Genomic DNA, 57,671 nt, shown 5'->3' with positions numbered 1-57,671 from the left:
ATGGTCGGCAGCAAACTCGGATTTGCCATTGCCGATGTCAACGACAGCAAATACCGTGATGTCGCTGCAGTTGTCGGCACCTCGGCCTTAGATACGGTCGACAATCTCGGCACTGTGCTGGTACCATCACCGGAAATTGAAAGTATTATCAAAGGCATGAGCCACTATAGCTCACGTATTTGGGTAGTCGATAAACACGGTCGCGTACTGGCAAAATCCGGTGACATTCGCGCTAATGACAGTGTATGGACCCGCACCTTAGAAGATGAAAAGAGCACCGCGCTGTGGGATACCTTCAAGCGTGATTATCTGCATCCGCTGTACTATAAAATTCTCACAAAACCGCCCAAAGACTTTATTGATTCCTTACAAGATTCCACCGAGCTTGACGGCAGTCATATCCAAAAAGCCCTCGCGGGTCAGCAAAGTTCGACTTGGCGGTTAACCCCAGACAACAAAGCTGTGGTACTCGCCGCCGCGAGCCCCATTTGGATTGATAACAATGTGATGGGTGCCGTCGTCGCCGAAGAAACCACCCACGGAATTCGAACCCTACGCAACCGAGCGCTGGAAAAACTCTTTAACGTGATTTTGACCATAATGAGTATGGGCACCTTGGCGCTGTTCTTCTTCGCCTCGAGTATTTCTAACCGCATCCGTAAATTGCGCGATGAAGCCGAAAACGCCATCGATAGCCAAGGCCGTGTGCGTAATCACCTCAAACCGTCGAAGGCTCGGGATGAAATTGGCGATCTGTCCCGTAGCTTCTCTAGCATTGTGGGGCGACTGGGTCAGTACACTCACTATCTAGAAAACATGTCGTCGCGCCTGTCCCATGAGTTACGTACGCCCGTGGCTGTGGTGCGTTCATCCCTTGAGCATTTAAACCTGCAGACCTTAGATAAAGACACGCAAAAATATGTCGACCGCGCCCAAGAAGGTGTCAGCCGCTTAAGTATGATTTTAAACAACATGAGCGAGGCAACACGCCTAGAGCAGAGTTTAACGCAGGCCGATATCACTAAGTTCCCACTCTCCCAAGTGGTCAGCGGTTGTATGCAAGGTTATCAAATGACCTATCCAGAACAAGGCTTTAGTGTGAAAGTGCCCGATCAACCACTGATGATGCAAGGTGTACCAGAATATATCGCCCAGTTAATGGACAAACTTATCGCTAACGCCATTGAGTTTTGCCATAAAGACAGTGCTATCGAAGTCACGCTCACCCAAGTGGGTAAGCAAGCGACTCTGCTTATCAGCAACTTAGGACCTGAACTGCCCATTGATATGTCGGAGCAGATTTTCGATTCCATGGTGTCGGTGCGGATTAATCAAGCCCAAGATAAACCCCACCTAGGCTTAGGTCTGTATATCGCGCGATTGGTCGCCGAGTTCCACCAAGGACAAATCCTTGCCCGTAATCGCAGCGAACATAATGGTGTGGATATCCTTGTCACCTTACCTTTAAATTAAGAACATACGGCCTTTAAGTTAAGCGTGTTACAGCTTTTAAGCCCTGCGTCATAATCTCAACAGCTAAAATACAGGAGGCCAATAACATGAGCCAAACTCATCACGCGCCTCCTGTCATTTATGCGGGCAGATGCTAAGATGACCGCCATAACAATCGATAAGAAACGCCAATTATTCTCCCAAATTGTTCAACCTATTCGTTCAACCTAAATGCCAAGGTAATGATCCAATGACAGATAAACATCATCAAGCCACCCAAATCGTCAGCTTAGGTCGAGACAAAAAATGGACCAAAGGCGTGATCAATCCGCCCATTTTTCGTGCTTCGACTATCGTCTTCGAAACCATGGATGAAATGCGCCACTCCGCGAAAAATAAAACCAATGGCGAGATGTTTTATGGCCGCCGTGGCACTCCAACCCATTTTGCCTTTCAGGCCGCGATTGCCGAACTAGAAGGTGGCGTCGGTACGGCGCTGTATCCTTCTGGCGCTGCGGCGATCAGTGCGGCGTTATTGTCATTTTTAAAAACGGGCGATCACCTGTTAATGGTTGATAGCGTGTATGAGCCAACGCGGGATCTGTGTACTCATATTCTCGGCAGTTTTGGTATCGAAACCACTTACTACGATCCGCTGATTGGCGCAGGCATTCGCGACCTCATTCGCCCCAATACTAGGGTTCTGTTTTTAGAGTCTCCGGGCTCCATCACCATGGAAGTGCAAGATGTACCGACCTTGTGCCGCATCGCCCACGAACATGGGTTGATCACTATGCTGGACAACACTTGGGCCTCGCCCATCAATAGCAAACCCTTTGAAATGGGTGTAGATATCTCAATTCAAGCGGCGACCAAATATATCGTCGGTCACTCGGATGTGATGATAGGCACGGCCACGGCCAACGAAAAATACTGGCCACAATTACGTGAACACAGCTATTTGATGGGACAAACCACATCGCCAGACGATGTGTACCTTGCTGCCCGCGGCCTACGTACCTTAGGCGTGCGTATGGCGCAACATGAAAAAAATGCCCTGCAAGTGGCCAACTGGTTGAAAACCCGGCCAGAAGTCGATCATCTACGTCATCCAGCGTTTGATACATGCCCTGGGCACGAATTCTTTAAACGCGACTTTAGTGCCTCCAACGGCTTGTTCTCCTTTATCTTAAAACAGGGCGATGCCGATGCCGTCACCGCACTGGTTGAAAATATGAGTCACTTTAAGATGGGCTTTTCTTGGGGCGGCTACGAGAGTTTAATCCTCGGCATTTTCGGTATTGAAAAAATCCGCTCTGCAACTCAATGGGATGCGAGCAAACCTTTGATCCGTTTACATATTGGTTTAGAAGATCCCGCTGATTTAATCGCCGATCTCAGTGCTGGGTTTGAACGCTTTAACGCAGTATTGGCGGCCAAAGCTAAGTAACGATATTTAATGTGCTAAGTGCTAGCAGAATATAAAAAAGGGGCGGAATAAATATTCCGCCCCTTCTCTTATCGGTACTGATACAAATACGAATTTTTATTGCAATATCATTATGCTTATAGCAAATAAACCGCTAAATCATAAACTCTACGGTGATTAATTCGCTTTCGTTCCAATACTTAATGCAGGATCGACCCAAGCCGCAGAGCCATAAAGCGGCACTGTTGAGAGCGCATGTTTATGGCTGCCATTGGTCTCTTTCGTCGAATAGGACAAATACAACAGAGTCTGATTTTGCGCATCGTAAATTCTACGCACTTTTAATGACTTAAATAAAATACTCAGGGATTCAGTGAAAATCACTTCGCCGTGTTTCCCCATATCTATCTTCGCCAGATCGGCCGCAGTAATTGGCCCAGTTTGACGGCAACTGATCCCCATATCGGACGGATCAGCAAAATCTAAATTGGCTTCGATACGACTGATATGGCAAGTCACCCCAGGTATTTTAGGATCGTTTTTAGCATCAATAATCACATCTTTAGTGGTAAAAAGCCCTAAGCTCACCTTACCCACATCGTCACCACAACCCGCAAGCAATAGACCTACAGAGGCCGCAAACGCACACTTCAACAGAGTTTTCATTCATACATCCTTTTACATTAGTGCTGATATGCTAGCGCTTATATATTAATGCGTAGCGAATAGCTTTTGTGCCCAGCGGGTTAATCCTGCTGTCACAGAGCCAAAGTGATCGCCGACCACGACCGGAATATCGGGATAAATACCAGCGATTTTCGCATAAATTGCTGGGCTTCGTGCCGTCCCCCCCGTCACGTAAATCACATCGGGTTTGCACTCTGCTTCAGCGGATAAATCCTCTGTTGCTGAGCGGTTTACCGCGACATTTGTTGCAGCCAAAGTTTTTGCAGCTTGCGTGAGCGCTTGGTGCATCAGGGCTTCCACTTTCGTCAGCGACGGCTCAATGGCATTTTCAAACAAGTCACGACTCACACCCGCGTGCAGCGCAGCTTCGATAAAATCCAGATTAACATCTGTATTATCGGTATCTGACAGCGCAATTTTCGCACGCTCGGCTTGGCGAACCAGTTGATAGCTTAACTGCTGCTGTTGCACCTTTAACAATCGCTTCAGTAACTGTGGCTGCTCGGCTTCTTTAACCAATTCATCAATCAATTTACGGCTACTTAAGGTACTGAATTCTCGCTGGGCGCTAATATCATTCACTGCGACCGCATTCCAAAATGTTTTACTGGGCATAGGTTTGCCATTAATCATCAAGGAACCTAAACCAAAGTGCGGCATAAAGGCATTCATTGCAAGGGCGATATCGAGATCGTTACCGCCGATCCGCTGGCCGCTGTGACCGAGGAAATCTTCACTGCGATCCGCTTTTTGTTTATGGGCGGGTCCCATTTTTACCACAGAGCAGTCCGTTGTACCGCCGCCTACGTCAACGACCAATACCGTTTTGTTGTCGGTCAAGGTCGCTTCATAATCCATCCCCGCCGCTAACGGCTCGAACAGAAAATCAACGTCGATGAAACCCGCGCGTTTTGCCGCTAAGGTCAAAATGGCTTCAGCCTGGCGGTTACTCTCTTCTCCGCCTATGCCTTGAAAATTCACCGGACGACCAATAATCGCATGGGTGATCATCGCAGTGCTACCCTGTTTAACAAGGTCTTTTTCAACTAACACAGATTCGGCGCGCACTTTAATATGCTGCATCATCAAGGTAACAATATCTTCAAACAGGGCCACTTGTTCGGGTCTAAGCCCTGTCGCGCCTAAAAAAGATTTTGGCGAACGGACATAGAATCCCTCCTCCGGCATCTCTAAATACGCGCTCACCGCCTGCTCGCCAACAAATACAGCCTGAACATCGGCATCGAGATCTAACTCATGGCGCACCATACGGGCACGACTCAATTGCGCGGCGCGCTTTTTGGCGTAATCGGCTTTTAATTCAGTGGGAAGGCCACGATAAACCGCCTCGGCGATCAGTTCCCTGTCCATCGCGTATAAGGTCGAAGGCAAATAAGCTGATTGCTCTGATAACGCCAATAACTGCACACCATCACCCAGCATGATCCCTACGGCGCAGTTAGCACTACCATAATCAAATCCAACAAACATACCTTTTACTCCCGCGATAAAAAAGCCGAGCAAGATAACATAGTTTGCGATAATGCCCAAGGAGTTAACACTGACGGATTTATCCTCCAGTAAGCCGCGCTTGCACAGTTTCTCAAGACTTAAATCGCAATGACGCGAACTGAGTTTAAGCTCAATCCAAGATGATCATCATAAGGTCATATTTCTGTCACACTCGTCATCAAGTTGACATATTTCCCTCGTATCTTTATCCCAGATAAATCCCAGACTGATTTTGGCGTGTACGCAATATTTATCATTGAAATTCCTTCACTTGTCGGCAGTAAATCTGATTGCACAACGGCGGATGAATGCTATTGTATATTGCGCCATGACGCTTGCTTAAAGGAGCTGTGCAGTGTCCCCGAATACCGATAAACTTTCGATTGATAAAGAACTCTCTTGGTTGTCTTTTAATGAGCGGGTATTGCAAGAAGCCTGCGATCACAATGTTCCCTTAGTGGAGCGAGTCCGCTTTTTAGGGATATTTTCCAATAACATGGATGAGTTTTTTAGGGTGCGTGTGGCTGCGGTCAGACGCTCCATTTTGCTGTCATCCCTGCAGGAAGGTCGCAGTAATAGCCGCCATTTAATGGCCAAGATCCAATCGAAAGTGATGGCATTGCAAGAAAGGTTCGATGGCATATACACGGATTTAATGCGCGAACTTGTACGTCGTAATATTTTGTTAATCAATGAGAAACAATTAAGCGAGTTCCACAGCGACTGGCTGAAAAAGCATTTTAGAGACCATTTCAAACGCCATATCGCGCCACTTATGGTCAATAATAATCGCGATCTGATCAAGCAAATCAACGACGACGCCACCTATTTGTGTGTGTGTTTGTTCACTAAAGCTCGCCGCCAATACGCCTTAGTCGAAGTACCGACTAAAAATGTGCCGCGGTTTATCGAACTCCCAGCCGAAAAGAGTAAAGCGAAAAAATATCTGATTTTATTAGATAATATTATTCGCCACTGCGTCGATGAACTCTTTGGCCCCTTCTTCGAGTACGATGCTATCGAAGTGTATTCGATGAAGTTAACCCGCGATGCTGATTTTGATATCACTGACGAGCTTGAACAAACCCAGCTTGAGAAAATGACCAAGGGATTGAAAAAACGTCTTACCGCCGAGCCTGTGCGCTTAGTGTATGACAAAGAAATGCCTGAACACATGTTGGTGATGCTCAAAGAAAACCTGAACATCAGCTCGACCGAATGTTTGATCCCAGGCGGGCGTTACCACAGCTTTAAAGACTTTATCGCCTTCCCCAACCCGAGCCGCGACTACCTCGAAAACGAAAAACTACCGGCGCTCAATAGTGCAGGTTTTGGCCGCAGTGCCAACAGTTTCGATGCGATTCGGATGGGCGATATCATGCTCAATTATCCGTACCATAAGTTTTCCCACTTTACCGAAATGGTGCGCCAAGCGGCCTACGATCCGGCGGTGCGCTTTATTCGAATTAATTTATATCGAGTGGCGAAAAAATCCCATGTGATGCAATCGCTTATCGATGCAGTGAAAAATGGCAAACAAGTCACCGCCGTCATTGAACTCAGGGCCAGATTCGATGAGCAATCCAACATCGAATGGACCCGCATCTTGGCCGAAGCGGGCGTCAAAGTTCACCACGGTATCACCAGCTTAAAAGTGCATTCCAAGTTGTGTTTGATTGGCCGTGAGGAACAAGGGGAAATCAAACTCTATTGTCACGTCGGCTCAGGCAACTTTAACGAAGGCACGGCGCGGGTCTACACTGACTTGTCGCTGTTCACCGCCAATCAAGAAATTGCCCGTGAAGTGGAGCAAGTGTTTGACTTAATTGAGCATCCGTATCGCCGCGATAACTTCCAGCATTTAATCGTGTCGCCCTACGATGCCAGACAAAAACTGAGTCACTTGATTGATAATGAAATCGTCAATGCCCAAAGCCATATGAAGGCGGCGATTACCTTAAAACTAAATAACTTACTCGATGAATCCTTAGTACAAAAGCTCTATGAAGCCTCGGCGGCTGGGGTCAAAATCAAGTTACTTATTCGCGGCATGTGCTCGCTTATCCCGCAAATTCCGGGGATCAGCGACAACATCGAAGTCTATAGTATCGTCGACCGATTCCTCGAACACTCACGGGTGATGCTGTTCCACGCGGGTGGAGAGAACAAACTCTTTATCTGCTCCGCCGACTGGATGAGCCGCAACATAGATAATCGCGTTGAAGTGAGTGTGCCGATTTATGATCTGCGCCTAAAACAGATGATAATGGATATTTTATCCTTACAGTTCAATGACAACACTAAAGCACGTGTCATTAACAAGGAACAAAGTAATCCTTATCGGAATCGCGGTAACAAACGAAAAGTGCGTTCTCAAATTGCCATTTATCAATATCTGATTAATTATGAGAAGCGCCAACTGCAAGAATTTAATGCCTTACGTATGTCCACCCATGAGGGTGACGCTGAGCGAGAAGTGAAAACTCAGCCTGACATAACACCTGAGTTACGGGCCAAAGCCAGCTAATCGCTGGCTTTATATCGCTTTGATTGCCTAAGGATAATCCGATTGGTAACCACATATTCGCACACACAGTCATACGCTACGCCCAGCAATGTACTCGCAAACTCTAAATCGCGCCACTTTGTCGCCATCGATATGGGGTCGAACAGTTTTCATCTGGTCATCGCACGCGAGCAAGATGGTAGTTTGCAGATTTTACATAAAGAAAAACAACAGGTTCAGCTCGCCACTGGGCTCAATGCGCAAAATATTCTCGACAATGACGCCATAGAACGTGGGCTCAATTGCCTACGGGATTTTAACCAACGATTTTCCAATCTCGACCAAGCGCAAGTGCGATTAGTCGCCACCCACACTCTGAGAATCGCCAAAAACCGCGATCAGTTTATCGAGGCGGCGCTCGCCATCATGCCCTATCCGGTGGAGGTCATTTCGGGCCATGAAGAAGCGCGTTTGATTTATAACGGTATTGCCCAAAGCCAAGTGCTAGGAAAAAGTAATTTAGTCATCGATATCGGTGGCGGTTCTACCGAAGTGGTGATCGGCCAGAAAAATACCCCAACTCAGTTATCTAGCCTGCGCTGCGGTTGTGTGAGTTTTAATGAGCGTTTCTTTATTGATGGGCTCATCACCCCTGCCTCATTTCGCGATGCCCAAAGTGCGGCCGATAAGCAGTTCGCGTCGCTCTCAAAGGAATATTTCGCGGGTGGCTGGGAACTCACCTTGGGTAGTTCAGGTACAGTGAAAGCCATCTGCGAAGCAATTCAAGAAGAGCACGGCGATGAAACCATCACGCTGCCACGACTCAAACAGCTCAAAATCAAGTTGATCAAATGTGGCCATATTAGCCAAATCCAATTTGCCAACGTCGATGATAAACGCATTCCCTTAGTGCCCGCCGGACTTGCCATTTTAATCAGCTTTTTTAGGCGCTTACCGATACAAAAGCTCGAGTTTAGCCCAGGCGCACTGCGTGAAGGCGTACTCTATGAACTGGCAAAGATTGGCCAGTATCAGGATATTCGCCACCGCACCGTCGACAGTATTGCCCAGCTTTATCATATCGATATGGCCCACGCCGCTAAGGTACGCGACACTGCTATGGCCTTGTTTGAACAGGTCGCCGACGAATGGCAATTAAGGCCCCATGCACGCTTGCTTGCCTACAGTGCGACCTTACATGAAATCGGATTACACATTAATTCAAAATCCCTGCACAAACACGGCGGTTACATTATCAGTAACAGTGACTTACCTGGGTTTAGCGAAGCATTACAGCTGGATTTAGCGCGGCTTATCACCAATCACAGAAAGAAGCCTAACGAATTAATGCTCGCTGAACTCGATCCCAACCATAAGCTCACGCTCAATCGCCTACTCTGCCTGCTTAGGCTCGCTGTCTTGCTCAATCTTGGCCGTATCGCTAAGACGCTGACCTTAGATCATATTAAAGTGATCCCCGATGGACTCATGCTAGTACTACCAAGCCATAAGCGGAAAATCAGCTTGTTTATGAAAGATTTACAGCGAGAACAAAAACAAATGCTCACCCTTGGAATGAATCTGCGTTTAGTGTCTAGTCTGACTTAGCGGTTACGGCGTTAGCTCAGCCTAACGTGGCCGGCGAGTGTGGGTTAGCTCTGTATGAATACGTTTAGCGAAAGATTCGGCACTAAAATATTGCCCTTAATCAAGGGCCATTATCTCGCCTAAAAACAAGGTTAAGTTAGCAGTGAATCTGGCTTGGTAACCGGATTTCAACAGCATAGCGGTAGACTTAATCCATGCGCCACAACAGATTAATGTTTAAAGGATTTTTAACCCTTCACTAAAGCACAAATTCCTGCTCGCGCGTTTGCCGCTGAGTGGGGATTTCTGCTATCATCCACGGCTGACTAATCATAATTCCACGAATTTAAAGATAATCAGAGTCAAACCCTTTTTATCTCGCGATATCAGCCCCATCGCCTGCAGGTACAAGTATGATTAACCACTTTAGTGTGCTTGGTATAAAACCCAGTGCCAAAGAAGACGACATTAAAAAAGCCTATCGACGGCTGTCAAACAAATATCATCCCGACAAGTTGTTAGGCGCCTCGGAAGAGGAAAAGCAGCAAGCCGCCGTACAACTTGAACGCGTTAAAAATGCTTATGATGTGTTGTCAGATCCTAAGCGACGAAATGCGTTTATCAAAGATTTCAATAACGTCATAGTGACCGATCCCGCTAGCGCCATGCGCGAGCTGTGGGATCAATTTTATCCTTGAGCGTTTTCTAGAGTAGTGTCAAATGGTCAAAAAACTGAATATCTCACGCATTAATGAGCTAAAAAATAATGCCTACGACAATATCGAGTCCTACGACGATCCCGATACACCTAAAGCGCTAGAACAATTTACTAGCCAAATCAAAAAGGTGTTAGAAGCCGATCCTAAGATGCTCGATACTGTGCCTGAGTACCTGCCTGTCGCGCTTTACGGTCGAATTAAGTTTCCCGCCGAAGCCAAACTCAAGTGGGCACATTGGATAAACACGGCAACTCAACCCGAGTGGGATGAGTTTAAAGTCACGATTGGCTTTAACAATGCTGATTTACCTTTAGTGTTAGCCGTGCGTGGTTACTCGGAAACCTTACTGATTGAAAGCTGCGCCGTGCTGTATTTACTTGAAACTCAAGGTAAAGCAACGCCAGCAGCAAAACATCACGACGATGAAGATGATGACAACGATTATGTTGGCACCTCAGATAACGACGATGATGATGAAGGCGAAGAGGAAGATGGCTACTACGATCACTACGATGATGAGGACCGCTAATGAACACTAGTCTCATTGAGATTACCGTCGCCGAAATTAAAGAGTTGGCGGACGTAGAGCCAAAGCAAGCGAGCAAACGCTTTGAAATCATTGCAAATACCATGAGCGACGAGCAATTAGTCGAAGTTATCGAACACATGGATATCGTCACGCTGACGCAAATCAACAGTCACCATGATATCTCTTGTCCTTCGATCATGTCTGAACTCATGACCCCGGAACAAATTCGCGACATCGTCTGTCAGCAACCTTTGTACTGGGAAGAAAAAATCAAAAACAATGCCGAAGAACTTATTCAGCATACCTTTGATTTTTTGACCTATTTAATTCGCATCCAAGATAGCGAAGAAAAGCAAACTGCGATTTTAGAATGTATCGCCGAAGATCCTGCGGGCCTCTTCTACCTGTCGATCCCATTCATCGAAATGATGTTAGGTGAAAAACATGAAGATGAAGACGGCTACACAGATCTCTACGATGACGAAGAAGACACTGAAACCATCGGCTACGACAGCCGCGTCGCCAGTGAAGATGCACACAGCCTCAGCATAGACGACCCACGCAGCCTAATGGCCTTGATCCACGAGCTCGCGCCCGATGTTGAAAAAGCCATTAAGAGTCTGCTGCGAAACGAAAGCTCAGGTTGGGAAATGATCATCAGCAAGTTTGTCAACGAGCTGGTTATTCAAGCCAAAGAGAAAAACCAAGTGACGGATGAATACGCTGAAGTCGATGATATGTTTAGCTTTTTGGATTAAGGAATTATTTGATGCAACTGGTACTGCGTGATGTAGATCAAGGACCCTACCTAAGCAAGGTATTGATCCAAGGCCAAGCAGACGAAACGCTGAGCGGTGAACAGCTGTCACAAATCAAATCCAAAGCCATTTTGATGAGCCTCAAACTGGCCGATAAGTTTTACAACAAGTACAAAATGCACCTGCTTGAACAAGCGGCACACGATGTCATTGGTGTGGTCAGCCTTGGTTTGATGGAGTTATCAAACCAGAATCCGCAGCAGGCAATACGCCTGTTGATCACCGCCGATGGCGTAGTCAAATGCTTTCAAAAAGGCTGGAGCATGCTCAGCATTGTCAGCAAGCACAAACTCGTCAACGGCAAGTCACTGTACGGCGATGTCGACAAGTTCTTGCTTGAACAAGTGTCTAGCCCGCCAGATGCGGAAGAATGGTTAGGCTATGAAGCCTATCAAGATGCCCTGCTTGAACACCAACGCCAACAGTCGATTGCGGCCCTATTGGCACAGTTTTACGCGCAATCGAGCTATGATCCGCTAGATTTTCTCAATCTAGAGAGTGTATTAGCCGAAGCGGTACTGTATCGATTGTTGTTTGATGGCGCCAAAGTCAGACAGGATTTGAAAAAGCGTATCGGCAAAATCACCTTAAAAGAGGAATGGTTTACCCGTGAGCATATCGAATTGGAAACTCAGAAAGCGTTAGCAGAATTACCCGCAGAACTCGCTGAAACCATCAGTAAAGATCTCGGCAAAAACTTTGCCCCCGCCCTACTGCGTACTCTGCACTTTGCGAAAAGCTACCGCGAACTCTTACTCAGCGACGCTTCACCCGAGCGATTAGAAAGATTCGAACATAAAGAAGGTCTCGTCGGCCTCCTCGGCTGGCCACTCTACATAGTACTTTGATCGGTACTTTAATCAGTAGTGTGTTCAGTAGGTTAACGAGTGCTTGAGTCGCTTTAAAATGAGTGCTTTATTGAAAAATAAAGCACTTTTTTACTGTCTTGTTTCTCTATGTTCAATCCCAATAATCAGTATTTATGTCTCAGTTTTTGAGTGGTTTTAGCTTGAAAATAAGTAACTTACAGAGATAAAACTCTTCAGTTAGATAAATTCTGGAGATTCATTCCTCCTCAGATAACCCCAAATCCGAAACATACCATTTTCTATCGAATAAGGAATTGAATATTGGGCTAATTGTGCGCTTACAACATCAGAAAAGTCCGTCACTCGATCCGCCACTAATCTGCCTAGCCATTCTCTTTTGAATGGATCAACTTCTAACCACTCAATGGTTTCTGCTATTTCAAGTAACTCGTGCCACCACACGGCAGTAAAACCTGCATTAGGGTTTTCATCATAAATCAATTTGTATCGCACATAGGGAATAAAGTCTTCAGATCCATTTAATGCCTTTTCAAGCTCGCACCACTTTGTTTTATTCATTACAGACAAAAGCTGATGCTCGTTTACATACTTCAAAACTTCAGAATTCATTTTTTAGTGTCTCAAGCGACTAAGTGAAAAACTAAATGATATCGCTTTAATAGATATATATTGCCAATAAAAACTAATTAAAATGACAGATAAAATGATGGGCAATAAATTAGGCCAGCCATTTTTAACCGTGGAGCGCTTATTGGTTTGACCTACTCATATAAGCTTGCCATCGTATTTGCTCGTCGACAGGGTGAATAGAAACCTAGGGATTCTAAGTTTATGAATAAGATCCATGGAGGGTGAACTGGCAGTTAAGCATGGATATTGTTCCAGTCCATCCTAGAATGCCCGACCGCCCCGTCCGTAGGGCGGATGGTCGTCACGCGAGTCACCATGGCACGCCTTTTTGCGCACTAGCATAACTTGTATATTTAAAGCGATACGCCGCACGCTTTTGGACAGAAATGTGTTGGAAAGTAGTGTTTGGGGAGCAGTAATTTCAGTTGTTAGAAGTTTAGCGTTTACGGGTATCCACTAGCACAGGCTTGCCATGGCATTCGCGTAATCTGAAGATTTAAAAGCGTTACGCAGTACGCTTTGGGACAAAAGCGTGTTAGATTCCTAACTCTAATTCGTGAATTTCGGATTAAAATTTCTATGGGTAACGCCGCATTCAGCGGCTTGTCCGCTGCAATGTTTTGTTAGCCATTTTTAACTACTTTAGCGATTTTTTCCTCGGGTATATCGCTTATGGCATTGTATAAGGTTTTTATCTTCTTTAGCCCAGCATCCAACACCTGATCGTGCTCTTCCGGATTATGATGCTGGCGGTGAACAGATATATTCCTTAGCTGACGTATCGAGTCAAAAAACTCTCTAGGCCGCTTATTTTCCATGACAGAGGGATCGATAAGCTTAAGAAGTGAATAAAATCGTTTGTCATGCCAAATCATCACCGGCCTTGATAATTCATCATGCCCTAACAATTCATGAGATTTTGCCTCAAGCAATGAGTATGCTGTGGAAATTGCAGAAAGCATGTCATATTTAGCAATGGCATCAACTTTTGAGAATACATCTTCATCACCTAATCCAATTAGCTGCATTCCATTGTCTGAAAAATATTCTTCGGCGATCTCATCAAACTCAATTGAGTAATGATCGTGCATACACGCACGAAATAAATCAATTACAAATTCGATGTAGTACAGAACTGACTCACGACTCGGGTAGCCAAATTTATGCTGAATTACATTTCTATCATCTATCAGCATTTCAATATTTGGCCTGTGCTTGATCTTTATGCCATGGGACTCAAGGATAGAAAAGGCCTTCCAGACAACTATCGTATTCTTGTTGTTGCTTTCATATATAGATTGGCCTATGTCAATGACCATATCTTTCAGTAATAGCTCCACAGCATTACTTATATGCAGAACAATAAATTTATTCTTCTTTTCATCGTCGAGTTCCAGAAGTTCGACTGCATGCCCCAGCAGTTCCATGGAACTTATAAATAATGGTGATTTTTCAGACATGCTTGATTCTCATTAAGATGGCTAACGCCGCGCTAAGCGGACAAAAATTGTTGAGGCATGAAACATAACAAACTGTTTTTTGTTACGTTTAATCGCCTTATTATAAAGCTTTATTAATTTTATCTATGATTTTAGTTGGGTACTCTACTGAGGCGAAATCAAAATTATAGAAAACTAAGGTATCTTTAATAGACAGCGCAACTAGATTAATAGCTTGATCAAAATATTGTAAAGATTTCTCATCATTGAATGCAGATCCAAGTAAAACTTGCTCTCCGACAGAATTTTCAACCAAAGCACCGACGTTTCCATGAGAGTACATAGAAAGAACTGAATAATACCCATTGTATAACTCAACCAATTTCGATTTATTAAAGCGTTCCCAAACAGATAGTTTTTTCCCACGTTTTTTGTGCTCTTCCGCAGTATCACTCTTTACATGTTTATGGAGTTCGTAAAGTCGCCAGTATTGTGCCTTAGTCATAGCGTCTGGGTGATTAGTATCTTTTATACAACATTGAAGGTCTGCATACGACTCTAAAGCTGAACGAAGGACAATAGGAACCGATGTCATTCTATGATTGTTTAAAAGTATTACTGCATCTAAGCATAATTCAGTAACTCTTATGCTCAAAGCGAGAATGTATTTCTCTTGCAAGTTACTATGACTTAGAGATTTGAATTTTTCATCTCGAAACTTTAGTAAGCCGATCCAATCATCTACCGTACCAGAACTCATAGCTACCTTGCTTTATAACGTCTTAGTATTTATACACTGCGCTGTTTGCAGGGCATAAATCGCTTGTTGGACTTGGCCGATGCCACATCCGTGTCAATTGGTATAAATGATGCTATAGGAATTTGCTTTTTTGCGGTAGCGGTTTTTTATACAGTTTGATGGGTAATCACTTGATATCGTTTTAGCTTTCTCATTTTTCGCGCTTATTTTTTGCTGATGAATCGCTATCTAACGACTCGAAACTCCAAGGAATATACCTCCCCTCGGAGTTGTCGCAGGGCGAATAGACAAATTGCGTGAGTTCGGTCATGGATGACCGACTAGCTTTCGCAGGTGCAGGGACGCATCCTTCGGAAGCGATAGCAAATTTGTCAATGAGCACAAGGGGCTTTCAACTCCGTTGGGGGCGTCTTGGAGCATCCAAGGAGGATAGGACGAGCAGTCCTCCTTGGTCGGGTGTGGGGTGAAGCCCCACGACTTTGATTTTGATTAAAGCATTCAAACTACGAAACACACTTTGGGGCATTAGCTTTTCAGCTAATCGAACAACGATAGGGTTAATGAGGATTGTCATTGTTGCACCTGTAACCTTCTAAAACAGGGATATTTTATTAGAGCCCTCAGGGAGGCTTCTTGTTAAATAAAGAGGTAATGAGTCACTGGGGAAACAATGAAAATTGATGCGTCACAACTGACAACAACTTTATTTTGCTTTTGGGCAAAAAAAAAAGCCCGCGGCTGCGGGCTTGGCGTCACTTTAAATATCAGCGGAATACAAAGACTGACTTAACGATACGTCAGCGTCGTGGTATCCGTTAACTTGTCGTTATCTTTAACGGTCAGTTCAACAGTGTGTTGTCCACGGCGGGCAAGGCGCAATACCACTTGACCGTTAGCGCGAGTGCCATTGTCGAACGTCCATTTATGTTGCTTGATCACGCCATCGGTATCATAGCTAGTCGAGATAAACATATCGACTAGCCATAAATTAATACGCTGAATTTGCGCAACGGGTGGTTGTTTAACATTGCCAGCATCCACTGTCACCATTTGCGACGTGCTATGGGTTAGGCCGTCATTATCAGTCACAGTTAGCGTGACCAAATACTCGCCGCTTTGGCTGTAACTGTGGGTCACAACCTCACCCACTGCCACAGTGTTATCACCAAAGCTCCACTCAGCTGACACGATTTGTCCGTCGATGTCGGTTGAAGTGGATGTCAGTTGCACCGCTGCGCCATTCACCACTTGAGTGAAACTGGCCACTGGCGCGACTTTTTCCGCTTCGAGCAAGAGTGAAATCACCACAGGATCGTGATCCGATGAGCGATAAGCATCACTTGCGAATAAGTCTTGGATTTGAGCAGGCGTCTTAAACTCTTCGTTGTAATCCAATACACGTGGTTCGTCGGTATTGATATGCCACTGCGTCACATCCACCACTTTATCCACCAGGGCAGCGTTTGCTAAAGCATGGTCCAACTGACCCGATTCAGCCGAGAACACATAGGAATAAGGATTTGGCTTTTCAAGTTTGGCAAACAGCTCACTAAAGCCTGCATTACCTAAAGCAGTTAATGGATCTTCCTTCGCATAGGCGTTCAAATCACCAATCAGCAGTACGCCTTGATCTGGATATTGCTCGCTAATCCATTGACCTGCAGCAGTCGCCGCACGGGTACGAGTGATATTACAGTTGCCTTGACCATCATTGAGATCAGGATCGTCCGCACATTCACTGCCCTTAGATTTAAGGTGATTAACCGCAACAACCACACCTTCTTCACTGCCGTTCACGCTAAAGGCTTGCGTCAGCATTGGACGGTTTTTGCTATCGTCAAACAGGGGCTGTTGATCGCTATCTAATGGCGAATTTGCACTAGATAGAATACGTGCAGCGCCCTGCGGCGTGACTTTATCACTGCGATAAATCAAGCCGACTGTGATGGCATCGGTGCCAATCGCATTCATGCCTGTTGGCGCGATATAAGCATAACGCGCTTCACCCACTGCGGCATTCAAACCTGCGACTAAATCGGCAATGGCTGAATTAGTGCCAAAGCCATCATTTTCAATTTCCATCAAACCAAATACATCGGCACTAATGCCCACCATGGCACTGACAATCTTCGCCTTTTGACGCTCAAACTCGCTTAAGGTATTGGCACCACGCGCGGTTGGGAAACCTGCACCTTGGCCATCACCATTGAAGTAGTTAAGCACGTTAAAGCTAGCGACTTTTAGATTACCCCCCTCAACCAATGTGGGCGCAACTGGGCGTGGGTTTTCAGCCACAAAGTTCACCGTTTCGATTGGCATAATACGATACAGATTAAAGCCATAGTGCATTACACCTGTGAGCGATGTGGCTTTATCGCCTACACGCACAGTGTTTGATGCGCTCAAACCAGGAGCGGGGAATTGCACAGGATCAGGATTCTGCGCCGTTAAACCATCATCCAATAAAATACTGTCACGTTGGTTGGCTGCGCTCACCGCCAGCGCATCCGCGCCCGGTGCAGCCACCTGCGTACCAATAAAGTGGCGCTGACTGCCTAATGAAATCTCGCCATAACGACCGAGGTTATAGACTTCATTCACCACTAAATCTTGGCTAAAACGAACACGCATGCCCTCAAAGGGCTCAAAATCATCACTGCTGTTAACAGGTAAGGTCACTAGCGCGGCCTTTGGTAACGTTTGTCCTGTAGCACACAACTTGTGATCAGATAAAGTCGTTAGTTCAGTTAAGCCTTGATATTCAGTGACTTTTGCTTTTAAACGAATACGATCGCCTGCCACATAAGCTGTGGGTGCAGTACCGGTATACACAAACACACCTTCCGAGGTTTGGGGATCGCTATCGACTTCGTTATCGGCCATTTGTACAAAAATGCCCTTAAGACCGGCTTCTTGATTACTGACGACAACCGCCTCAACCACTAAAGTTTGACCATTGAGAGGGCTAGCAGCGCCCGCGCCTTGAAGCGCATGAATTGCTGTGGCTTCTTCGCCGCACACTAAAGAGCTTGGTGGAGGGTCGACTGGATCGGTTGGCGTACCCGCACTGAATTTACCAAGATCAGAAACATCATCCTTCGCAAAACCTAGCCAAGTGCTAAAGCTTACTGCATCAGTACTGATAGGATCGGCAATCAGCAGATCAGGATTACGGCGCAGGGTATTATCTTGAGTAGAGAGATCACCACTGCCCCACTCGGCGCCGGGATCAACACCGACTTGGCCTAAACTATCAATGACTTGATTTTGATAGGTTAGTTCAATCGCATCGTCGCCGTTAAAGAAGCTGGCGCTACTCTGTTGATTTGTGACCGCAAGGATATCGGCAGAAGAGTCATTATCGGCAACCACATAAGTCGCCCCCGCCGCTAAGGAGCCAGTGAGCGCAATGGTCGTGCCGACGTTTGTGCTGCCATTAAAATAGAAGCGCAATTGGTATTGGCTTAAATCAATAGCGCCCGCGGTTGGGTTATACAGTTCGATAGCTTTATTATTACTGCTGCCTTCGACATATTCAGAAATGATCAAATTATCCGCGCCATGGGCAAGCCCACAAACGCTGCTGATGGCTAACGCCAGCACAGTTTTAGTGTTAAACATTGAGACCCCTAAATGTATTGTTTTAATATTTGGTATTTAATTGATGCGCTTAGATGCTTCAAGGTGATGTCACCTCGAAGACTGACGATACTATAGGCGGTCAAGGTTACAAATTGGTTGCATCAAAGTTGCAACTTAAGGTGGATATTATTCGTGCGATTTAGCGATCAGAACTAGGAAGAAAGCAGTACGGGAGATGCTGGCCGCACTACACAGTGCGGCCAGAGATAAATCGAGGTTAATCAAGTAAGCAGAACAAATGGATGGCAATCCTGACAATCCTGACACAGGGTTATAAGGGCAGAAGCTTTTCATCGAGTAAACTGACGAGCAGTAACTCACCTTGCAAATTCACTCTAAACTCACCGTATTTTGCTGCACTAAAATGATCGGCTTGTCCTTCTTCAAAGAAAAAGCTGTTCGATGCGAGTTTAATTTGATTACCACGGACACGAAACTGCACTCGTAGTTGATCTTTACCGAGTGCTTGGTCGGTATAAAAGTCGACAAAACGCGCCACTTTTTGCCCATCGACAGCCAGCAATAACTGCCCCTGCATTTGTTGCGGCGCTAAGGCGCTACGCACATCGCGTGCAATTGCATATTCAAGCGCCATGTAATCACCCTGCATTAATGAGCGCGGATCGACCGGTGCTAATGCAAAACGCACCACTTGGCCGTGATTAAGGAGTTGTTCGAATTTGAAAATGCGCCAATTCACGCCAGCGAGAATCGCCACTGTTGTGAATAATACGAGCCCAAGCGCCCATTTATGTGAAGCCGACAGTTTTCCCATCACATTGCCCATCACACAGTCTCCTTGGCATTTTCATTGGCAGGAAATAACCGCCACATCACTAACCTTGTCACCAACAGCAAGGCGCCTAAGCCCATCAAATAACCAGATTTAAGTAACAGAGTCGTTTCTAGGGAATAATAATACCCGCTGACAAATAACAGCGCCGACACCATTCCCATACCTTTCAACCAAGACTCGTTGCAATAATGGCCAAGCAAGATCAATAGAATAGCTGTTGATAAACCCTGCATAGGTAAGGATAAACCGCTAACGATGACTAAACCGATAACACACCCTAGCGCCGCTGGTGAGCTTAGTGATTGATGGCGCTCGCGCAAGATTGTCACCAATAAAAATCCGCAAATAGCGAAAATAATCAACAGATGAGTCAGTGTCAGCCACAGGCTTTGCTGCCAAGGGCTAAATAAGGCTTCAAAAATACTGTCCATACTAAAAGCGTGCATCAACTGCAACGAAAGCAACGCGAGTGCGAAACCATAGATGAGCATCCGAGCCCTGCGATAATGACGCCCGAACTGATTGATATTTAATAACACTAGACTAATGACTACGGTAAAAAGGCTTGGGCTAAAATTGAGCAGTTCAAATTTTGCCATCAGGCCAATCACGCACCAACTTAAGCAAAAAGCGAATACAAACTGGGCTAGCCCGTGGGCAATCAAGCCCCACAGTACCAATGTAATACCCGCCATACTGAGATACCATGTGAGGCTAAAATCATTGTTAATTAAATCAAATAATCCCCATGCCACACTGATCAAACCACTCAAACAGGCGGCAAAAGCAAATTGTTCAATAAAAATCTGTTGCCGCGGTAAAAAATACAGCCCAATCCCCAAGGCTAAATAGGTTAAGCCGATAAATAAAATGACATCTTCTTCAACATGCTCAAAAATGGCACCAAACACTGCCATCATGAAGCTCAATAAAAACAACGCCGCTATCCAAGCAGCAAACGCCTGCATAGTGGCAATATACCAAGGGATATCATGGTCTTCTGGCATTTGAGCTGCACTAACATTGCCTTCGGCATACAAAGCTTGCCAGTGTTTGATTAGACTTAATTCACTCGAAGCGTCGATTGACGTAACACTATCAGTGCAGGGTCGAGTGATCATTTCGCTATCCTGTAAACCATTATTGTTGCTCATGAACATCTCCCACGCCCACGCTCCCTTGGGTGGCGATTCCTGCAAACTGAGGTTTAAGTTTCCGGCTTAGCTCCCTCAACCAAATACTCAAACCTGTGCTTGCCAAAATGATATAAAGCCCAATAAACAAAAATCCACCTATGGGGTCATTATCCTCAAACATCAGCTTTATCAGTAACGCGGCGCCTACGGCAATCAGGCTAAAACCGCCCAAGGCCAAGGGATATATGCGTGGTAATCTATAACGAAAAATAACGAATCCGAATATCAGATGGGCAAAATAACCACAGAAGATCCCAGTGCTGAAGCTATCACGTTCAAGGAAATCGTCGAAAATAAGCCAAGTGATTAACCAAGTAAAACAACCCATAGCAAACAATGAACAGGCATATTCAAGGATTGGCGCATGCCAGCGCCCCGCGACTTTGTGGTCTAAAAGTACAAAAGCATAATAGATAACTAAATTCAAACAGATAAAGATCAGCAATTGTCCTTGAGCGCCCCAAAATAATCCCCAGAAATGGGAAAAGGAATCCAGAAATATCCCTATGCTGAGGTTTAGCAATCCCACCAGCAACAGCCACAAACCATCAAATCCCGCCACCCAAGCAAAGGGTAAGATAACAAATGCCCATAGCGCGAATAACTGCCAAGGATCGGCGCCCGTTTGATAGGTTTGCCCAACTAACGCTAATAAGCCACCGACTAACACACTTGCGGCCAGTAGCACGCCATTGGCGGTCGTCGCACCAAAAGTGCTGTCTTTACGATAAGGGCTAACGGGGGAATAAATGTTGGCACGATAATAGAGCCAAGCAAATGCGCTGATAGCAAGTATTATAGCCACTTCAATCAGTCCAAATTTGGCAAATCGCCCCAAAGATTGCCAATTATAAGCAAAGAAAAAAATCACCCCACAGGCAAAACTTAACGCACCGAACCAGAGTAATAAATGAGCGATTAAGCGACGCCAACTAGACCCATCCGGCAAGACTGTCACCTGTCGATAAAGCTTATTTGCCTGCTCTTGCGTGATATGTCCCTGTTCAACCCAACCACACACTTGAGATTTTATCTTGCTCAATGTGAAATCTCCCTCATCCTGTTTGCGCTAGCTTACTATGACAGATTTAAAATTCGCACTTTATCGACAGCATTGAACAAATTAAATTGTGTATACTTGTAAAAAATCATTCATGCTAAAAATAACAAGGGGTGACTATGATATTGAGCCAGTTGTGTCGTCTACTCTTTTGTTTAGCCTTAAGCATTAGCGCATTTACTGCGGCTATCGCCCAAGATAAAGTTCAGTCGCCAGCGATTCCCGAGTCAATTCCGACAATTCATGTCGGTGGTTATCAATTTGCTCCCTATGTCCATCAACAACAAGACGGCCGTTACACAGGTCTCACACTCGATATCATTAATGCATTAAATCAAGTACAACAAGAAGTGGTCTTTAAATTTGCCGTCACCAGTATTGAGCACAGATATAAAGCCTATTCCTTAGGTCGCTTCGACATGATGCTCTTTGAGAATCCCGCTTGGGGATGGCAAAAAATAGCGACTCAGTTTATTCCGCTACATATGATAGATGGTGAAGTCTTTATTGCACTTAAAACTAAAGCTCATAACCAAAGCTATTTCAAAAACTTAACCAACAAGTCAATTGCGTTCATCAAAGGATATCACTACCAGTTTGCCCACTTTGAAACCGATGCGAATACGCTGGCAAAGCAATTTCGTCCCTTGTTCGTCAGTCACAATAACGCCTCTATCGAAAGCATTCTGCGTGAACGCGCCGACCTAGCGCCCGTGACTAACTCTTACTTACAGTATTATTTAAAGGTTCATCCAGAAGAGAGAAAATTACTTTTAATATCAGATGAATGGGACCAAAAATACGCCAATGGCATTTTACTCAACCCCAGTTCACAGCTCGATAGCAAAAGGCTCTCACACTGGATTGAACTGCTCATCAATAATGGCAAACTCGCTGAACTCGCCGCCCAATACGGTATTCAATTAACCCCATAATTCGCTGTTTGTTTTTCAAACTCTGACGCTTCAATCGCGATGATTTATCAAGTTCTCATGAGCAATTTACGCGGCAGACAAGAGTGGCCCTAGCATAGCCAAAATACCAATGAGCAAGAAAATCAGCGCTTGCACTATGATCATCTGTCCACTATTTGGTGGACTCAGAGTGGCAATGTAAAACTGCCAAATCGCAAAGATCCCGTAGTTCATCCCGAGGAATAACAACAGGCTAAAGGCATACATCCCAGGGATCACCTTAAGTGCACAGGCTAAAAGTGCAACCGTTGAAACCACAAAAAATACCGATTGGCAGTGAAATAAGCACAGTAGCATTTGCTTGCTTTGCTGTGACACATTCGCCTTCAAGAGCGGCGCCAATAAAACCCGCTTACCATAGATTAAATGGTAGCCACAGACTCCAGCACTCAAAACAGTCGCTACCATTATTGTTAATACCATAGTGCTCCTATTTAGTACTCATATTTGATTATCTTTGAATATCGTAAACTGAACTAAGAATTTAAAACTGAGGAGAATTTAAACCCAAGGCTTAAATACTTGACCATGTAACTAAGACCCTAAAAACTGCGGTTGAGTTTCAGCCGAGCGAAAATAAGCAACTTGGTTCTAAGCCCCTAAACCAAACAGGGCTAAAATCTATGGGAAAACCGACTCAATATGAATGACCCCATCAGCTCCTTAGTGCTTGTGCTTTAAGCAAAAAGGAGCCATCAGGCTCCTTTTCTTCACAATCCGTAAACGATTACCCTGACTAAAACCTACGATTACATAGTCGCCATAGTCCAATAATTTAAACGCTTTTGTGGATCGGCTAACAGGTTTTTACATTCTTCTTTATATTTACCCATTAACGCACCTAAGTTACTTGACCCCCCTAAGCTTTCGATTTGACGGGCTTTAGCATCGGCAACCGCTTGAGTGACCTCAGCTTCAGAGCTGTATTTCTTAGCTAAATTCTCAGACTCAATTTTAGAACTTTTTAAACGCTCACCCACGGCCTGCATTTGCGGTGCATTCATCGCCCCAATGGCTTCTGAGCTAATTTGATAGTAAGCGGCACATTCAATGGCTTCTTTACTAAACGCTTTTTCTGCTTCATCAGCCCAAACTGCAGTACTGGCACTTAAGACTAAACCACCTAATACTAACGTTTTTACCTGAGTTAACATGTTACTTTTCCTTTTAATCGCCATAAATAAACCTACTCAAGCCCTCGGTGGAGCTCAAGTTCGTAGATATAAAAATCTTGGTTACGCACAAAGCCTAAACCTTCATACAAGCCCTGCGCGCGCTGGTTTTTTTGCTGTGTTTCTAACATCAAATAACTCATATTATGCGCTTTGGCATAACTGGCGGCCTGTAGCACTAACGCCCGCCCAATACCGACACATCGGGCATGTTGAGTCACATACACATCATTGAGGATCAACATAGGGGCCAAACGTAACGATGAAAAACTGGGATACATTTGAACAAAACCTAATCCAAGCCCTTGATTATCTTTAGCTATAAATATCACCGATGAGCCATCTGACACTCTTGAATAAATAAACTGCTCCGCAGCCGCGAGATCATCCCTACGCCCATAAAACTGGCGGTACTCATTGAATAACACTGCAACCTCATGGACATGAGTCACATCTACTCGAGTTATAATGCTTGCCATGGGCCTTTCCTATTTATCATTAGAGTGTTGGCGGTCGTTGTCGCAATCGAAATTGCAGACTGTTTTTCACCGTTGGCCACTCGGTATCAATAATGGAATACACCACGGTATCGCGGATCGTACCGTCCTTAAGAATCTTATGATTTCGCAATACACCATCTTGCTTAGCGCCTAGTCTTGCAATGGCTTGTCTCGAAGCTTGATTATGCCAGTGAGTACGGAACTCAACGGCAATGGCGTCTAAGGTTTCAAAAGCAAAGGTCAATAACAGCAGTTTAGCTTCAGTATTAATCCCAGTGCGCTGGGCACGTTTAGCATACCAAGTGTATCCAATCTCAAGACGGCGATTATCAGACTCCCAGTTGCAAATTCGCGTGCATCCGACGATTTCCCCTGACACTCTATCCCGCACCGCAAAGGGAAAACTCAGGCCCCGCGCTTTTTCTTCGAGCGCTTTAGCCACATAGAGCTTCATCTCAGTTGGCTCGGGGACACTGGTAAACCATAAACGCCAAAGTTGACCATCTGTGACGGCGAGACTCAATGCCGCCACATGGGACAAAGATAAGGGCTCAAGTACAATATGCTCACCACTTAAACAACCTAAGTTATCTTCACAGCCCACAGTATCGCCTCCGTTAGATGATAGAAAAGTGTGTTGTAGCGCACGTTTTTATCTAGCCTAACATTAAACGAGAATAAAAAAACACCCTATTTTCAGCATGATTGGACAAATTCATTCCATTGTCGGCGGTTTAGATTACCTAAAGCATAAGAGTGTAAAAAAATTTGAAAAAATGAGTACAAGGCAGTTAAAACAGATTGGAATAAATACTGCTGCGGAAGAACAAGCCGTGATGGCCAATCAATATCCGAGAAATAGCCAATGACATTGCGCAGTCGCGATAAGTGATTGGTGATTGGTGATTGATGATGACCAAAAGCGGCAATCGAGAGCAAAAACACCTAAACCTGTGGGCAGCATTTAGGCGTTTGTTATCTGGTGAAGTTAAAAGCTAAAGTTAAAAACCATGCACGCTGTTACTGACCCTAAACCAGCCCGCAATGCTATTACGCTGTGCCAAGGTTTTGGTCACTTCATGGGGAAAACGCTCACTGAGGAAAATCACAAAATGGCCCATTTTAGGCGCGATGCGCTCAATCTCAATATCGGCTTCATCATAGATAATCAACTCACCACAATCTGCCGCTTTCCAGTCAGGATTTAAGAAAAACACTGTGGTTAAAATACGATTTTGGCTGCCCTTAAGTGCATCAACATGTTTTTTATAAAAGGCCCCAGGCTGATATACCGCATAGTGGCTTTCATAATCGAATAAGCCCATAAACAAGCGACGATTCAAGCCATTTTTGAGTTGTGTCATCAACTCAAGATACTGGGCATCGGGCTCATTTTGCTCTTCTAGCCACTGTATTCTGTCACGGCGAATGTCTGGATTTAAGTGCTGTTCAGAACCTCGACCAATAGAGGCAGCTTTTAATTCATATATTTCAGTTGATTGAATTTTTTCCAATAGTACTTGGCTAATATAGAGAGGAACTAAGTCAGATAAAAAGATATAGCCTTTGTCTACCAAGGCATCAGCGATCACGTCCAGCATTGCTTCACTTAATTGCGAAACCATTATGCTACATCCAAAAAAGGGCTACGCTTTTGCTGTACTCAAGGGCTCAAGGAGGGATTAAGTGAGCCTGATTTTCGAGGGGCGTCGATAAGAGATATGATTGCCATATCTCAACGATAAATTTTGCGAAATTCTAGAATAAAGAAGACGGAATTACAACAAAATAAAAACCTATATAAACAACACGTTAACGTTAACCAAACAGTTCAACAGGCGCATCATGATCACTAAGCTGCAAACAACGCTCAAAGTGTAATCCAAGTTTGTTCAGCAAAGCTTTTGAAGCACTATTATGGGCGCTCACAATCGCGACAATACGCTCAATACCTAAACTTTTACCTAAGTCAAAAGCGGCTTTAGCCGCTTCGAATGCATAGCCCTTGCCCCAATATTGCGGCAAAAAAGCATAACCTATATCGACATTGTCCAGTGTCGGCCGTTTGATTAAACCGCAGATGCCAATGGTGAATCCATTCTCGGCGAGCACTACAGCATAAAAACCAAAACCGCACTCGGCATAACTTTTCATCGGTCCATTGACGATATAATCCTTAGCCTGCACAAGTGTGCGTACTCCTCTATCCCCGATATTCTCTACAAAGCCTTGGCTATTGAGCAAGACTAACATAAAAGAAGCGTCGGCTGGGGTTAACTGCCGCAGGATGAGTCTAGGAGTACGCGCAACTTGCATAGAATTTCTCCACTAAAAATAGAGGCGGATTTATAAATAACGGACGTACTGACTGCCGTCCTTTTGCGGTTTCTTAGGAGCGGTAACGGCTGGCGTCCCCACATACAAAAAGCCGACAATTTGATCGTGTGGCTCAAGACCTAAAGCAACATTCACATTCGCATCAAAGGCAAAATCCCCTGTACGCCACACTGCCCCTAAACCTAAGGCAAAGGCAGTCTGCTGCATTGCCATCGTCGCGCAGCCCGCTGCAATGAGCTGTTCAAGCACGGGGACTTTAGGATGTTGCTGCGTTTTCGCCACGACAGTAATCACCATAGGCGCACGCATTGGCATACCCTTAGCTTTATTGACAAAATCCTCATCGGCGCCGCTCGCTTTCGCTGCCTCAACAAAGATATCAGCCAAGGTATCTAACCCTTTTCCTACGGCAATAATAAATTCCCATGGCGCTAAGGCGCCATGATCTGGCACACGAATGGCAGCATCTAAGATGATTTTTAATTGACTCGCATCTGGAGCAGGAGCAGTTAATCGTGGGGTTGATTGGCGAGTGAGTAAAAGTTCAATAGCGTCCAAGTTCTTATCCTAGTTCGATATAAATTGCGCTCAAGCATAGCAAATTGCTGACAAAGAGGCATAAAAAAATCCCACCGCTTGAGTGGGATTTAACTTGTTGAGTGCACTTAACAATCGAGTGTGCTTAAAAATTAAATGCGCTTGAAAATCCGATGCAGTTAACAATTGAGCCCGCTTGAGAAAGACTTACTTAATCCCACAGCGCTTAGCGATGAAATAATCTAGGCTAGTGTAACGACCACCGCCTAAGGTAAAAAGCGCCAGCAACATAATAAAATAGGTGATCGCAAACTCAATACCATTATTAAGCACAGCAAAATTACCTGAACTGGTCAGCCAGTCATAGTTACCGTGCTCCTGCAATAACTCTTTGGCTTTTATCAGTTTATCCCCTGCCTCAAGCACTCTGTCATTCGTAAGCCAAGAACTACCATCGGCAATCGCTAACCAACCATTTGGCCAATGCACAGTCAATGCGGCGACCAACATAGTGACCATTAAAGGGATTGAAATCAGTCGCGTCGCGAGCCCAAGCAGTAACAAGATAGCGCCAAAGAACTCAGTTCCCGCCGCCAGTCCTGCCATTAACGCTGGCATTGGCAGACCTAAACCCCAATCGGGATTGGCAAACCAAGCAACCGTATCTTCAAAGTGAGCGAGCTTGTTATAGCCTGCTTGCATTAACACAGGTGCAAGGTAAATCCTAAGGGCTAATGGCGCTAAGCCTTCGAAATAGCGGCTCATATTGAGCAGTTTCTGATAAAGGGATACGAGTAGCATAAGGTCTCTATTAGTAGTTAGTAGGCTGATTTATTGGCTTGCAGGAATAGACCCTAGCAAGGCAATAAATCTTTCATGGCCTAGGCTTCTTTTTCAATCGCTTCCTGATTCAGCTCCTTGAGATCTTGAATGAGTCCACCTAACTTTTTATAAAAATGCTTAGACTGCTGCTCCGATAAGCTCGCATTCATCGCCAACAGCAAAGTCCCAAATGCCTCAGTATTTTTACGTAAAAACACTTTATGTTGCTCTGACTTAAGCTCATCGGGCTGCGTCATCAGCAAGGTCAAACGCTCGGTTAATAATGCTTTATCAGCGCGCTGACCCAGTGCAACCTCAAACTGGCGTAACCATTCGTGTCTGTACTCAAGCCACATATCTAAGGTGGATAAACGCTGTTGATTATATTGGTGAATAAGCACTTTTTGCTCCGCAGTTACACTTCCAAGCCAATCATCAAATTGGGTTTGAAGGTTTTCATCGGCATCTTTTTGTAACTGTTCAGGGGTTTTACCCGCAAATTCTTTAACAAGCTCCTGCTCTTCCTCCCGTAATTTTGTGAGGATCTGCTTCACCTGTTCATCGGACAAAGACATTATGATAGGTAGAAGCTCGGGCAAGGCGAACTCAAACAATCGAAACCAATGCCGCTTAGCAATATTCACATGATCTGCCCATAGCACTGGCGTTAACGTATTGGTTTTTATGAGGCCTTCGACTTCGGTCAATTGCACCACATAATGAGCTAACTCTTTGGATTGGTGCCAAATGACAAATTTTTCAATGAGGGCATCGAATGCCTTTTGCTGAGATTTATCTAAGGTAACATAATCCTCTTGCTCCCAGCCGATGGCCCAGTCAAGGAAATGGTAACTGAATTTAGTGGAGCAGGCGCTTAAGCCTAAGAGACACACAAGTAGCATCACGCCTTTTTTCATACTGAATAATCCATCCTAGAATTGTTGCTAATAAGACGCTTGAGACTATATAAAGTTGCTTTTTATATCAAACAAGTTTGTCTAATAAAGGTTTTCAGTATGTTCTACCCGCATGTCCCACCAATCGCGCGGTCAATGCCATAAGGGAATGAGCCATTATCATCAGATGGAAACTAAGCACACGCAATAATGGCTATTTGGGGGTGATCAGCGGCCAGAAGCAATCAAACCAAGCAAGGTAGTCGGCGCTACAACTGGGTTCTGTTTGCGCTGCCATCAATAATGCCCAGTAGCAAGCAAATACCCAATACATGTCAATAGCGGCAGGTACTGCCGTTACGGCTTGTGCAGTAACATAAGGATGTCCACTCAGATACTGTTTCACCAACAGACTTTGCTGATAGGCCGTTAACCCATGGGTCGCTAACACTACAGCTAACTCACACAGTGGATGCGACGCCGTCGCATACTCAAAATCGATACAACACAAGCGGTTATTTTTGAGTAACAAATTATGGGGATTAAGATCACGATGGCAAAACTGCGGCTTGATTATGCAAGCTGCTAACTCATCACACCAATGTTTGATTTCAATTTGAATTGCAAGCAGCTTAGCCACCCGCTCATTCCAATCACGAGTATTGCTATCACCAATATCACTACCCTGCTTCAATGGCACAGCACGCCTTAATACTGGCTCACTAAATGTTGCAGAAGTCTGATAGGCAAGCATTTGCTGGTGATATTCCTGCCACTGCTCAGTGATACTAATAGCATAAGGCCCTGTAGGCAGATCGCGTAATTGCAGCAATAACGCCAATAGCAAACAATGGGCTTGGTTAGGATGCGTTGCTTGTTCTGCTGCCGGAAACTGTGAATAGTTAAACGTCGATTGCCCCAGCACAAAATCAGCAGCACTCGTTTGGCGCTCTAACGCTGGCCAGTGGATTAAGACCTCGTTTTCAATATCGTCACTTTCAATATAATCACTTTCAATAAAATCACTGAGGTAATAACGCTCATCTTCGCTCACCCACAACAGTTCAGGAGCAAGTTTAGCTTGAGCCAATTGCTGCCAGTAAAAACGCTCCTGCTGGCGGTTGCAAAAACTGTCCGCCGCATCCGCATTCACCCGCAGCACATAACTGCCTGCGGGCGTAGTGATTTTATAGTTGTGATTACTTAAGCCGCCCGCAAGCTCATGAATACTTAACACGTTAACTAGCCCAGCACTTTTGAGTATGGGGTAAAGTGCTTTGAATGGCTCGCCTGCTGAGCGTTGCATCGAGGCGTTTATATCGAGCATTAACTGAGTAACTTCAAGGTATTAGCTTCACGGGCGTCGACTAACGCGGTTCGCCACAGGAAATATCCCACGACCGCCAGCCCCACATAAAGCACGAATAACAAGGATGTCAGCATCAAGCCTTTGCTGAGGTAAAGGTAAATCGACACTATGTCAATAACCACCCAATAAAGCCAATTCTCAAGTACCTTTTTTGCCACTAAATAAGTCGTCATCACGGCGAAACAGGTTGTCGCCGCATCTAGATACGGGAATGCGGCTTGGGTATACGTCGCCATACCGTGACCAACCAAAAGCGAAATCACGCCCGTCGCTGCGATCAACTTTAAATGGGTTTTCAATGGCCAAGTGGTCACTTTTACGCCTTGATGCTTATCACCACCTTGGGTCCAGAGCCAATATCCATAGAGCGCCATCGCCATGTAATAGACGTTAAGCACAGACTCCATCAGTAGCGACACCTTCCAAAACAACACAGTGTAAATGGCGGTACTGGCAAAGGCCGCCGCCCAGCACCACACACTGGCCTTCATCGCCAGCAGTAAATATGCCATCGCCAGCAATACCGCGAGTGCTTCCCATACGGTCATCACATGGACTTCACCAAAGGCCGTATTAACGCTATCGACCAAGGTTAACCATAAATCTGTCATAGTGTTGTTCTCATTGCCTATTTGTCGCTTACATGGCGGTCAATCATTATTCGCTGTGAGCTAAATTCAGCTCACCACCGATAAACTTACACACAAATACCGCCTTGCCCCACTTCTCATGGGCCGCTTGCATCTCGGTCGCCAGCATAGTCATCACATCTAAATAATCGCCGCACACTTGAGTTGCCATCGCATTAGTCACGCGCTCGATATTGGGATAGCTATCCACGCGGCCAATAAACCACTTGATAGGATCGAGGTAATTTTCATTAAAGGGATACATGCTAATTTCTGCGGTCAGTTTCATTTTAATTCCTTGATATTCTGAAGTAAGGTTGTAGCCCAAATACTGGGCTACAGTTCAGTTAACACTTAAATGATTATGCTCACTTTAAAATGAGCTATTACATAAACTTAACGTTAAAGGTTACGCCAATCTGACGCGGATCGCCGTAACGAATATATTGTTTTTCCGCCCAACCGTTATCTGGCTCATTGCCAAAATAGAAGCCACGCACACCGTATTCTTCATTAAACAGATTGCGTCCCCATAAATATGCCGACCAGGCGCTCGCCTCATAACCTATACGGGCATTGACGATAGTGTAGGGTTCAGAGCGGGATTCATTGCTGTCTGAATAATAGAATTCACTCTTACCGCTAAGATTCAGGTTAGCAAACCAACCCGAATTGGCACGATAAGTCCCACCAAGGCTGTAGGTAAGATGTGGAGAATGGGCTAGATCGCGGCCAGTTAAATCCACCTCAGTGCCATATTTGTCCTGATACTGGTAGTCACCGTAGGCCGTTTCTAACCAACCTAAGCTTGAGTAAACTTGCAGATTATCCGTGGCATACCAGGTTGCATCTAACTCAGCGCCATAGTTATTCGAACTGCCTGCATTTTCAGTGAACAAGATAAAACGCTGTGGTTTATCGGGATCTTGCTGTGATGCAGCCACCTGTTGATCTTGCCTGTCCATATAGAACAGCGCCAAATTAGTATCGATAAGTCCCGCTAACCAATGGGATTTAAGGCCGATTTCATAGTTATAGAGCGTCTCAGTACTAAACTCTTTTTTATCGTTCAATTCGACGGGTAAAGTCATGTTGAAACCGCCCGCCTTGTAACCGCGTGCGACTCGGACATAAGCATTGTGCGAGTCGTTCAGCACTTTACTCACAGCAATATGACCGCCCCACATGGTTTCGCTCGGGTCGAAATTATCGTTATTCGTATCAGAGTAATGGCTGTTGCGGCGCTCTAAACGTAGCCCCACAGATAAAGCATAATTTGAGCCCAAATCCGTATCGAGCTGACCAAACAGTGCATAGTTTGTCGCCTCATACTCTGAGTCTAAGACTTCATCCGGCGAAGCATTGTATTCAGAATACAATTGGTTATCTTCTTTCAGATTCATGGCATACACACCAAGCAACCAATCAGTACTCTCTGCAAAAATACGGCCCTGCTCGGTAGAACTTAGGCGAAACTCTTGCGACGCGGTTTTACGCTGACCCGTTTTATCCCAAAAATAATCGTATTGACACGGCGCCAGATTGCCATTGTCATCATTGCATTGCTTAGAGGCCCAATATTCTGAGTTAGCCCAATCGCCATCGTAACTGTAATGGTGATCGGTATTGGCAAAAGAGGTTAACGAAGTTAATTCGAAGTTTTCTGCGCCAGAATAGGTCGCTTTAAAACCCGCGCCTGTGGTGCGTTGGCTATCAACACCCGGTTGATCCGATGTTGTCTGGGTTGGTGAATTGGTTAAACTCCACACATCATAGCCATTATCGAAATCGGCATGCAGCACAGTTAAATCAAACTGCAAATCATCAGTCGCATACCAGCGCAGCTTAGCGCGGCCGCTGAATTCATCGCGACCATTGGTATCATCACGGTCTAAATACAGATTATCGTGGTAACCATTTTGCTGATGTTGCTGCATTGACACACGATAAAGCAGCTTGCCAGAATCCGTTAATGGGCCAGAACTGAAACCGCTAAAAGTGCGCAAATCATCATCGCCTAACGACACTTCGCCGCCATGCTCAAACACATCAGTTGGATCGTTACTCTTCAGATAAATCAATCCCGCTAAGGCATTCGCGCCGTAACGCGTCCCCTGCGGTCCACGAAGCACTTCGACCTGCTGTAAATCGTACATGCTCGACACCATACCAATACCGGATAAATCGATATCATCTATGATGTAACCCACGGAAGAATTAGGTGCGCCTTGGTATTGTTCCTGCTCTCCTACACCGCGAATTTGAAAATATTTCGGCCGCGAGCTTCCACCTGACCAGTTAAAATTGGCGATAGAATTAAGCAGATCTTCAAAGTGTTGCGCACTTTCATCTTGAATTTTTTGACTGTCGATAACGGTAATGCTGGAGGGCATTTTTTCTAAGCTTGAACTGCGAAAATCCGCCGTCACCACTATGACTTCCATCTCAGTGCTGGGATCGGGTCTGTCAATAGCGTCGGTTTGTGCAAAAACAGGGGTGCTCAGCGCTGCGGCGATGGCTAACGCCAGCGGCGCTCGGGCTAAAAATAAGCTTGGCGATACGGTTGAAAATGGAGATTGATGGTTTGACGTTTTACGGTTTGACATAGGACCTCAAATATAATGTTTGAGATCCGGCAACGAATAAGCGATTCAGAAGTGTGCTGTTGATTGGCCCATTCCTACGCCGGTATTAGCCGGATCAGGTTCTAAGGGTTCGTCAGATGACATCTCAGTTTGCAGCCGTTAACGTTAAAATCAGAGTAACATTAATGCACAACAAACACCCCTTGGCGGCGCCTAGTATACATGACGGAAATAAAAAGTGGGCACTCTTATCTCTGCGATTCAATTAAATGTCGCGAAAACCACTGCCCTTCAGTTCGTATGATGAAAATATCTTTAGTAGCCGCCTAAATCCTTTCGTCCATTTGACCGCCTATCATGATAATGCTATAGAAGGTCGCAATTTCGAACACAGTAAGAGGACAATAGTCGATGCAGCTAAAACCTTTATCGAAAGGACGTTATAGCCAGCGATGGGAGCAAGACTATCCACTTATTGAAGCGGTTGTACTTAGCTGTATCAGCGAAATAAAAATGCTCAAAAAAGGCGCTCACCTCATGACGCAGGGGGAAGCGATGGCATCACTTGTATTGGTGAAGCAAGGTCGCGTATCACTCGGCCATACCGCGAGAAATGGTCGGTGTTTTCAATTAGGTACTATTGATTGTGATTCACAACTGTTTGGCGAAATGGAGTTCTTCACCCAGTACCACTGTCAACTAGACATTATTGCCAGTGACCCATAGAAATCATGTTGATTAGCGCTGAAAAACTACAACATTGCCTCGGTCAGCATCCTCAACTCGCGCTATTCTTCGCTAGTGCAATTGCGATTGACTACCAAGACACAGTGGATATTTTTACTCGGCGACTGCTCTATCCCATCAGTTATAACGTGGCATTTGATATTTATCATGAATACTTAAATGACTTGCCTGTAGATGGCTTTAGTAAACGCTATTTAGAGGCTGAACGATTTGGCACTACCGACCGAGTCTACCGTCGGGCGCTACAAAATCTTGAGGAACGAGGCTTAATTGAGCGGAGAAAAGATGGCATTCGGATTTGTGATCTCAACGCACTCAAGAAATTTGTTGAAGCAGGCATATAATCGCTTTCAGCATAACCCACACTCGACATAATTTAACAACCGAGTGTGGGATGGATGCACAGGTAAATTAACTTACCGATGGCGAGTGTTGTTCCATAGCCGGTTTCATCCGACTTGAAACGATCAATAGCATAAATATCGCTGCGTAAAGCAAAGGAATCACATACATCACAGTTTGTAATCCGATAATACGTTCAAAGAAAGAACTGATGGCTGGGCTAAACATCGCCCCTGCACTTCCGCTAATAAGTATATATGACACATTTTTGCTGCTGGCTTTTTTTACAAAAGACACGCCATAAGCAATAAATGCATTATAAAGAGCAGCACACACAAAACCATAACCATAGGTTAAATAAGCTATCCAATTAAGATTATTGGTACTGACAATGGCAGCGGTGATCACCATAGCTAAAGCAATAATACCGACTAAGAAATGGTGAATTTTTACACGAGTCACAATCACAGTCGAAATTAACGCCCCAATTAGCGCAGCGGACCAATACTGGGTAATAATATTACCGGCATCTTCAAACGGAATATCAAATTTTTGTTTTACAAATAAAGGTGCCCAAGTTAAAAAAGTATATAAAGCCAGCATTCCTAAAAATAAACCAATACCTCCACTAATAATACCGAGATTCCATTCAGACTGTTGTTTCTCTTGTGTTGTAGAAGATTGCTCGCAAATAGAGAAATGAGTGAACAAGGTAATAATGACTGTACCGAACGCCACTAAACCTACGGCTAAATAGCTATAACTCCATGATAGTGAACTTGTTAATGCATAAGTCGTTATCAATGGAAAAATAACGCCTGCAATATTAAACGTCGCATCTTGCACCACTAACATTGTGCTTTGTAATTTCTCTTGCCACACAGACACCACAATCGTACCAGCAATACATAAACCGATACCGCCACAAAAACCAATTAAGGTCATTGCTACCATCACAACTTGTAGGAAACTGGTTAGATGTAAAGCCAGAGCAGAAAGAGCAACCAGACTGTAACTTATCAAGGTCATTCTTTTGATACCCATTTTTTCAATAAAGAAAAATGCTGCAATCGTCCCCGCGAGTGCACCACCATTGAGCAATGAAAAGATTGATGCAACTTCGTTAACATTAGCGGCAAATTTCTCAGCTATGGGTTCAATCAACATCCCAAATTGGGTCGCAAAGCCCGCCATAATAAAATTGGCGAGAAAACTGATGGCTGTTAAAGTAATTTTATTATTCATTATGTCATTCCATAAGTGAAATGCTAAGGGTTCAAAGGATGGCTTTAAACCTAATTGAGGGCGGTTTCTAACGCGAGCTCAATCATATTATTAAAAGAGAGTTGGCGTTCTTCTGCCGTTGTTTCTTCACCGGTTAAACAATGATCCGATACCGTTAAAATGGCTAATGATTCGATACCTTGTTGGTGTGACAATCCATAAAGCCCCGCCACTTCCATATCAATACCTAATACCCCAAAACGCTCAAGTGCGGGGATCATATCTTCATCGGGATCGTAATAAAGATCACCACTAAAGATATTGCCAACTTTTACACTAATACCTTTCTCATTCGCTGTTGTATAGGCTTTATGCAATAAAGAAAAGGTCGCAGAAGTCACCATTTGGTAGCCGCTACTACGCTTAGCGTTAGTAGGTGAATCCGTGCCTGCGGCTTGGGCTAAAATGACATCTCGCATTTGTACATGTTTTTGTGTTGCACCTAAACTGCCAATACGAATAATGCGTTTCACGCCAAAATAATTAATCAGCTCATGGCCATAAAGCACCATAGATGAAATCCCCATACCATGACCCATAACGGAAATGCGCTGTCCTTGGTAAAAGCCCGTGTAACCAAGCATATTGCGAACATTCGTGACTTCTACGGCATCGGTGAGATAGGTTTCAGCGATATATTTAGCACGGAGTGGATCACCCGGCATAATAACAGTTTCAGCAAAATCAGTAGGTTGAGCATTAATATGAGCAGTCATCTTTCTATCCTCATGTGGTAATATGCTGATAGTAGTGCTCAATCACTAAATGTATTTAGGACTAAAGTCCGGATTTCACCTTGCCGTAAACCTTTTTGCTTAAAAATGGGTAATTTATCGCAACTTTCAATGTCAAAAAGACGAAAGCTAATAACATTTGAATGACCTTAAGGTCACTAAAAGTTGATGTAAAACGAATAAAAAAGGCTTACTCCTTAAAAGAAGTAAGCCTTTTTAGAACGGGTTTAATATCAAAAAATCAATTAAACCCGGAATAAACTAAACAGAAGCAAACTCAAGCTTAGTTTGAAAAGGTTTCACGCACGTATACATCAAATTTAACCACTTGGGCATTAGGTGCTACGGCGCCGACTTGCAATTGCTGTTTGCCGTGTAATTTCACCGATTTCCAGCTGGTCGCTTCATCTTCGATAGTAAAGCCGCTGGCATCGTACCAAGTGAATTTATATTGCACACGCATATCGGACGAGGATTTACTAACAATCAATGCTGAGCCCTGCACTAAATCACCGACTCGGCGTGCATCCACACTCTCTACCGCAATATCTCGGGCAAAGCTGGAATTATCGACGCGGGTTTCACCCAGTGAGCTCACTGAAATCCCTGCGGTATGTGAGGCACAAGCACCTAAGGTAAGCGCTGCGGCCAGTAATAACCCTGTATAAACTTGTTTCATATATTTCTCCTAGTCACGCCACAAAATACGCAGCTAGCGCATCATTTCCCATTAAACGACAAACTAATCGAACAGTGCTGAACTCATGCTTAATAACATAGGTTAAATAAAGCATTCTCAATCTAAAATAGTGAATCAGTCATGCTTCATCAATCTAAACTTAATCAGATTAATCAATCAAAAAATGTGCCCGTGCCGTAGCAATAAGCTGCTTACGATTGGTTTGCCAACAATCAATATTCACGTTGGCGACTCGTCGACCCTGACGGGTAATACGACACTCAGCAAAACTATCCTTGTGCAGACCTGCACGTAAATAGTCGATTGAAAAATCAACGACTTTAGGCACCTTTGCTGTTTGCATAAATACCATTAACTGCACTATCGCTGACATTTCCATAAAGCCCGCAATCACGCCGCCATGAATGGCGGGCAACACAGGATTACCGATATTGTCGTCTTTAGCGGGCAATTTAAAAATCAGTTCATCACCAAAACGCTCCACCTTCATACCAATAAATTTGGCATAGGGAACGTGCTCAAGTAAATGGCCAAAATCATTAAGTTCAGTGGCGCGTTTAACTATCCCTTGCACATCAATAGGCGCTTTAACCTGTGCGTTTTGAGTTGTACTGGCTGCATCTAGTATCGAATTATTTGCGCTCATCACTCTCTCCTATCGCAGGCACGGCTTCACCCATTAACGCTTGCCTAAAGGCATCACCGACCATTTCAGGGCTGATCCGCATAAAAGAGCCGACGGCATGGGCGATGGGATCGTCAATACTGTCTTGGTAAGCAATTGCACGGGTAAAGGCAATATTAGAAGACAACTTGTAGCATTCTGCGAAACCAAATACAGGCTTATGGGGCTGAGCGGGCTTCATGTAGTCCACCCGTAAATCGAGCGTGGGTGAGATTTCTAACAATTTGAATTTATGGAAAATTGCGCTCACGACGGCACTGCCACAGGCAGTATCCATTAAGGTAGTGATCACTCCACCATGGATAACGCCCGTATCGGGATAACCAATTAATTCAGTGCTGTAGGGCAACTCAATCAACACATGGTGCTCACTCGCCTCCAATACGGTTAAACCGAGACGGCGACACTGAGCGAGTTGATCCACAAACCGCTGCGCCATTTGGGTCAGCGGGAAAAAATCCGAATTGACCTTCATTTTCCTTGGCTCAACATGGGCCCCAGAGGCTCCCCGCCCACAAGGTGGAAATGAATATGATAGACTTCTTGTCCACCATGTTGATTGCAGTTCATGATCAGTCGGTAGCCATCTTTAGCGATACCCGCTTCCGCCGCCAATTTAGCCGCAACCGTCATCATACGGCCAAGCACAGGCTCATCAGAGGCTTTCATCTCATTAGCCGTTGGGATCAAGTGATTCGGCACAATCAAAATATGCGTTGGCGCCTTAGGGGAAATGTCTCTAAAGGCAGTCACAAGTTCATCTTGATACAGAATATCCGCGGGAATTTCGCGACGAATAATTTTGCTGAAAATCGTTTCTTCGGCCATGGGGCGTCCTCCTTGGGTTAGTTGGCATAGTATACTAGCAATTCAATACTTTGTGTCTGCAGATATTTTGCTTTTCATTTGCCAGTTGCAGGCATTTTTGGCAGCATGGCCACCATTAAAATACTCAGGTTTTGCAGGATAAATATGATCCATTACCAGATAATCCCCGTCGATCCGAAAGCCCATTTATTCGCTGTCACTATGACATTATCACAACCCAAGCCAGTGCAAGTCTTTAGCCTACCCGCTTGGCTGCCCGGCAGTTATATGGTGCGCGACTTTGCCAAAAACATCATTGAACTCAAGGCACAAGATGCACAAGGCCAGACACTTAAGCTCACCCAACTAGATAAGCAAACTTGGTCGGTTGACAATAATAGCAGCGAAATTATTCTGACTTATCAAGTGTATGCTTGGGATCTGTCGGTGCGCACCGCGCATTTGGACATGACCCACGGCTTCTTTAACGGCAGTAGCGTGTTTTTATCTGCCCATGGTTTTGAAGACACTTTACACACCGTCTCTATAGATCCACCAACAGAGCCAACATTAAGTGACTGGCGCCTTGCTACCAGCATAACCCGCACCAGTGGTGACGATTTTGCCTTCGGCCAATTTTCAGCTAAAAGCTATGACGAGCTCATCGATCATCCGGTGGAAATGGGTTTATTCACCTTAGGGAGTTTTGATGCCTGTGGCGTGAGGCATGATATAGTACTCAATGGTCGCCACCGTGCTTGCATGCCAAGGCTCTGCCAAGATTTAAAGGCCATTTGTGAGTATCAGATTAACTTCTTTGGTACGCCTGCACCGTTTAAGCGTTATTTGTTTATGACCACAGTATTAGACAATGGCTTTGGCGGTTTAGAGCACAGAGCTTCTACTGCATTAATGTGTTCACGCAAAGACTTACCACTGTCGCTCGATATGCCAATCAATAACGACTATCGCACTTATTTATCCCTGTGCAGCCACGAGTATTTCCACAGCTGGAACGTTAAGCGCATTAAACCTGAATGCTTTTTACCCTATAAACTTGAGGCAGAAACCTATACGCCACAATTATGGGCCTATGAAGGCATCACCTCCTATTACGATGACTTTCTTACCTATCGTGCAGGTCTGGTGGATGAACAAAGCTATTTAGATATGCTGAGTGAGACCTTCACCCGTGTCTATCGCAGCCAGGGACGCTTTAAACAAAGTGTTAAGGACTCAAGCTTTAATGCTTGGACTAAGTTCTACAAGCAGGATGAAAACGCACAAAATGCCATCATCAGTTATTACACTAAAGGGGCTCTGTTTGCGCTGTACTTAGATTTAACCCTGCGCAGCGAAACCCAGGGCAAATACAATCTCGACCATGTTATGCAGATTTTATGGCAGGAATATGCTCTGCAAGATAAAGGCACCACAGATACTTGCCATCAAGCCATCGTGGAACGACTCCTTGGTCGTGATTGCCAAGATCTGTTTGCCTACTTAGATAGTACGGACGATATTCCGTTAGCGGCTTTACTCGCCGAATTTGGGGTCAACTTGAGTCTTCGATCCAGTCAAGGTGCGCAAGATGTGGGCGGCGGGCAAGCGAAAGGTTATGAGATTGCATTCGGCGCGAAAACCCAAGCAGCACCTATAGGATTAAAAATCGTGACTGTCACCCAAGGTAGCCCTGCACACCTTGCAGGGTTAAGTGCAGGTGATGTGTTAATTGCCGCGGATAACCTACAAGTCACAGGACAATTTGAGGCGCAGCTACAGCAATATCCGCTGGGTGAATCCTTGAATCTACATTGGTTTAGACGGGATGAATTGATGACGGGTGAGTTAACTGTTGCTGCCGCGCCTAAGGATACTGTCGCCCTATCCATTCGTGACAAAAGCAAAATAGTGGCTTGGCTTGGACGTTAATAGACTTTCGGCTTAAGAACTCTTTTGAGAAATAATAAAAGGGGCTTTAGCCCCTTTTATCTGAGATAAGACTTAACTTAAACGTATATACGTTTGTATATCAATACTGATATCGACTTAAACCACCACATCGTGCAAATAGGTTTGTGCCCACGCAATCGCTTGACCACGGCTAGACACTCCAATTTTACGGAATACTCGGTACAAATGGGTTTTTATCGTGCTTTCACTGACAAACAACTGATTGGCGATATCTAAATTAGTACTTCCCGTCAACAATGCTTGTAATACTTCACGCTCACGGATAGTTAACGGTTCAGTGTCTTCGAACAATCCAAAATCATCATTTACCCCATTAATGAGCTGAATTGGGATGACCCTATGACCTCGTAAAATATTCGAGAGTCCTAGGCTTATTTCAGTTAAACCTGCATCAAGATAAAACACCCCTGCAGTTGTGGCAGCTTGCATTAAAAAACGTGCATCCACTTGTTTAGGGAACTGTAAATAGACAACTCGCACACTCGGTTGCTCACGGGCAAGTAAACGTTGAAATTGATGGGCTTTTTGAAGATCAACAGTCGCTAAATCGATCACGACCATGGAGGCATTATTATCTTTGATTTTCTCACACATCTCATCAGGGCTGACTTGGGTCAACTTAACGAGAAACTCCTGCGGCCAACGTCCTGCGAGCAATTCCATCAATACTTGCGATCGTGACACTACAATCCAATGTAATATTTTGAACATCCTGCTCACTCCCTGTCTGGTTAACGATTATTCACTTTAAGGATCTAAGATCCTCCAAATACGACTTCAACATCCGTTCAATAGACTTCCAAGTCTACCGTGGTCACGATATTAGCATTAGATAAAACAGATTAAAAAGACTTACGTAAAAAATATTTACCGTACGCAAATCAAAAACTTCTAACACTTTCGTTGACTACACTATCAATCAGAAGTCTTAATTGAAACTGAAAAAAGTTACTGAAATTTTAGGATAAAAGCGTAAGATCATACCAACACAAAAAATAAGGAAATTCCATGTCCAGCAGTAACCCCACCGCTTTTGAAATAAAATCCTATCCTGTGTGGGACAAACCGACGCGATTATTTCATTGGATTAATGTCATTCTTGTGCTCGCACTCATCTTAGTCGGTGGCATCATGATGTATCGCACTGAGCTAGGCATATCTGAGTTAACAGGTAAAATTGGCTTGAAAACTTTACATGTGTGCATAGGATATGCGTTCGCAATAAACCTCATAGTCCGCCTTGTGTGGGGTTTTATCGGTAACAAATATGCGCGTTTCAGCCACATGTTTCCCAATGCTAATAGCAAAAGCGAATTAATAGCTTATAAGACTGAATTAGCCGCGGGGAAAAATCCGCAGTATTTAGGTCATAACCCTAAAGGTAAATTTGCCGTGCTGGCCATCATGTTGCTATTAGTGACCATAATGATCACTGGACTTTTGCGTGCAGGTACAGATATTTATTATCCGCCGCTAGGTAGTGCTGTACAAAGCTATCTTGCTGATACCAATGTCGAACCAACAAGCTTAAAACCCTATGATGCAACGGGTGTGAATGCAGAAAAAGCGGATGCACTTAAACCAATGAAAGGATTGGCAGGTCAAGTGCACGTCTATGCGGTTTATGTGTTGTTACTGCTGATGTTATTACATGTATTTGCGGTGATTTATACTGAAGTAAAACGTCAACCAGGGATTATTTCAGCCATGTTCTCCGGCAAGAAGATCATCCAAGGTCAGCCAAAAGACGAGTAATCGGTTAGTAAACGGATAAAAATAACGCCAGCATTTGCTGGCGTTATTTATTTAGACATGAAGGTATATACCAACTTTTCTAAACGTATTTTTGAGATTATTTTTTCAGAACAGTTGCTGGGGTACGACCATCATCATGGCAACTTTCACAGGTAGGTTTTTGACCGACATTCATATCATGTACCGCATGACAATCTGCACAGACTAAATTACCGTCATGTGGCTTATGCACAGCGTCCATTTCAGCATAGGTACCATGACAACTTTGGCACTGTGCAAATTCAAAAGCACCATCCGCAGAAGGTGTACCATCTTTATGACAGCTTTCGCATCCACCCGACTCAGCATGGAAATCAGACAATTTTTGATCTGCAGCAAATGCGGTTGGCGACAGCGCTAACGCTGCCAGACTTGCCCCGAAAAGCGCACTTAATAGTTTTTTGCTCACAATAGTATCCTCCAATGGCGATTGTCAGTGGAAATTCTTGTCAGGGTGACTTCCATCTCTCAACCAAAATAAATAGCACGACTCGATATAACTTAGCTAAGGATGAACGAATAAGCAAACCCAAACTAAGCGACACAACTTTATCAACATACTCAAGGGTAAAATGTGCGCTGCATCATGTAACCACATGCTTATATAAGAGTTTTACATCTACCTAACCTAGAGGCTACATAATGTAAATCCCTAAACTGGCAAGCGACAGAATAAATCCCCCTTAATCTAAAACTAAAAGCTCGATTCATGGTGATACTTAAGACAAAGTGATAATAAAAAGGAATGACAATAAGTGAATGGGTACAGAGTACTAGACGAGGATGCTTTAAATTGTGAAGGCACAACATTCAACCCAAACGCCTCTGGCACTTAATTCAAATGCCAAGAGGAATTAGCGATAACGGTTAACTCGCCCACTATAACCAATAATACAAATGGCGGTTAGACAGGTAAGCATCAACTCGCATCAAGTTTATTGTCAGCCTCAAGCTCTGTTTTAGGCCAAGCGTTAATCACGGCTTTGACCAACGATGCCAATGGAATGGCAAAGAATACTCCCCATACACCCCATAAACCGCCAAAGACTAAAACGGCCGCTATGATGATCACCGGATGTAAATCCACCGCATCGGAGAACAAAATAGGCACGAGTAAATTACCGTCGAGCGCCTGAATAATACCGTAACCCAACATTAAATAGCCAAATTCAGAACTAAAACCCCACTGAAAAAATGCCACTAGGGCGATAGGTAATGTAACTAAGGTTGCACCGACATAAGGGATCAATACCGATAACCCCGTTAACACACCAAGCAACGCCGAATATCGCAGTCCCATCAAGGCAAACAAAATATAAGTTGCGACACCAACAACCACGATTTCGATCACTTTGCCACGAATGTAATTAAAAATCTGTTGGTGCATTTCAAACCAAACTTTACGGGCTAACTGGCGATTTACGGGAAAAAATCGCTTACTGCCGCTAATCAGTTGGTCTTTATCTTTTAAAAAGAAAAACACCAGTAAGGGGACTAAAATCGCGTACACCATCAAGACGAGTAAAGAAGCTGAATAACCGATTAATTGCTTAGCAATATCCAACACATGTTGAGTATCGAGCAGTTTTTTAAGCTCACCAACCATCAGATCTAACTGCTCTGGATTGATAAATCGTGGATATTGATTGATCAGCGTTTGTATTGTCAGCAAGCCTTTATCAATCATGCTAGGCAAGTCGGCAATTAAGCTAACACCTTGACGCCACACACTCGGAATTAAGCCAAATGTCAGTAAAACCACTATACCCAAAAACAACACAATAACCAAAGATGCACCAGCGGTGCGATTAATCCCCAATTTAAGCATTTGCGCCACAGGCCATTCCAATAGAAATGCCAACACAAGAGCGACCAACAGCGGAGCAAGTAAACCTGCCGCAAAATAAATCACCAGCGCGAGCCCGACAAGAATAGCCATTAAGGTCACAGCTTGTGGATCACTAAAGCGCTCTTGATACCAACGAGAAAAAACAGTAAACATGGATCATTCCAATAGTGATGGTTGGCGAGGCTTCCCAAACGCTCAGGAAAGTTTATTTATCATGATGTTATTCGAGACTTTACTCAGTTAGACTTTCGCTTCTACATGTCAGCTAAATCAAAAAAATACTGACAAGAGTAAATAACCTAGCCTGAGCGGCACTCTGGCTCAGAATTAGGCGCTTGATGTTAGTCTAAGAGGATTTAAACATAAAAATCCTCAATTTATCCCTGAGATAGATCAACTTTGGTGACCATCAAGGCTAACAGACTTGCATCATTACGCAACTCTTGCACGACATGCCCTTGTTTTTTTAAATATTGGGGAACATCTCGCCGCGAACCAGAGTCTGAGAGTAAGATATGCAACTGCTCACCATCTCGCATTGGCTTCAATGCAAGCTTCACTTTCACTAAGGGTACTGGACAACGAAAGAGCGTTAAATCAATAAAAATCATAATGAACTTGCTATAGACGAACTTGGGCCATTATCCTAAGTTGCACCTCAAACTACAAGCTAAGTGCAGTATCTGCCTTTAGTTGAGATAATTAGAAATAAAAGGATCCGCTTGCGTAACTTGACTTTTTTGACTCGATTAAAACCTTTTGTTGCAGGCGCACTCTCCTTGATGTTGCTAACCTTCGCCGCCAAAAGCTTTGCCAACAATGACTTACCGGATTTAGGTACGGCCGCAGTTAACACCTTCAGCCTTGAAAAAGAAATGGTTTACGGTGATGCTTATATGCGCATCATTCGCTCATCGGCACCTATGCTAAATGACCCCGTGTTGAGTCAATATCTTACCGAGCTTGGCAATAAACTGGTCGCCCATGCCACAGGCGTAAAAACGCCGTTTTATTTTTTCCTATTACAAAATGATGAAATCAACGCCTTCGCCTTCTTTGGTGGCCATGTTGCCGTGCACACAGGCTTATTTCTCAATGCCGACAATGAAAGCGAACTCGCTTCAGTATTAGGCCACGAAGTGACTCACGTTACTCAACGTCACCTTGCCCGATCACTTGAAGCACAGCAAAAAAGTAATCCTGCAACAATTGCCGGTTTACTCGGCGCCATTTTGTTAACTATTGCAGTACCACAAGCAGGTATGGCGGCGCTTGCGACAACCCAAGCCATGGCGACACAATCGAAAATCAACTACACCCGTTTGCATGAAAAGGAAGCCGATCGCATCGGAATGCAAATTCTAGTGGATGCAGGCTTTAATCCCAATGCTGCGGCGGATTTCTTTGGTAAATTAGCCAGTCGTTATCGCTTTACCACAACACCACCACAAATGTTATTAACTCACCCATTGCCTGAATCGCGGATCACTGAAGCCCGTAACCGTGCCGAGCAATACCCTAAACGTTATATCCCTGATAATCTTAATTTTCAGCTAGCAAAAGCTCGTATTCAAGTCCGTTTTTCCAGCTATAGCGACGAAGCAGTATTAAGCATGTTTGATCGGCAGCTCAACAAACAGACCTATAGCTTCAAAGAGGCAGCACTTTATGGCAAAGCGCTGGCTTTATATAGATTGAAGAAGTTTAATGAATCAGAAAAAATCGTCGATGAGCTGTTAAAAATCGATGATAACAACCTGTTTTATATAGACACTAAATCTGATTTACTGATCGAACGTAAGGACTATGCAAAAGCGATTACTATGCTCGAAGCCCAACGTAAAATGAAACCAACGTCTCAAGTGATCAATGCCAACTTAGCCAATATATATATCGAAGCCGATCAAGCCCCCAAAGCAATCCCTTTGCTGGAAGATATGATTTTCCTCGATAAACAAAATGAACTGCCCTATCAATTGTTGACTATGGTGTATAAAAAAACCGGCAACCAAGCATTGGAATATTTTTCCACCGCAGAGCTGATGGCCTTAGGTGCTAATTATAAGGGCGCTATCGACCAACTTAACTTTGCATACCGTGCATCCGAAAATAATCCATTACAGCTTGCACGTATTGAAGCACGTATTCGCCAGTTTAAAATAGCTGATAAAGAAATGGATGCGCTTAAGTAATAAGTTGTTTTACAAATAGATTAAAGACAATAACCCATTTATGCGCCCCGAACACACTGACGTGGCGCGGTTTTTTCTGTTATTATCCGCGCCATTGTTATTTCAGCCCGTATTGAGCCTCTAGTACTATGACCCAAGCGACGATTTACCATAACCCACGTTGTTCAAAAAGCCGTGAAACCTTAGCTTTACTTGAGCAACAAGGCTGCGACATTACCCTAGTGGAATACTTAAAAAATCCCCCTACGGCTAAAGACATCGGCGACATTCTGGCTAAATTAGGCATCAGTGCTCGCGAATTAATGCGCATCAAGGAAGCAGAATATCAAGCCTTGGGACTTGCAGACTCATCACTAACAGAATTGCAGTTGATTGAGGCTATGGTCAACACACCTAAACTCATCGAACGGCCAATTGTGCTCGCCAATCAAAGCGCAGCCATCGGCCGTCCTCCTGAGAATGTGCTCACTATTCTTTAACCCATGATTTTTAAACCAAAATGGCTTTTATTTTCAACCCTTAGGTAGACTTATGACGTCCAACACCTTATTTATCCTTAGCCGTTTAGGCTACTTTGCGCTAGTGCTGCTGTTAGGCGGTTGGTTTGTTGGCCAAGGGATTAGCGGTGAATACACCCTGCTATTTAGTCTCTTATGGATAGTGCCGTTATTACTACCCGCAAAGGGAGTTTTCCAAGGTAATCCATACACTTACGCTTGGGCGAGTTTTATTCTGTGCTTATATATGTTACATGGGCTCACCCTGCTTTATGTCACCAATGACGCCTTCGCTTTTGCCTTAATCGAAGTATTATTGATTGGTGTACTGCTAATCGCTTTTCCATTTTATGCCCGCATACGTGGTCGTGAACTGGGATTAGGCCTGAAGAAAAAATCTAAAGAATAGTCCGTTCAATGTATTTTCAGTGCCGCCTCACCTTGCTAGGTATGGCGGCATTTTTTATATTACAAGACCAAACCTTGGCTCAAATATCCCTTATGATCTCAGTCTGAATACCCATTTCAACCTTAGTTTCAACCTCCGTTCCGACGTCAATTCCCATCACGACAAAATTAACACTTATTATACTTACACTGACTTTTTGCAACTAAGTGCCCGTGTTATAGTCAGTTTCTCACAGTATAAGCGTCCCATGACGCCACAAAAGTCTAAATAGCACAGCAGAGTTAACAAGGGAGAATGGTGTAATGGGAATGTCGATACCACTGAAATTTTTCGGATTTATGGCCTGCTCTGGCCTACTTGCAGCATGCGGGGGCGGTGGTGATAGTCAACCAGATGATAGTGTAGTCACGCCACCATCCACTTCACTAGCACGCTGCACAGATAGCATTTCGCCACTCATTACCACCACGTCATCCTCAATTCGCTTTCAAACCGAGCCAAATTATGTGGCGGGTCAATCCAGTACTATCATTGCCAATATCCTAAATCGTGACAGCCAAGACTTAACCTTCCGTTGGCAGCAAATCGATGGCCCTAACATAGCACTCGTCAGTCAAAACAGCCCAGTATTAGCCTTTGATACTCCCACCGCAGGCGGCTACCGTTTTAGCTTGCATGTGACGGGCAGTAATCTAGATGTCACCGGAGAAATTGGCATTAATGTCGATCCCACATCGACGGGTATGCTAAACGTCCGTCAAGATCACCAAGTGGTTGAAGGTAATAATGTGAGCTTAAGACTCGGACAACAATCGGAATTAAGCGCAGCAAATATCTCTTGGTGTGTAGCATCTGGCCCAGATTTAATGGTCGATGTGAGCGATCCGTTTAGACCCTTGTTTACCGCGCCAACGGTCACCCAGGATACAATCACTCGCCTCAAAGTGAATGCCAACGTCAATGGCAATCAGCTTAGCGATGATGTCTTTGTGCTAACAACCTCAGCGCCAGCGATCAGCTCGCCATACTTCGATACCCCAGTTGCGCGCACCCATGCCTATCGTCCGGCTTCACCTTACGCCAATGTGCTAGCAAACTGTGTTTACTCCAATCAGCTTAATGATAGCTGCACTATCAATATCTTACCTTTGATAGGTCAAACCTCAAGCGATCTCAATCACGAGACGATTCTAAATCGAGTACTGGTTTCCCACGATTGGATGGGTGATAACTTTGCCGCCTTTTTAGCTCAGATGGACCCCAATAGCGATTTTGCCCGCCTGTTACAATCCGTCACGGCCGTGGTGATTAGCTATGATGTACGCCCTTCTTTTTACTGGGTAGTCACAGGGGCGATTTATCTCGATCCCAATGATTTATGGCTTACGCCAAGCCAGCGCGACACTATTAATGAAGCGCCGGATTACCGCAGTAATTTCGGAAATGATCTTAACTTTGTGATGCCTTGGCGTTATGTAAAAGATAACCAATATGCCTCCCTTGGCGTGCCTATTACCATCAGAGCAAACCGCACATTAGCGCAAATCAATCCCGATCTGGCGTCCTTGTTGTACCACGAGCTCGCCCATGCCAATGACTTTTTTCCACGCAGCGTGCATGCCACACTCATAGGGCCAAGATTGTTAGATGACTACAGCCGCCGCAATGCCAGCAAGAGTCTAATATCAGATCAAGTCAGCAAAACCTACCCATTAACGAGCACTGAAATGATGGGACTTGCCAATGTTAGTTTCCTCGGCGCAGCGGCGAGTAATGTGCAAAAGGCCTATCAAGCATCGGATGTCAGTACTTTCTTTTCTACCGATATCGCCAGCGACTTCTATGCCTATTCCAGTACCCGTGAAGACACGGCCATGTTATTTGAAGAAGCCATGATGAGTTATCGCTATCAAATATTGCGTGATGTCGCCGTCACCAATAAACCTGCGATTTTAACTGCGGATTCGCTGATTATTGACTGGGGACAAAGGGGACGAATTGCAAAAGACAGTCTAGAAAATCGCGCTGCGTTGGTGATTGATGAAATGCTGCCGGAGCTTAATGGGATCAGTCTGGTCGAAAGCCTACCCGAACCAATTAATATGGTGCAAGGTCAAAGCTGGCGTCAAACATTGGCAATATCGCCTGCGAATACGCAGCTCAAAGGCGAAAGCAATGCAGCTGCAATTAATGCCGAGTCTCGTTTTGAAGCCGAACTTCGCTTAAGTGGTGACCGTCACCAACATCCACAACAATAGCGTTTTAAATTTTAGATAAACAAAAGCCCGTATGTATTCAACATGACGGGCTTTACTCTTTTTGGCTTTAATGCCAGTAGGTTTTGTATCTTCAGAACGAACACAAACCATGCTGTATCTAAAGGTGCAGCATCTCTTTGGCAAACGGAATCGTGAGTTTACGCTGATGCACTAATGAGGCTTTATCTAACTTATCTAATACATCAAACAAGGTACGCAAATCCCGCGCCATACGGTTCAGTAAAAAACGCCCGACATCTTCCGGTAATTGCAGGCCACGCATAGCGGCGCGGCGTTGCAGTGCGGCAAGTTTTTCATCATCTGCCATGGGTTGCAGTTGGTAATTCAACCCCCATTGCATACGTGAAACAAGATCTGGCAAGAGGAACCCAGCATCCGCAGGAGACGAACTGCCGCTAACCACTAAAGCACAATTCTTATTTTCTGCGACGCGATTGTAGAGATCAAAAATCGCCTCTTCCCAAACGGGGTGGCCGGCGATGGCATCGACATCATCGATACAAACCAAATCCAACTGTTCTAGGCCTTCAAGCAATGCAGTCGAAATACTCGCATGTATGCCTAAGGGAATATAAAAGCTGCGCCGCTCCACTTCATTGGCGTGGGCGCAAGCAGCGTGCATTAAATGGGTTCGACCTGATTTAACTGGGCCCCACAAATAGATGGCGGCTTCACCATGCCCTTCGGCATTCGCTCTCAATTTTTGAATAAGTTCATCATTACCCGCGGCGGGGTAATAACTATTAAAGGTTTCGTCGTCTGGCAAATGCACAGGTAACGAGAGTTGCAGAGGTGAGTTTAAGGGCACTCGGTCTTCTCAATATTAAATAAAAACAATGCCGTGCTTAACTAAGCACGGCCGATAACATCTTAATGTAAACGCCATTCATACACAGGTTTGCCAGTTTGATTAGAGACAGGGCTAAATTCACCTGCACTCACAGGTGCGACCACAGAAATACGCGGCTCTAAGCTTAATAAGCGTTGTAAGTCCGTCTCTGAGCCAAATAAATCTAACGAGAAAGTCACGGTATTACCTTGAATATGCGTTAACGTGGCATTTTTAATCGCGCTGAGTTGCTTCAAATATTTTTCAACTTCAACTAATTGCGCCATTTTTTGGATATTAACGAAGGTAACACTCGCACCAAGCTGAGTACCAGTATCGGCAATCGCATACTTAGTAAAATAGTATTCACCTAACGCCGCCATCATAGCGGTAATCGCTTGGGCCGAATTTTCAGCACTGCCGTTGTAACTGAATAACGGTGGCGTCAAAGAGTCAATGGTAGCCTTAGTATAAAGATTTAAACGATAACGAACCTGATTCCCGGCGGCATCAATTGCCACTAGCGCCAAAAAGTCAGCTTGATAGCGGCCAGATACACTCGCCACGATGTCGGCAAACATCCCTTTAATATCGTTAGGATTTATACCCATCAACTCATCAAGATCTAAGATAGGCAAGAGTACAGGTATACCGCGGGCATAGGAAAAATCGCTAAAAATCTTACGTTCGGCTAACGCAGATGAGTCACCCAATATCATAGTGTCGCCATCACCAGGCATAGCGACCCAAAATAAGGTCAGCGGGCGTTGAGTTCCCCAAACAGGCAATTGTGCCTGACGCAGTAACGCCACTATGCGGCGGTGCTCAAAACTCGCGGTCAACAGCAATTGGCCATTTTGCTCGATATAACCATACTGGCTCAGCAAGGTATCAGGATTACTGAGCTGAGATTGGATCAGACTGTTATCGAGGGATCGCGCAGTCCCAGTGTTCTTGATAATGACTTGCTCAAGTGCACTTTTTAAGGCTTTGTCGCGTTCAGCAACTGCGCGCGAAGACACAGGCACATTGGCCTCATCTAATTTACTCACCTCAACAGCATTGACGCTATTAATCGTGAACAGACAATATAGAAATGCAATTAAGCTCGGCTTCAATAGGAATTTCAGCATCTTTGAGTAGTTGAAGTAGCGTCAGATGAGGCAAATTGTACCATAGTTAGCGCCTTAAGCGAGTCTTGCCAAAATTTAGCCCCATTTCCGTGCCTGCCATAGCACAGAAAACCCAAACAGTGATCAACGTCGGCAAAACAGGCGATTTTCTTCTGCTCAAAATCCAACAAACTGTTATCATTTGGCGGTTTACCCTAAATTAACGAGAATAATAAATGAGACGACTCGCTATCCCCCTACAGGGCGCGCAAATGCTATTTGTGGCCTTCGGTGCCCTAGTGTTAATGCCGCTACTCACAGGGCTCGACACCAGTGTGGCATTGTTTACCGCAGGTATCGGTACCCTACTCTTCCAATTGATTACTAAACGCCAAGTGCCTATCTTCCTCGCATCTTCCTTCGCTTTTATTGCCCCCATACTTTATGGCGTGCAGACTTGGGGAATTCCATCCACAATGGGCGGCATTATGGCCGCGGGCGTGGTCTACGTCATGCTCGGCGCCTTGGTTAAAGTGCGCGGCACTGACTTTATTCACAGATTATTGCCCCCAGTCGTAGTGGGACCTGTGATCATTATTATCGGCCTTGGCTTAGCCCCCGTGGCGGTGAATATGGCATTAGGCAAGAGTGGTGATGGTAGCTTGACTTTAGTCGCTACAAATACGGCGTTATTTATTTCGCTCGCATCGCTTGGCACCACTATCGCGGTGGCGATTTTCGCAAAGGGCCTACTCAAAGTGATGCCGATTTTAGCAGGTATTATAGTAGGTTACAGTTTAAGCCTAGCCTTTGGTATTGTTGATTTTGCCGTTGTGACCGCTGCAAGCTGGATTGCTATTCCTAAATTTGTCGCGCCAGAATTAAACTGGTATGCCATCGCATTTATGATCCCAGTGGCAATCGCCCCTGCGGTAGAACATATAGGTGATATTCTAGCGATATCCAACGTCACGGGTAAAGATTTTATGAAAAAACCCGGCCTGCATCGCACGCTAACGGGTGACGGTATTGCCACAATTGCAGCCGCAGCCTTTGGTGGTCCACCGAACACGACTTACTCAGAAGTGACAGGTGCAGTAACCTTAACCCGAAATTTTGATCCGAAGATCATGACTTGGACTGCCATTACCGCTATCACTTTAGCCTTCGTTGGCAAACTAGGTGCACTGATGCAAACTATCCCCGTCCCAGTGATGGGCGGTATTATGTGTTTGCTATTTGGTTCCATTGCCGCAGTTGGCCTCAACACCCTTATTCGTAATCATGTGGATTTATCTGAGCCTCGTAATTTAAGTATTGTCGGTGTTACCTTAGTCTTTGGTATCGGCGGCATGGCATTTGGCATTGGTTCATTCAGTCTAACCGGTATTAGCTTGTGCGGTATTGTCGCTATTACCATGAACTTACTATTACCCGCGACTAAGCCACACAATAAACACCACGACTCTGATGTGACGCCTCATTAATTACGGCTTGAAGACACGATCAATTTCGAAGTAGGTCGTTGAAAAATGACCACTTTATAAAATTGATCGTTTCTTAAAATACCACCACAAAAAAGCCGCCGTGATATCAATCACGGCGGCCTTTTTTATGAAGCAATATTTTTATGAAGTAAGAATTAACTCTTACTCCTCAGTCTTGATCTTAGCGGCAGCCGCTTTGATCAAAGGTTGTAATTCGCCTTTTTGGAACATGTCCACTACAATATCACACCCACCGATCAACTCGCCTTCAATCCACAATTGTGGGAAAGTCGGCCAGTTAGCAAACTTAGGTAATTCTGCGCGAATGTCTGGATGCTGAAGAATATCCACGAATGCAAACTGCTCGCCGCAGTTAATCATGATCTGAGCTACCTGTGACGAGAAGCCACAGCTTGGTAACTTAGGAGAGCCTTTCATATAAACAATGATAGGGTTTTCCGTGATCTGCTGCTTAATTTTCTCTACTGTTTCCATTTTGATTCCTAAGTAGGATGACGTTGACTCAATGCGACTATTGTACGTCAGCTAGACGCAGAACAAAATCCCACAGTTTGTAAGGTTATGTCGACATTTGATTTTTCGATGGCGTCTATCTAGTCAATTAGCTAAACAATGATTCACATCACAAATTTTATCGGTACAATAGTCCTAAGTGAGCACGTTTAAGAAACGATAACCTAAGACCATGGAGAGATACTAATGGCTTTCGAATTACCCGCATTACCATATGCAAAGAACGCACTAGAACCACACATTTCTCAAGAAACCATAGAATACCACTACGGCAAGCACCACAACACTTATGTTGTGAAGCTAAACGGCTTAATCGAAGGAACTGATTTCGCTGGCAAATCTTTAGAAGATATCATCAAGACTTCTACCGGTGGCGTATTTAACAACGCAGCTCAAGTGTGGAACCACACTTTCTACTGGAACTGCTTAGCCCCTAATGCTGGCGGCGAACCAACAGGCCCAGTTGCTGATGCAATCAATGCCGCTTTCGGTTCATTCGACGCATTCAAAGCGCAATTTACTGATTCAGCAGTAAACAATTTCGGTAGCGCTTGGACATGGTTAGTGAAAAAAGCCGATGGCACTCTTGCTATCGTTAACACTAGCAATGCAGCGACGCCACTGACTGACAGCACAGTAACGCCAATCATGACAGTTGACGTGTGGGAACACGCTTACTACATCGATTACCGTAACGTGCGTCCTGACTATCTTGCCCACTTCTGGCAATTAGTTAACTGGGACTTCGTTAACCAAAACTTCGCAGGTTAATTCATTTAACCTAACGTTGTTTACTGCCGAATGAGCAGTGGGTTAATCCCAGTAAAAAGAGCCCTAGTGGCTCTTTTTTTATGCCCCTCGTTTGCCGCCCATCCCTTATCCTACCGATTTATCCTCCGCTAACTACAAGTGCAATAATTGCGTTTGCAACTATTTGTTATTGTTTTTATTTGATATTTTTTTGACACAGATAGTGAGTTTGTGTCTAAGATTAGAGTAGGAGGCTGGCTAGCCAGTTATCCGTTCCATGACATCACTGGCGTTTCAGGGGGTTTATATGGGCATTTTCGAGCATTACCAAAAGCGCTACGAACAAAAACTCGATGAAGAATATTCTTTGCAGGAGTTTCTGGACATCTGCAAGGGAGATCGCAGCGCTTACATGTCAGCATCAGAGCGACTACTGCTTGCAATTGGTGAAGCAGAAGTCATTGATACCGCAAAAAATCCAACACTTAGCCGTATTTTTTCGAATCGACTTATTTCACGCTATCCCGCATTTAAAGATTTCTTCGGCATGGAAGACGCCATAGAGCAAATTGTGGCTTACCTAAAGCACTCGGCTCAAGGATTAGAAGAATCCAAACAAATTCTATACCTACTGGGCCCAGTGGGCGGCGGTAAGTCATCGCTAGCCGAAAAACTCAAAGCCCTAATGCAAAAAGTGCCCATTTACATTCTGAGCGCGAATGGAGTCCGCAGCCCAGTCAACGATCACCCCTTCTGCCTGTTTGATGTGGAAGAAGATGGACAGCTGTTAAAAGATGAATTCAACATTCCCAACCGTTATCTGAAAACCATCATGTCGCCTTGGGCGGTAAAACGTCTGCATGAGTTTGGTGGCGATATCTCCAAATTTCGCGTGGTGAAAGTCTTTCCATCCATTCTGGACCAAGTGGCAATAGCGAAAACTGAACCCGGTGATGAAAACAACCAAGATATTTCGTCCCTTGTCGGTAAAGTCGATATTCGGCAGCTCGAACATTTCTCCCAAGATGATCCCGATGCTTACGCCTATTCAGGCGCATTGTGCCGTGCAAACCAAGGGGTGATGGAATTCGTCGAGATGTTTAAGGCACCAATTAAAGTGCTGCATCCACTACTAACTGCAACTCAGGAAGGTAACTATAACGGCACAGAAGGCTTATCGGCCTTGCCCTATAGCGGGATTATTCTGGCTCACTCAAACGAGTCCGAGTGGTCAACCTTCAAAAACAACAAAAACAACGAAGCCTTCCTCGACCGTGTTTACATAGTCAAAGTGCCCTACTGTTTACGGGTCTCAGAAGAGCTGCAAATCTATCAAAAACTGCTAATCAACTCTGAGTTATCGAAAGCGCCCTGCGCTCCCGGCACCTTAGAAACCTTAGCGCAATTTAGTGTGTTGTCACGCATCAAGCCGCCTGAAAACTCCTCCATCTACTCTAAGATGCGGGTATATGACGGTGAAAGCCTGAAAGATACCGATCCTAAGGCTAAGTCTTACCAAGAATACCGTGATTACGCAGGTGTCGATGAAGGCATGAATGGACTATCCACCCGTTTCGCCTTTAAGATTTTGTCGCGGGTATTTAACTTCGACCATTCAGAGATCGCAGCCAACCCAGTACATTTATTCTATGTCCTCGAACGACAAATTGAACAAGAACAGTTCCCCGGTGATACCGCCGAACGTTATCTTGAATTCCTAAAAGGTTATTTGATCCCTAAATATGTGGAGTTTATCGGTAAAGAAATTCAAACCGCTTACTTAGAGTCTTACTCTGAATACGGCCAAAATATTTTCGACCGCTATGTCACTTACGCCGATTTTTGGATCCAAGATCAAGAATACCGCGACCCAGAAACAGGTCAGCTATTCGACCGCGCCGCCCTCAATGCTGAACTTGAGAAGATTGAGAAGCCCGCGGGGATCAGCAATCCTAAAGATTTCCGTAATGAAATCGTTAACTTTGTGCTGCGCGCCCGCGCGAATCATGAGGGTAACAATCCGCTATGGACCAGCTACGAGAAACTTCGCACTGTGATCGAGAAGAAAATGTTCTCCAACACAGAAGATTTACTGCCTGTTATTTCCTTTAACGCCAAAACGTCGAACGACGATCAACGCAAACACGATGATTTCGTCAATCGCATGATGGAGAAAGGCTATACCAAAAAACAAGTCCGACTCTTGTCTGAGTGGTATTTACGAGTTCGTAAATCTTCTTAAACTTGCGCTAACTAAGTACAGGGCTTTGGTGTTGCCAAAGCCTTCGCTGGGTTTTGGGAGGTGCGTATGGCGAACTTTATCGATAGACGGTTGAATGCGAAAGGAAAAAGCACAGTCAACCGCCAACGCTTTATCAATAGATATAAGCAACAAATTAAAAAAGCCGTCAGCGATGCAGTGACTCGTCGCAGCGTAACGGATGTAGATAAAGGCGAAAAAATCAGTATCCCAACACGGGATATCAGTGAACCTATGTTTCACCAAGGCAAAGGCGGTGTCAGGGATAGAGTGCATCCCGGTAATGACCAATTTACCCGTGGCGATAAAATTGACCGACCACCTGGTGGTTCAGGCGGCGGTTCGGGCAAAGGTGAGGCCTCAAACTCGGGTGAAGGCGACGATGACTTTGTGTTCGAAATCTCTAAAGACGAGTATCTAGAGTTATTGTTTGAGGACTTAGAACTCCCCAATCTACAAAAAAATCGCCTTAATAAACTAGTGGAGTACCAAATCTACCGTGCGGGATTCACCAATGATGGCGTCCCCGCTAACATCAATATTGTCCGTTCATTACGTTCATCCCTTGCACGTCGCATTGCGATGTCGGCCAGTAAAAAGAAACTATTAAAAGAGTTAGAACAAGAACTTGCTGAACTGGAAAATATTCCAGGTACTAAGGCGGAGTTGATTTTGGATTTAAAAGCCCAAATTGAGGAGTTAAAACAAAAGATTGCCAGAGTGCCGTTTATCGATACCTTCGATCTGCGCTTTAATAACTATTCCAAAAGGGAAATCCCTTCTAGCCAAGCCGTGATGTTCTGCTTGATGGATGTGTCTGGTTCTATGGATCAGGCAACTAAAGATATGGCAAAACGCTTCTATATCTTGCTGTATCTGTTCCTCACCCGTACCTATAAAAATTTAGAAGTGGTTTACATTCGCCACCATACCCAAGCCAAAGAAGTCGATGAACACGAGTTCTTTTACTCCCAAGAAACGGGCGGTACCATA

Annotated in this window: 54 protein-coding genes, 1 pseudogene and 1 riboswitch (2 of these 56 cut by a window edge); of the genes and pseudogenes, 20 read left to right on the top strand and 35 right to left on the bottom strand. The window is 44.6% G+C overall.

What is annotated here, in order from left to right; translation table 11 throughout:
• Together pdsS and L5M40_RS07895 are read left to right on the top strand one after the other, a co-directional pair.
• Positions 1–1,473, top strand: partial view of a proteobacterial dedicated sortase system histidine kinase gene (gene pdsS, locus L5M40_RS07900; protein ID WP_263176052.1) — the 3' portion only. Its footprint begins 687 nt before the window's first position; only the last 1,473 of its 2,160 coding nucleotides appear in the window; the start codon falls outside the window, past its left edge; it ends in the stop codon at positions 1,471–1,473.
• A gap of 229 nt (positions 1,474–1,702) precedes the next feature.
• Entirely contained in the window at positions 1,703–2,902 is a 1,200-nt protein-coding gene (locus L5M40_RS07895; protein ID WP_263176050.1) for a cystathionine beta-lyase, read from the top strand.
• Positions 2,903–3,058: 156 nt separating this feature from the next.
• Here the strand turns inward: L5M40_RS07895 and L5M40_RS07890 are convergent, their stop codons facing one another.
• Positions 3,059–3,547 (bottom strand): CreA family protein, encoded by a 489-nt coding sequence (locus L5M40_RS07890; protein ID WP_131525552.1) that lies wholly within the window; start codon positions 3,545–3,547, stop codon positions 3,059–3,061.
• 45 nt (positions 3,548–3,592) lie between these two features.
• A complete protein-coding gene (gene yegD / locus L5M40_RS07885) occupies positions 3,593–5,059 on the bottom strand; it encodes a molecular chaperone (RefSeq protein ID WP_263176049.1) in 1,467 nt (488 codons plus the stop codon).
• A gap of 376 nt (positions 5,060–5,435) precedes the next feature.
• On the opposite strand from yegD, the gene ppk1 reads away from it, so the two are divergent.
• The 6 genes from ppk1 to atcC all read left to right on the top strand — a co-directional run bounded on the left by ppk1 (position 5,436) and on the right by atcC (position 12,087).
• Positions 5,436–7,607 (top strand): polyphosphate kinase 1, encoded by a 2,172-nt coding sequence (gene ppk1 / locus L5M40_RS07880; protein WP_028760273.1) that lies wholly within the window; start codon positions 5,436–5,438, stop codon positions 7,605–7,607.
• Positions 7,608–7,649: 42 nt separating this feature from the next.
• Positions 7,650–9,194 carry an exopolyphosphatase gene (ppx, locus tag L5M40_RS07875; RefSeq protein WP_263176048.1) on the top strand — a complete coding sequence of 515 codons (1,545 nt, stop codon included), beginning with the start codon at positions 7,650–7,652 and terminating at the stop codon, positions 9,192–9,194.
• 392 nt (positions 9,195–9,586) lie between these two features.
• Positions 9,587–9,871, top strand: coding sequence for a J domain-containing protein (locus tag L5M40_RS07870; RefSeq protein WP_006081330.1), 285 nt, complete (start codon positions 9,587–9,589; stop codon positions 9,869–9,871).
• Between the two features lie 22 nt (positions 9,872–9,893).
• A complete protein-coding gene (atcA, locus tag L5M40_RS07865; protein WP_115015148.1) occupies positions 9,894–10,421 on the top strand; it encodes a cold adaptation protein AtcA in 528 nt (175 codons plus the stop codon).
• Positions 10,421–11,179: a cold adaptation protein AtcB gene (atcB, locus tag L5M40_RS07860; protein WP_006086363.1), complete on the top strand. Its 759-nt coding sequence runs from the start codon at positions 10,421–10,423 to the stop codon at positions 11,177–11,179. The genes atcA and atcB overlap by 1 nt, the downstream gene beginning before the upstream one ends.
• A gap of 11 nt (positions 11,180–11,190) precedes the next feature.
• Positions 11,191–12,087, top strand: a complete 897-nt coding sequence (gene atcC, locus L5M40_RS07855; protein WP_263256481.1) for a cold adaptation protein AtcC — start codon at positions 11,191–11,193, stop codon at positions 12,085–12,087.
• A gap of 198 nt (positions 12,088–12,285) precedes the next feature.
• On the opposite strand, the gene L5M40_RS07850 is transcribed toward atcC, so the two are convergent.
• From L5M40_RS07850 to L5M40_RS07820, 7 genes are all read right to left on the bottom strand, one after another.
• Positions 12,286–12,678, bottom strand: coding sequence for a DUF6678 family protein (locus L5M40_RS07850; protein WP_263176045.1), 393 nt, complete (start codon positions 12,676–12,678; stop codon positions 12,286–12,288).
• 644 nt (positions 12,679–13,322) lie between these two features.
• Entirely contained in the window at positions 13,323–14,159 is an 837-nt protein-coding gene (locus tag L5M40_RS07845; protein WP_263176044.1) for a hypothetical protein, read from the bottom strand.
• Positions 14,160–14,259: 100 nt separating this feature from the next.
• Entirely contained in the window at positions 14,260–14,898 is a 639-nt protein-coding gene (locus L5M40_RS07840; protein WP_263176042.1) for a DUF5677 domain-containing protein, read from the bottom strand.
• Positions 14,899–15,684: 786 nt separating this feature from the next.
• Positions 15,685–18,519 (bottom strand): ExeM/NucH family extracellular endonuclease, encoded by a 2,835-nt coding sequence (locus L5M40_RS07835; protein WP_263176041.1) that lies wholly within the window; start codon positions 18,517–18,519, stop codon positions 15,685–15,687.
• 292 nt (positions 18,520–18,811) lie between these two features.
• The gene (locus L5M40_RS07830) at positions 18,812–19,327 is read right to left on the bottom strand and encodes a GDYXXLXY domain-containing protein (RefSeq protein ID WP_263256494.1); all 516 of its coding nucleotides are present in this window, start codon (positions 19,325–19,327) and stop codon (positions 18,812–18,814) included.
• Complete coding sequence (locus L5M40_RS07825; protein WP_263176040.1) at positions 19,327–20,490, bottom strand: DUF4401 domain-containing protein; 1,164 nt, start codon at positions 20,488–20,490, stop codon at positions 19,327–19,329. Before L5M40_RS07825 ends, L5M40_RS07830 begins: the two co-directional genes overlap by 1 nt.
• Positions 20,477–21,574 (bottom strand): DUF2157 domain-containing protein, encoded by a 1,098-nt coding sequence (locus tag L5M40_RS07820; RefSeq protein ID WP_263176038.1) that lies wholly within the window; start codon positions 21,572–21,574, stop codon positions 20,477–20,479. Before L5M40_RS07820 ends, L5M40_RS07825 begins: the two co-directional genes overlap by 14 nt.
• 137 nt (positions 21,575–21,711) lie before the next feature.
• On the opposite strand from L5M40_RS07820, the gene L5M40_RS07815 reads away from it, so the two are divergent.
• Positions 21,712–22,527: a substrate-binding periplasmic protein gene (locus L5M40_RS07815; protein ID WP_028760285.1), complete on the top strand. Its 816-nt coding sequence runs from the start codon at positions 21,712–21,714 to the stop codon at positions 22,525–22,527.
• A gap of 66 nt (positions 22,528–22,593) precedes the next feature.
• Here the strand turns inward: L5M40_RS07815 and L5M40_RS07810 are convergent, their stop codons facing one another.
• From L5M40_RS07810 to L5M40_RS07750, 13 genes are all read right to left on the bottom strand, one after another.
• A complete protein-coding gene (locus L5M40_RS07810; RefSeq protein ID WP_263176036.1) occupies positions 22,594–22,989 on the bottom strand; it encodes a hypothetical protein in 396 nt (131 codons plus the stop codon).
• Between the two features lie 326 nt (positions 22,990–23,315).
• Positions 23,316–23,720 (bottom strand): hypothetical protein, encoded by a 405-nt coding sequence (locus tag L5M40_RS07805; RefSeq protein ID WP_105252762.1) that lies wholly within the window; start codon positions 23,718–23,720, stop codon positions 23,316–23,318.
• A 32-nt stretch (positions 23,721–23,752) separates the two neighbouring features.
• The gene (locus L5M40_RS07800; RefSeq protein WP_131525841.1) at positions 23,753–24,217 is read right to left on the bottom strand and encodes a GNAT family N-acetyltransferase; all 465 of its coding nucleotides are present in this window, start codon (positions 24,215–24,217) and stop codon (positions 23,753–23,755) included.
• A gap of 19 nt (positions 24,218–24,236) precedes the next feature.
• Positions 24,237–24,842 (bottom strand): GNAT family N-acetyltransferase, encoded by a 606-nt coding sequence (locus tag L5M40_RS07795; RefSeq protein WP_131525840.1) that lies wholly within the window; start codon positions 24,840–24,842, stop codon positions 24,237–24,239.
• Between the two features lie 397 nt (positions 24,843–25,239).
• The gene (locus L5M40_RS07790; RefSeq protein WP_212599805.1) at positions 25,240–25,863 is read right to left on the bottom strand and encodes a 2OG-Fe(II) oxygenase; all 624 of its coding nucleotides are present in this window, start codon (positions 25,861–25,863) and stop codon (positions 25,240–25,242) included.
• A gap of 193 nt (positions 25,864–26,056) precedes the next feature.
• Positions 26,057–26,554: a GNAT family N-acetyltransferase gene (locus L5M40_RS07785; RefSeq protein WP_212599804.1), complete on the bottom strand. Its 498-nt coding sequence runs from the start codon at positions 26,552–26,554 to the stop codon at positions 26,057–26,059.
• 30 nt (positions 26,555–26,584) lie between these two features.
• Positions 26,585–27,133, bottom strand: a complete 549-nt coding sequence (locus tag L5M40_RS07780; protein ID WP_263144645.1) for an NAD(P)H nitroreductase — start codon at positions 27,131–27,133, stop codon at positions 26,585–26,587.
• 186 nt (positions 27,134–27,319) lie between these two features.
• Positions 27,320–27,913 (bottom strand): DoxX family protein, encoded by a 594-nt coding sequence (locus tag L5M40_RS07775; RefSeq protein ID WP_263144641.1) that lies wholly within the window; start codon positions 27,911–27,913, stop codon positions 27,320–27,322.
• 80 nt (positions 27,914–27,993) lie between these two features.
• Positions 27,994–28,851 carry a DUF6279 family lipoprotein gene (locus L5M40_RS07770; RefSeq protein WP_113938746.1) on the bottom strand — a complete coding sequence of 286 codons (858 nt, stop codon included), beginning with the start codon at positions 28,849–28,851 and terminating at the stop codon, positions 27,994–27,996.
• A 193-nt stretch (positions 28,852–29,044) separates the two neighbouring features.
• Positions 29,045–30,157, bottom strand: a complete 1,113-nt coding sequence (locus L5M40_RS07765; RefSeq protein ID WP_263144638.1) for a phosphotransferase — start codon at positions 30,155–30,157, stop codon at positions 29,045–29,047.
• Positions 30,157–30,810, bottom strand: coding sequence for a nicotinamide riboside transporter PnuC (gene pnuC / locus L5M40_RS07760; RefSeq protein ID WP_263144633.1), 654 nt, complete (start codon positions 30,808–30,810; stop codon positions 30,157–30,159). The genes L5M40_RS07765 and pnuC overlap by 1 nt, the downstream gene beginning before the upstream one ends.
• Before the next feature lie 46 nt (positions 30,811–30,856).
• On the bottom strand, positions 30,857–31,117 hold the full coding sequence (locus tag L5M40_RS07755) for a hypothetical protein (protein ID WP_028760297.1): 261 nt from the start codon (positions 31,115–31,117) through the stop codon (positions 30,857–30,859).
• Positions 31,118–31,214: 97 nt separating this feature from the next.
• The gene (locus L5M40_RS07750) at positions 31,215–33,434 is read right to left on the bottom strand and encodes a TonB-dependent receptor (protein ID WP_263144632.1); all 2,220 of its coding nucleotides are present in this window, start codon (positions 33,432–33,434) and stop codon (positions 31,215–31,217) included.
• A 54-nt stretch (positions 33,435–33,488) separates the two neighbouring features.
• Positions 33,489–33,627: riboswitch (TPP riboswitch) on the bottom strand.
• Between the two features lie 197 nt (positions 33,628–33,824).
• Between L5M40_RS07750 and L5M40_RS22585 the strand changes: the two are divergent.
• Positions 33,825–34,504, top strand: a pseudogene (locus L5M40_RS22585) (Crp/Fnr family transcriptional regulator).
• Between the two features lie 67 nt (positions 34,505–34,571).
• Here L5M40_RS22585 and tsgA read toward each other — a convergent pair.
• From tsgA to hinT, 6 genes are all read right to left on the bottom strand, one after another.
• Positions 34,572–35,747 carry an MFS transporter TsgA gene (gene tsgA / locus L5M40_RS07735; protein ID WP_263176032.1) on the bottom strand — a complete coding sequence of 392 codons (1,176 nt, stop codon included), beginning with the start codon at positions 35,745–35,747 and terminating at the stop codon, positions 34,572–34,574.
• A 50-nt stretch (positions 35,748–35,797) separates the two neighbouring features.
• On the bottom strand, positions 35,798–36,502 hold the full coding sequence (deoD, locus tag L5M40_RS07730; protein ID WP_263176031.1) for a purine-nucleoside phosphorylase: 705 nt from the start codon (positions 36,500–36,502) through the stop codon (positions 35,798–35,800).
• Positions 36,503–36,803: 301 nt separating this feature from the next.
• Positions 36,804–37,199: a YcfL family protein gene (locus tag L5M40_RS07725; protein ID WP_173496556.1), complete on the bottom strand. Its 396-nt coding sequence runs from the start codon at positions 37,197–37,199 to the stop codon at positions 36,804–36,806.
• A gap of 169 nt (positions 37,200–37,368) precedes the next feature.
• Complete coding sequence (locus L5M40_RS07720) at positions 37,369–37,866, bottom strand: PaaI family thioesterase (protein ID WP_168823948.1); 498 nt, start codon at positions 37,864–37,866, stop codon at positions 37,369–37,371.
• Positions 37,853–38,380 (bottom strand): PaaI family thioesterase, encoded by a 528-nt coding sequence (locus L5M40_RS07715; protein ID WP_028760303.1) that lies wholly within the window; start codon positions 38,378–38,380, stop codon positions 37,853–37,855. Before L5M40_RS07715 ends, L5M40_RS07720 begins: the two co-directional genes overlap by 14 nt.
• Positions 38,377–38,733 (bottom strand): purine nucleoside phosphoramidase, encoded by a 357-nt coding sequence (gene hinT / locus L5M40_RS07710; RefSeq protein WP_113938752.1) that lies wholly within the window; start codon positions 38,731–38,733, stop codon positions 38,377–38,379. Before hinT ends, L5M40_RS07715 begins: the two co-directional genes overlap by 4 nt.
• Before the next feature lie 144 nt (positions 38,734–38,877).
• On the opposite strand from hinT, the gene L5M40_RS07705 reads away from it, so the two are divergent.
• Entirely contained in the window at positions 38,878–40,644 is a 1,767-nt protein-coding gene (locus L5M40_RS07705) for a M61 family metallopeptidase (RefSeq protein WP_263144627.1), read from the top strand.
• 117 nt (positions 40,645–40,761) lie between these two features.
• Here L5M40_RS07705 and L5M40_RS07700 read toward each other — a convergent pair whose 3' ends face one another.
• Positions 40,762–41,397, bottom strand: coding sequence for a LuxR C-terminal-related transcriptional regulator (locus tag L5M40_RS07700; RefSeq protein ID WP_028760305.1), 636 nt, complete (start codon positions 41,395–41,397; stop codon positions 40,762–40,764).
• A gap of 297 nt (positions 41,398–41,694) precedes the next feature.
• Here L5M40_RS07700 and L5M40_RS07695 point away from each other — a divergent pair, with 297 nt between their 5' ends.
• Positions 41,695–42,441 carry a cytochrome b/b6 domain-containing protein gene (locus L5M40_RS07695; protein ID WP_105252822.1) on the top strand — a complete coding sequence of 249 codons (747 nt, stop codon included), beginning with the start codon at positions 41,695–41,697 and terminating at the stop codon, positions 42,439–42,441.
• Between the two features lie 97 nt (positions 42,442–42,538).
• On the opposite strand, the gene cctA is transcribed toward L5M40_RS07695, so the two are convergent.
• The 3 genes from cctA to L5M40_RS07680 form a co-directional block, all read right to left on the bottom strand.
• Entirely contained in the window at positions 42,539–42,889 is a 351-nt protein-coding gene (cctA, locus tag L5M40_RS07690) for a tetraheme c-type cytochrome CctA (protein WP_105252823.1), read from the bottom strand.
• A gap of 510 nt (positions 42,890–43,399) precedes the next feature.
• Positions 43,400–44,482: an AI-2E family transporter gene (locus L5M40_RS07685; protein WP_028760308.1), complete on the bottom strand. Its 1,083-nt coding sequence runs from the start codon at positions 44,480–44,482 to the stop codon at positions 43,400–43,402.
• A gap of 224 nt (positions 44,483–44,706) precedes the next feature.
• The gene (locus L5M40_RS07680) at positions 44,707–44,940 is read right to left on the bottom strand and encodes a sulfurtransferase TusA family protein (RefSeq protein ID WP_263175986.1); all 234 of its coding nucleotides are present in this window, start codon (positions 44,938–44,940) and stop codon (positions 44,707–44,709) included.
• 111 nt (positions 44,941–45,051) lie between these two features.
• On the opposite strand from L5M40_RS07680, the gene L5M40_RS07675 reads away from it, so the two are divergent.
• The 4 genes from L5M40_RS07675 (at position 45,052) to L5M40_RS07660 (ending at position 49,685) form a co-directional block, all read left to right on the top strand.
• Complete coding sequence (locus L5M40_RS07675) at positions 45,052–46,521, top strand: M48 family metalloprotease (RefSeq protein ID WP_263175985.1); 1,470 nt, start codon at positions 45,052–45,054, stop codon at positions 46,519–46,521.
• A 128-nt stretch (positions 46,522–46,649) separates the two neighbouring features.
• Positions 46,650–47,000, top strand: a complete 351-nt coding sequence (gene arsC / locus L5M40_RS07670) for an arsenate reductase (glutaredoxin) (RefSeq protein WP_263175984.1) — start codon at positions 46,650–46,652, stop codon at positions 46,998–47,000.
• Between the two features lie 52 nt (positions 47,001–47,052).
• On the top strand, positions 47,053–47,427 hold the full coding sequence (locus L5M40_RS07665) for a DUF2069 domain-containing protein (RefSeq protein WP_028760312.1): 375 nt from the start codon (positions 47,053–47,055) through the stop codon (positions 47,425–47,427).
• A gap of 302 nt (positions 47,428–47,729) precedes the next feature.
• Entirely contained in the window at positions 47,730–49,685 is a 1,956-nt protein-coding gene (locus tag L5M40_RS07660) for a hypothetical protein (protein WP_263175983.1), read from the top strand.
• Positions 49,686–49,803: 118 nt separating this feature from the next.
• On the opposite strand, the gene hda is transcribed toward L5M40_RS07660, so the two are convergent.
• On the bottom strand, positions 49,804–50,514 hold the full coding sequence (hda, locus tag L5M40_RS07655) for a DnaA inactivator Hda (RefSeq protein ID WP_168823935.1): 711 nt from the start codon (positions 50,512–50,514) through the stop codon (positions 49,804–49,806).
• Between the two features lie 62 nt (positions 50,515–50,576).
• Positions 50,577–51,668, bottom strand: coding sequence for a DUF2066 domain-containing protein (locus tag L5M40_RS07650; RefSeq protein ID WP_028760315.1), 1,092 nt, complete (start codon positions 51,666–51,668; stop codon positions 50,577–50,579).
• Between the two features lie 215 nt (positions 51,669–51,883).
• Between L5M40_RS07650 and L5M40_RS07645 the strand changes: the two genes are divergently transcribed.
• Positions 51,884–53,134: a uracil-xanthine permease family protein gene (locus tag L5M40_RS07645; protein ID WP_219252770.1), complete on the top strand. Its 1,251-nt coding sequence runs from the start codon at positions 51,884–51,886 to the stop codon at positions 53,132–53,134.
• A gap of 162 nt (positions 53,135–53,296) precedes the next feature.
• On the opposite strand, the gene grxD is transcribed toward L5M40_RS07645, so the two are convergent.
• On the bottom strand, positions 53,297–53,629 hold the full coding sequence (grxD, locus tag L5M40_RS07640) for a Grx4 family monothiol glutaredoxin (protein WP_011846572.1): 333 nt from the start codon (positions 53,627–53,629) through the stop codon (positions 53,297–53,299).
• A 225-nt stretch (positions 53,630–53,854) separates the two neighbouring features.
• On the opposite strand from grxD, the gene sodB reads away from it, so the two are divergent.
• The 3 genes from sodB to L5M40_RS07625 form a co-directional block, all read left to right on the top strand.
• Positions 53,855–54,439, top strand: coding sequence for a superoxide dismutase [Fe] (gene sodB / locus L5M40_RS07635; RefSeq protein ID WP_028760317.1), 585 nt, complete (start codon positions 53,855–53,857; stop codon positions 54,437–54,439).
• Between the two features lie 286 nt (positions 54,440–54,725).
• Complete coding sequence (locus L5M40_RS07630; RefSeq protein ID WP_131523897.1) at positions 54,726–56,660, top strand: PrkA family serine protein kinase; 1,935 nt, start codon at positions 54,726–54,728, stop codon at positions 56,658–56,660.
• Between the two features lie 66 nt (positions 56,661–56,726).
• Positions 56,727–57,671: the 5' portion of a YeaH/YhbH family protein gene (locus L5M40_RS07625; RefSeq protein ID WP_263175982.1), read on the top strand. It continues 324 nt past the right edge of the window; the window shows 945 of its 1,269 coding nt (coding positions 1–945); the start codon lies at positions 56,727–56,729; its stop codon lies off the right edge, out of view.

The sequence above is a fragment of the Shewanella sp. SM68 genome (genome assembly GCF_025653925.1).
GTDB lineage: Bacteria > Pseudomonadota > Gammaproteobacteria > Enterobacterales > Shewanellaceae > Shewanella > Shewanella oncorhynchi.
Note: the sequence above shows the minus strand (reverse complement) of the source record. Positions and strands in the feature narration are given on the sequence as shown.

Bases quoted from the DNA above. Each gene is read 5' to 3' on its own strand.
- L5M40_RS07895 (WP_263176050.1), top strand. From the start codon at position 1,703: ATGACAGATAAACATCATCAAGCCACCCAAATCGTCAGCTTAGGTCGA.
- L5M40_RS07890 (WP_131525552.1), bottom strand. From the start codon at position 3,547: ATGAAAACTCTGTTGAAGTGTGCGTTTGCGGCCTCTGTAGGTCTATTG.
- yegD (WP_263176049.1), bottom strand. From the start codon at position 5,059: ATGTTTGTTGGATTTGATTATGGTAGTGCTAACTGCGCCGTAGGGATC.
- L5M40_RS07870 (WP_006081330.1), top strand. From the start codon at position 9,587: ATGATTAACCACTTTAGTGTGCTTGGTATAAAACCCAGTGCCAAAGAA.
- atcA (WP_115015148.1), top strand. From the start codon at position 9,894: ATGGTCAAAAAACTGAATATCTCACGCATTAATGAGCTAAAAAATAAT.
- atcB (WP_006086363.1), top strand. From the start codon at position 10,421: ATGAACACTAGTCTCATTGAGATTACCGTCGCCGAAATTAAAGAGTTG.
- atcC (WP_263256481.1), top strand. From the start codon at position 11,191: ATGCAACTGGTACTGCGTGATGTAGATCAAGGACCCTACCTAAGCAAG.
- L5M40_RS07850 (WP_263176045.1), bottom strand. From the start codon at position 12,678: ATGAATTCTGAAGTTTTGAAGTATGTAAACGAGCATCAGCTTTTGTCT.
- L5M40_RS07845 (WP_263176044.1), bottom strand. From the start codon at position 14,159: ATGTCTGAAAAATCACCATTATTTATAAGTTCCATGGAACTGCTGGGG.
- L5M40_RS07840 (WP_263176042.1), bottom strand. From the start codon at position 14,898: ATGAGTTCTGGTACGGTAGATGATTGGATCGGCTTACTAAAGTTTCGA.
- L5M40_RS07835 (WP_263176041.1), bottom strand. From the start codon at position 18,519: ATGTTTAACACTAAAACTGTGCTGGCGTTAGCCATCAGCAGCGTTTGT.
- L5M40_RS07830 (WP_263256494.1), bottom strand. From the start codon at position 19,327: ATGGGCAATGTGATGGGAAAACTGTCGGCTTCACATAAATGGGCGCTT.
- L5M40_RS07825 (WP_263176040.1), bottom strand. From the start codon at position 20,490: ATGAGCAACAATAATGGTTTACAGGATAGCGAAATGATCACTCGACCC.
- L5M40_RS07815 (WP_028760285.1), top strand. From the start codon at position 21,712: ATGATATTGAGCCAGTTGTGTCGTCTACTCTTTTGTTTAGCCTTAAGC.
- L5M40_RS07810 (WP_263176036.1), bottom strand. From the start codon at position 22,989: ATGGTATTAACAATAATGGTAGCGACTGTTTTGAGTGCTGGAGTCTGT.
- L5M40_RS07805 (WP_105252762.1), bottom strand. From the start codon at position 23,720: ATGTTAACTCAGGTAAAAACGTTAGTATTAGGTGGTTTAGTCTTAAGT.
- L5M40_RS07800 (WP_131525841.1), bottom strand. From the start codon at position 24,217: ATGGCAAGCATTATAACTCGAGTAGATGTGACTCATGTCCATGAGGTT.
- L5M40_RS07790 (WP_212599805.1), bottom strand. From the start codon at position 25,863: ATGGTTTCGCAATTAAGTGAAGCAATGCTGGACGTGATCGCTGATGCC.
- L5M40_RS07785 (WP_212599804.1), bottom strand. From the start codon at position 26,554: ATGCAAGTTGCGCGTACTCCTAGACTCATCCTGCGGCAGTTAACCCCA.
- L5M40_RS07775 (WP_263144641.1), bottom strand. From the start codon at position 27,913: ATGCTACTCGTATCCCTTTATCAGAAACTGCTCAATATGAGCCGCTAT.
- L5M40_RS07770 (WP_113938746.1), bottom strand. From the start codon at position 28,851: ATGAAAAAAGGCGTGATGCTACTTGTGTGTCTCTTAGGCTTAAGCGCC.
- L5M40_RS07765 (WP_263144638.1), bottom strand. From the start codon at position 30,157: ATGCTCGATATAAACGCCTCGATGCAACGCTCAGCAGGCGAGCCATTC.
- pnuC (WP_263144633.1), bottom strand. From the start codon at position 30,810: ATGACAGATTTATGGTTAACCTTGGTCGATAGCGTTAATACGGCCTTT.
- L5M40_RS07755 (WP_028760297.1), bottom strand. From the start codon at position 31,117: ATGAAACTGACCGCAGAAATTAGCATGTATCCCTTTAATGAAAATTAC.
- L5M40_RS07750 (WP_263144632.1), bottom strand. From the start codon at position 33,434: ATGTCAAACCGTAAAACGTCAAACCATCAATCTCCATTTTCAACCGTA.
- tsgA (WP_263176032.1), bottom strand. From the start codon at position 35,747: ATGAATAATAAAATTACTTTAACAGCCATCAGTTTTCTCGCCAATTTT.
- deoD (WP_263176031.1), bottom strand. From the start codon at position 36,502: ATGACTGCTCATATTAATGCTCAACCTACTGATTTTGCTGAAACTGTT.
- L5M40_RS07725 (WP_173496556.1), bottom strand. From the start codon at position 37,199: ATGAAACAAGTTTATACAGGGTTATTACTGGCCGCAGCGCTTACCTTA.
- L5M40_RS07720 (WP_168823948.1), bottom strand. From the start codon at position 37,866: ATGAGCGCAAATAATTCGATACTAGATGCAGCCAGTACAACTCAAAAC.
- L5M40_RS07715 (WP_028760303.1), bottom strand. From the start codon at position 38,380: ATGAAGGTCAATTCGGATTTTTTCCCGCTGACCCAAATGGCGCAGCGG.
- hinT (WP_113938752.1), bottom strand. From the start codon at position 38,733: ATGGCCGAAGAAACGATTTTCAGCAAAATTATTCGTCGCGAAATTCCC.
- L5M40_RS07705 (WP_263144627.1), top strand. From the start codon at position 38,878: ATGATCCATTACCAGATAATCCCCGTCGATCCGAAAGCCCATTTATTC.
- L5M40_RS07700 (WP_028760305.1), bottom strand. From the start codon at position 41,397: ATGTTCAAAATATTACATTGGATTGTAGTGTCACGATCGCAAGTATTG.
- L5M40_RS07695 (WP_105252822.1), top strand. From the start codon at position 41,695: ATGTCCAGCAGTAACCCCACCGCTTTTGAAATAAAATCCTATCCTGTG.
- L5M40_RS07685 (WP_028760308.1), bottom strand. From the start codon at position 44,482: ATGTTTACTGTTTTTTCTCGTTGGTATCAAGAGCGCTTTAGTGATCCA.
- L5M40_RS07680 (WP_263175986.1), bottom strand. From the start codon at position 44,940: ATGATTTTTATTGATTTAACGCTCTTTCGTTGTCCAGTACCCTTAGTG.
- arsC (WP_263175984.1), top strand. From the start codon at position 46,650: ATGACCCAAGCGACGATTTACCATAACCCACGTTGTTCAAAAAGCCGT.
- L5M40_RS07665 (WP_028760312.1), top strand. From the start codon at position 47,053: ATGACGTCCAACACCTTATTTATCCTTAGCCGTTTAGGCTACTTTGCG.
- L5M40_RS07660 (WP_263175983.1), top strand. From the start codon at position 47,730: ATGGGAATGTCGATACCACTGAAATTTTTCGGATTTATGGCCTGCTCT.
- L5M40_RS07650 (WP_028760315.1), bottom strand. From the start codon at position 51,668: ATGCTGAAATTCCTATTGAAGCCGAGCTTAATTGCATTTCTATATTGT.
- L5M40_RS07645 (WP_219252770.1), top strand. From the start codon at position 51,884: ATGAGACGACTCGCTATCCCCCTACAGGGCGCGCAAATGCTATTTGTG.
- grxD (WP_011846572.1), bottom strand. From the start codon at position 53,629: ATGGAAACAGTAGAGAAAATTAAGCAGCAGATCACGGAAAACCCTATC.
- sodB (WP_028760317.1), top strand. From the start codon at position 53,855: ATGGCTTTCGAATTACCCGCATTACCATATGCAAAGAACGCACTAGAA.
- L5M40_RS07630 (WP_131523897.1), top strand. From the start codon at position 54,726: ATGGGCATTTTCGAGCATTACCAAAAGCGCTACGAACAAAAACTCGAT.